Raw genomic sequence first — 57,117 nt, forward strand, 5'->3', positions numbered from 1 at the left:
AACTCTAAGTGCAACCAGCGGTTTTCGCTTTCCTACGATGCAAGTAGTTAAGTCCGGCAGGATAAGGCGACTAAGGCCATCGCTTTGGCGCTGGCCAAGTCTTCTTTATCGCAAAGCTCGGCGAAAGCCGGGTTTTCTTTATCGGTTTTAAAGAGAGATTACGAAAATAGGCCTTAAAGTCTTATTTTTAAAGAAAATAATAGGACTTAAGGGAAAATATTTAAGATTTAGTCAAAATAAAAAGGAAAGTAAGACAATTTAGCGAATTTAAAGGTTTTAGAACTCTCCATTTTTCCAGATTACTATTACGATCTGAAAGGTTTGGGTTATAAGTAGAAATGCGTTTAATTAATATAAAATATGTTGAAGCAGGAGAGGTTTTGGCTCGCCCAATCATTAGCTCATCTGGAAATATCTTGCTACAATCGGGGATTACCTTGATCCCGAGTTATATTGATCGCTTAATCATGATGGGGGTAGATGTCTTATTTATCGAGGACGAACAGTTTGAGGATGTGGATATCTATACTGGTGTCTCCACACAAACCCGAGAAGCTGCGTTTTCAACGTTACGGAATTTAAACCATTTTGTTAATGAAGATCAACTTAACACTGTCGGAGCAGAGAAGATTCAATCAGTAATTGAACAGATGATTAATGATCTCCTATCAAGCCACGATATTCTGAGCAATATTACCGAAATACGTGATTATGATGATTATACCTATCGTCATTCCATCAATACAACGGTAATTGCACTCCTTATAGGAATTGCTATGGGGTGGTCAAGTCCGAGACTGCTTGAACTCGGAATGGGCGTTATTATGCATGATATTGGGAAAGTAAAAATCCCCCAAGAAATACTCAATAAGAAAGGGCCTTTAACAGAATTAGAATTTGAAGAAGTTAAAAAACATACAGAGTATGGATTTAAACTGTTACGAAGTAATCGGGATTTCAGCTTGCTTTCAGCACATATCGCGTTTCAACATCAGGAAAAATGGGATGGAACAGGCTATCCGCGTGGACTTAAGGGAACTGAGATTCATGAATATGGGCGAGTTGCAGCCATTGCCGATGTTTATGAAGCTTTAACTAGTAAAAGAGTCTATCGAGAAGCGATGCAGCCTCATGAAGCGTATGAATATGTTATGGCTCAGAGAGGCACCCATTTTGAACCCCGAGTTCTTGATGTTTTTGCAAAGAGTGTTGCAGTCTATCCTTCAGGTTCGGGTGTGAGGTTAAGCAATGGGCAACGAGGAAATGTGATTCGCCAAAACCACAATTTTCCGACTCGGCCTTATGTCCGTGTGACCCATGAGGGGGATATTAGATTACTCCGTCCTATTGACTATAATTTAGCGGAGCATCCGTCGCTCATGATTGTCAATGTCGAGAACAAATGAGAATTTAGAATAAAGAGATGATCAAAAGGGCTAATCGTTTTTGAAGAATGCTTAACCCTTTTGATTTTTGATATTTATGATTTGAGCAGAATGTAAAGCTCTCCTGGATCTTCGACAGGTTTCTGGCAGGTAAAGTTTTCGCAAAGATAGGCCAAAACTTTATTGGGGTCGAAGGGATAATCCTGAACCCAGGGAAGGAGTTTCCCAAGTGTCCCTTCATGATATAGGAGCGAGGAATAGGGTAAAAACTCTGCAAAAAAGGTTTGCCTGAGAGAAGGGATTCCTGCATGATTCAGGGGACCAACAAATAGAAGTTCTTGACTGGGCTGGAGTGCGAATTGAAGGGCCTGAAGAAAGGCGGTATAGCCAGCGGGATAGGTGGAGAGGGCGGAACGAAAAGAGAGAAGCTGCTTTTCAGCTCGGCTTTCCCAGCGATCTTCCCCGGTGAGACGGGCGAGTCGAAGAAGGTTGAGAGCAGTGATCGAGTTACCGGATGGGAGTGCTCCGTCATATATCTCTTTGGGTCGAATGAGAAGTTCTTCGGCATCCGAACCGGTGAGATAGTACCCCCCTGCTTCCTCGTCGATAAAGAGAAATTCCAGCTGTTCTTGGAGGGACAGAGCGGTTTTCAAGTAGATTGATTTTCCACAAGCCATGTAGAGTTCTAGCAGTCCCCAGATGAAAAATGCATAATCATCAAGATACCCTAGATAAGCTGCGTTCCCTTCGCGAAAACGGGCTAGGAGTCGTTCCTGAGGATAGAGGTTTTTTAAAAGAAATTGCACAGCTTGCTCAGCGGCTCGGATATATTTTTCTTCACCTAAGATTTGGCCGCCTTTGGACAGGGCGGCAATCATGAGCCCGTTCCAGGAGGTTAGAATTTTATCATCTTTGTGCGGATGAACCCGTTTTTCCCGAGAATGCCAGAGCTTTTGGCGATCCTCTTCCAAAATGGCCTCGAAGGCTTCTGGGTTGAGGTTATGTTTTCGGGCATGTTCTACTGTGTTTGCAGAGCGCAAACTCGGGATGGACTTGCCTTCAAAGTTCCCGCCCGGCGTAATATCGAAAACCTCACAAAAGAGAGCGGCACGTTCTTCTCCGAGAATAGTAGCGACTTCTTCGGGGGTCCAGACATAAAATTTGCCCTCAACGCCTTCGGAATCGGCGTCTTCTGCTGAATAGAAGCCACCCCCGGGAGACGTCATATCGCGAAGAACATAAGCAAAGATTTCTTGGGCTTTTTGTGCATCCTGTGGTGCCTTTTGCGATTGATAGGCTTCTAAATAAGCGATAGCAAGCAGCGCATTATCATAAAGCATTTTTTCAAAGTGAGGGACAAGCCATTTTTGATCGGTAGAATAGCGGGCGAATCCGAAGCCAATATGATCATAGATTCCGCCTTTTCCCATAGAATCGAGGGTTTTTCGGATCATAGCATCCGCTGGGCGCTCAGGATGATCTTTCGCATAACGTAACAGGAAGGTTAAGTTATGCGGGGAGGGAAACTTTGGGGCTTGGCTAAAACCGCCATAATGAGAATCAAAATTCTGGGCTAAGGCTTGATAAGCCTGTTCAATCAGTTCACTTGCCCATGATTGGAAATCGGAGGAGGCGTCTCCGACAGTTTGAGCTTTGAGAAATCCTTGAAGTGCTTGAGAATCTTGAGATTCGTGTTCTCGGGGAGTGGACTCTTCACGTGAGGTAACCGCCTTCACGATTTCTTCTGCAGATTTCCGGAGTTTACCTTCATCTTTTTCCCATAGTTCTCCGATTTGACTGAGGAGGTCCATGAGCCCGGGCCGTCCATAACGGCTGTGTTTGGGAAAGTAGGTTCCAGCGTAAAAGGGCCGCTTTTCTGGGGTCATAAGTACTGTTAAGGGCCAGCCTCCTGAACCGGTCAAGGCTTGGCAGAATTCCATATAAAGGTGATCGATGTCTGGTCGCTCTTCACGATCGACCTTAATGGCAACAAAGTAGCGGTTGAGCAACTTGGCGACTTCTGAGTCTTCAAAGGATTCGCGTTCCATCACGTGGCACCAATGACAGGTGGAATATCCAATACTTAGAAAAATGGGCTTATTGTCCTTTTCTGCTACTGCGAAAGCTTCCTCATTCCAGGGATACCAGTCTACGGGATTATATGCATGTTGCAAGAGATACGGGCTTTTTTCGTTAATTAGTTTATTTGCTTGTTTGCTAGTATGGACCATAGCAACCTCCATTTTGTTGGATATTCTACATGACATGCTATTAGTATGTGTAAATGCGGAATATTTAATAGACATGTAAATATAATGTTGGAATATTCAGTGAAGAAGATTGAATTGGTGTGATTTCATAACTGTTCGTGTATCTATTTTTTGTGGACTGGCATTACCTACAAAATAATGAAAAATATCATTACAATCAGTGAGGAAGAATCTGCCCCAAAAGAGAACAATGCAATCAGATAGCATAAAATCTGGTGACCTTATATACAGCCGTTTATTAAAAATTTTATACCTTGTGTGAGAAAAATCAGCTATGACTAACCGGTTGACTCTTTACCGAAGAGTTCTCGACCGACCATTTGTCTCGTACAACGCCGAAAGAAAAAATCCCTTGACTTTGAGTTAACTCAAAGTGCTAGACTGAATTTCGATGGGGTGAAACCATATGACGATTGCAGATGGCAGAGAACAGAGAAATATGGACAAATCAAAAAATGTAAGTGAAAGTGTAATCTTCCCGATAGGTGAAAAAAATAGCCCTTCCAGCAAATGTGGTTAATTTACCAGAAGGGTTATTCTTCTTAATTATAGATTTTGATTAATGATCAATAGACCAAAGTAAAATTATGTCTTTTCGGATCCAGGATTAATCGAACGATAAAATTATTTGTTATAAATATACGATACAGGAAGGAATTCTTAAACAAATAGTGAAATGTACTGAATAAGCTATATAACAATAGTGTTTAAAGAAGCTAATGAAATCCTAAAATCCTTATAAATTGTTGTAATTTATATTGGATATTATGGGGGGCGATGAAACGATTTGAAAAACAATATTCTACGATTTTTGATCGTTTTTTTACTATTTTACTTTTTACTGTATCTGTTTTCAAAAATTACAGTAGGTGACGACCCGGTAAAACAATGGAATGGAATAGCGATAGTTGTTTTTCTGACCTATATTTCTATCCCTTTATTTACAATAATCATAGGCGAACGACGCTAAAAATTGCGGCATACCATTTGTCTACAGGAATTTTCACTGGCTTTTAGATCCTTTCTTCAACTAATTTATGGCTATTTTGCCCCGGTTTGTTTCATAAACTTCCCTTTAATAAGGTTTTGAGCATATTATTTATTAACTGTTCCTGATTGACAAAAGGAAACTTGGGGTTAGTGATTATCAGAGACACCAGACCGTGAAGTCCCGCCCACATGGTTTGGTTTCTGATCCAGTTTATAATTATCTTGAGGTTATAACATGTTTTGATAGAGCATGCAGTTTCAGCTTGTTCATGTTATTTAATGGAATTTTAACAGGTAATTACTAATAATTGTAGAATAGGATATTAGAGTAAAGATAATAGAGATTTTATTGTAGAAGACAAAGAGAAGAAAAAAATTAAAACGATCATATAAGGGATCTACAACAGGTGAATCTCTAGCTGCTTTTAACCCCTTACCATTGCCGAGAAAAGCCCCTAGTATTAAGTGTGATCTAGGTGAAAAAGTTATTGTAGTATCCGTCGAGTAAATTGAGTATTTTGAATAAGAAAGTAAAGTGAGGTAGGGATTGAATGAATCCGTTCAATGTCATAAGTGTTTTAGAGACTTTGTTCTTTATCGCATGGATCGGAATTGCCCTTACTAATGCTATAAACCCATACTGGGCTTGGAAAATAACAGACAGTTGGAGAGCCACAAAAGAACCTCCTCAGTCGTATTTCTTTATTCGGCGTATAGGAGGCATAGTGTTCTCAGTTATTGGAATCGGTTTTTCCGTTCTCGTACTAACTATGTATTGGAAGCGGTAGCTAGAGAATACATTTCAGGGTAGAGTCGTTTCCAAGTGAAAAAGTATAAAATTTGATATTACGCTACTAGAGTGGTTGGTCCTTTAAAGGCTAACTCCCTAGAATTATGTTCTAGGAGAAAACCAAAGGAGGAATTGACCTTGCATAAAATAGCTCAACTTTCCTGTAAAATTCTTGGTCTTTACACAATAGTAAACAGTATAACTGGTTTGTCCACAATCGTACTCATGCCTCAAGGAACACCAGGCATTCTAAGGATGATATTTCCCAGTATAGTCCAAGCGATAGTTGGTTTGTTACTGTGGCTATTTGCAGATACCATAGCAAGCCTAATGATAACCCAAGACAATGTAATTACACACGTTCCCGCACCTACAAAAAACACTGGTCACCAAATAGCATTCTCTGTCCTCGGTTTGTACTTTATCGGAACTGCATTACCAAAGCTAGTCTCAGCCATTTTAACTGTCTTATCTACTCCGCCCCAAATACAAATTGCACAACCTTCAATCACATATCGATTATTAGTAGAGTCAATCATCCAATTAGTTGTAGGCTTGATAGTTTTTCTGGGGTCTAACGGCTTAGTCGGTCTATTAAACACCCTGAGAAATGCAGGTCTCCCGAAAGATAACATTGAATAAACTAAGAGTTGATAACGTAGATGAGAAGAAGGTGAAGACAATGTTTTTTAAAGGTGGGGTAAAATTGGAAAGTAAGGATTTGAAAGTAGTCCTAAACTCCATCATGGGCATTCCTCACTTCAAAGTAGGCGACACACTCTCTTTAGTAAAACAGCCCTCTCACAGTGGGTTGTGACTAGAGCAGAACAGCGTATTGAGTATTGAAGCTAAAGTCTCGCTGATGCAGCAGAAGTTGTCCTATTTCTTCTATTGGGAGGAAGGTAAAATGAACAATAATGTAGCAATAATTGAGGAAGTTTATGATATCGTTTTACATGAAGTACCATCATCTCTTCACAGATGGGGTAGAATAGTGTGGATTCAAGACATTGAAGTTGGGGCTAAGGGTAAATTCCTGTTTTTTGAAGATGGGGTTTCCAAAGTTACTAACCTTAGCCGGATAACGAATGTGATAAGAACCTTAAACAGTTTAGAGATTCATACGCAAAGGAGTATTTATAAACTGAGGATTTTGACGGGTGAATCATATAGAACTGTAGAAAATCGTATGTTCTGAAGGACATTCACCGGAACTGTCGAAATATCTTTGATAAGAAGACGAGCTAGTATACATCTTAGAGTTGCCGAGAAGACTTGCCTTGAACATAGACTGGAAATTCTATGACACGTAAGATAGTTGTTATCTACGCAGAGGAGGTATGATGTGCACGAAATGTCCTTGATGGGAGGAGTATTCGAGGTTATTGAAAAGATCCTTCCTCAGTATGATGTAAAGCGAGTACTGCAGGTTAAACTCAAAGTCGGAGAACTCACGAATGCAGAACCGGATGCCTTGCTTATGGCATTTGAAGCTTATAGCAAGGATACCCTATGTGAAGGAGCGGAGCTGATCGTGGAGCGCATTGCTTTGCGCGGTCGCTGCCGAAATTGTCATCATGAGTTTACCGTGAAAACGATGATTTTTCTCTGTCCAAACTGCGGTGATACCAGTATTGAAGTGATTCAAGGAGAGGAACTTTTAATTGAGAGTCTGGAGGTTGAATAAATGGAATCAAGTCGTCGTCAAATTGAAGTGATGGCTAATTTACTGGGTTCAAATGATGTGCAGGCTGAAGTAAACCGTGCCCATTTTCGCAAGCATCATTGTTTAGCCATTAATGTTATGGGCTCGCCGGGAGCAGGAAAAACGTCACTTCTAGAGAAGTCTTTGCCCCATTTATGCGCGGATCTGCAGGTGGGGGTTATCGAGGGAGATATCTTTACAAGTAAAGATGCGGATCGTATTGCCGTTTACCAGGTTCCGGTCATTCAGATTAATACGGGTGGCGATTGCCATCTTGACAGTAAAATGATAAGTAAGGTTTTACCGGAATTTGATTGGAAAGCCATGGATCTCATGGTTATAGAAAATGTCGGTAACCTCGTTTGCCCGGCTGACTTTGATTTAGGAGAAGCATTTAGGGTCATAGTTTTGAGTATTGTGGAGGGGGATGACAAGCCAGCCAAATATCCCGTGATCTTCCGCAATGCTAAAGCAGTTGTGTTAAATAAGATGGACCTTGAGGCGTTGACTGACGTGAATATGGAGAACATGAAACATGATATCCTAGCCATAAATCCGGACATTCAGATTTTTGAGGTATCTTGTCGTAATGGAAATGGTCTTCAAGCATGGATCAGTTGGTTAAGTCAAGAAGTCAAGGGCTATCAGGAAAATATGATTTGAGTCTTTAATAGCCAATCAGCCATCGAAACCTTTTTCAGACTTTGTTAATACAATTCCTTGAATCCGGGGGTAAATCAAGCCAAGAAATCAATCACAAACTTCCCATGTCTCGACGTCGTACTTACTTAATACTAGTTAATACCTAATTGATAACCACTCTAATGCAGAAGAGGGCTGATGTTCTTGCTAAATGTCAAGTTTACAAAAATCCGAACCCAAGCTTTACACGGAATTCGCCATTTCCTAGATTTAATGATCTTGGTTCTCCTCATTCTGGGAATCATGAGCTTTGTAGGTAAGTGGTTGTTTCCTCTTTTTATCCATATGAATGGTTTCTTTGATTCCTTCTATCCGATGATCGATCAACTTTTTCTGATCATTGTTATGCTGGAAATTGCCGATGTCCTCCACAAAGTTTCCCCAGTCCGCCTCATGGATATCTTGTTGACCATTCTGGTGCGAAAGATTATTGTCATCCAAGAAAATAACGTGCTGTGGCTCGATGTCAGTATGTTCGCCCTCGTAGCCGTGGTTCGTCTAGCCTGGACCAAATGGATTTCCGGTTCAAACACATATTGTTCAGATAGTGAACAAACCGATGAGCGTGAAATGAGATAGCAATTTTTGGTATTGTGTAGGAGCCGCCATGCAGTTGGAGGCTTCAAACCAGTTAATTAAGACCATTGTTTATATTAGACAAAAGACACAAAGAAGTACATGGTTAATGTACTTCTTTGTGTCTTTTGTCTAATATTTAATAAATCATGTTATCTGATTTCCAAACGGGGTCTTTAAGGGTTATCAGACTGAAGATCCGAGGTAAATTTCCCTTCGCGCTGTATGGAGTCAATCTCATTCAGAACAAATTCGGTAAGGCGGGGAAATAGAGCTTGGATTTCCGGGCTAATGTCCATTCCCCATTCTAAACTTTTGGGCTGAACACCAAAAATTAAGGTTTGTGGGGCCTGCCCGAGTACTTTGGCCATGGCAAGTACCTCAATAATTCCGATTTGGTGAAAGGAAACTTCGTACTGTTCAGGAAAAACTTGAAGATCCCCTGGTTGAAAGCGAAACAGTGCTCCTGGCTCAGTCTTCGCGTTGACTGCGTCAACAATGATCAGAAAGTCGACTTCTTGAATCTGATAAATGAGTTCAAGTCCAGCCGTACCGCCTTCAAGCAATTCCACATTTTCAGGAAGAGGTTTTTTAGCCAGTTCATCCAAAAAGCGAACTCCTAAACCTTCATCAGATAAGAGGATGTTTCCTACCCCCATTACCATAATTCGAGGTGAATCCATCATTACATTTCCTTCTTTTGTTGAGTTTTCCCCAAAAACATCAGCAAGAACATTTCGTAGGCTTCCGTGAAGACGAGATAAACATGGACGGCGATAATCGCGATAAATAGCCACATGACAACATAATGAATTCCGCGAACGGCAGCAAGTCCTCCAATAGAGGTCGCTAGACTACCCAATTTTTCAGGTCGATAAAGAATCAAACCGGTAATGGCCTGAAAGACGGTGAGGAGGGGCAACGCAAGATAGGCTAATTTTTGAAGCGGATTATATTTCCCGGTCCTGGGATGCTTACCCATAAACAGATAATACTTGATTTGAGGCCAAAACGTTTCAATATCTTGTTTCGTCAGGAGAAATGTGTCATAGTCTTTATATTTGCCCAAAATAGCATAATAAAAACGGACAATCCCATTAATGATCAACAAATACATAAAGATAAAATGGAGATTACGGACTAAATTCATGGGTACTCCAGGGAAGGGAGAATGAATCAGCAAACCCGTAGTAATGAGAACCAGAAAATTAATGAGATTGATAAAGTGACTGAGACGGTCAAACAAGGGGTGGTCGAGTGGATTTGCCATGAATTTTTCCTCCTTTTCTACCAGCCGATTTGGTATTTCTTGATATCGTTGGTTACTGGATCGATCAGGTGGATTGCACAAGCAAGGCAGGGATCCAAGGAACGGACGACCCGGACGACGTTGACAGGATTATCAGGGTCGGGAACAGGTACGCCGATTAAGGCTTGTTCAACCGGACCACGAATTCCTTGATCATCTCTTGGCGAGAAATTCCAAGTCGTTGGAACAACCATTTGATAATTCGCGATTTTATGATCTTCGATTTTTATAAAGTGGCCGAGTGAACCCCGAGCAGCTTCAGTCATGCCTGCACCCTGCCCAGTGGCTGGAGCGTCCCAATGCTCAGTATCATGAATCCGGAAATTCTTCAATCCCATTTCTTTCTCAAGGGCATCGCACCAATTTAACAATTCTTTAGAGAGAAGAAGGGTTTCATAAGCACGTGCAGCATGCCGTGCTACGGCACCAGGTTTGATATTATACTTTGTCAAAATATCCATGAGGCCTTTCGGCTTCATCACGAGCATACGCGCAAGAGGTCCGACTTCCATCGGCTTTCCATCGTAACGCGGGGCTTTTACAAAGGTATAGGCATCCTTTTTATCAAGATCAGGGATCGTATCCTCAGTATAGGGGGTTTTGCCATTTGCGCTTGCTTTATACCACGAGTATTGAACATCTTCAGTGATTTTAGCTTCAGAAATAGGTAAGACCTTGTTTAAATCACCATCCATCAGGATGCCTGCTTTAAGAAATAAATCTTTTCCTTCATCGTCTCGGGCATAGCCGCCATACGAAAGATAGTTGGGGCTGCCTCCACCGATACCTGCCTGAGCTAAGGGCAAAAGGGGACCCGTACCAAAGGTTAACACATCGGTTAAATAGACTTTTTCAATAAAATCAATCTGTTCTAGGAGCAGGGAACGATATTGTTCGACTGTTTCAATGGTAGGAAGCATTGTTACGCCACCCACGATAATCGAAGATTGGTGGGGCTGTTTGCCGGCAAAAAGAGCGGACATTTTCTTGGCTTTGGCTTGCATTTCCAAAGCTTTAAGATAGTGGGCGACAGACATCGTTACCAACTCTGGATCATTGACACTGAACTCATCCGGTTTGTAGCGGGGTGTTAAAGGGGCTGTATCTCCTGCTGCAACAAGTTTTAGGACCTTATCCTTAACGGCAAGAAGACCGGCGTCTTTTCCTTGATATTGAGCAATAGCCATGATATCGATGTAATCGAGGGCACTTAAGTGATAGAAATGGAGCACATGGTCATGCAACCACATCGCACCAATGATCAGGTTGCGGATAATTCGTCCGCCCGCGGGAACTTTTGCGCCAAAGGCTGCGTCCAAGGCTAAGGAAGATGCCCAGCCATGCGCTCCTGCGCAAACGCCGCAAACCCGTTCTGTGACATACGTTGCATCTCGGGGATCACGGCCACGGAGCATAGGCTCAATTCCACGGTACATCGTTCCGATGACATGGGCATCAGAAACTTTGTTATTCTCAACTTCTACTTCAATCCGTAAGTGTCCTTCAATGCGTGTTAAGGGATCGACAACGATCTTTGCCATCTTACATATCCTCCTTGTGGCCTTGCTTTTTCAGTCTACCGCTCGCGGCTGTGGCAATTAAGTGCACGCCGATACCTACTGCGGCAGCCCCTCCGACAGTTTTTCCAACGGTATCAGCATTAACCTGACCAATGCCCGGCAACTTAAAGTTTTCTTGTTTTGAATATAACGGGCTAAATTCTTGGTAAAAGTTTTTTTCAGAACAACCTGAACAGGGAGAGCCAGCATTAATACAGAAGTTGGTGTTGTCATTCCACCATACTTGGGCACAGTCAGTATAAGTCTTCGGACCTTTGCAGCCTTTTAAAATGAGGCAATACTCTTTTTGAAGGGGGTCGTTCCAATCGGTGAGGTATTCTCCGTTTTCAAAATGACCGCGCCGTGGGCAGTTATCATGCAACAACGTTCCGTAGAATGCCAGTGGGCGGTTTTGTTGATCAAGCGGCGGAACCTTCTGATAGGTCAAGTAATAGAGGATAGTACCCATTAAGGTTGTGGGTTTGACAGGACAACAGGGAAGATTAATCAAGGGGGTACTAATCCCTTCTGCTTTAAGGATTTCTGATACCCCGACGGCGCCTGTTGCACAAGCACCAGGAATTCCCCCCCCTTCGGAGGCACAACTCCCTACGGCGATAATCACCCGAGCTTTTTGGGCAGCCTCGATCAGGGTTTTGCGGAAAGGTTTTCCTCCGACCATACAATAACGGTCTTCTTTGGAAGGAACGGAACCCTCTACGACAAGGATGAAATTATCCTTGAGTGCTTCTTGATAAGCTTCTTCGGACTTATTTCCTGATCCGGCCATAATGGTTTCATGATAACGGAGTGAGATCATGTCGAGAATGAGTTCGGCTGCCGATGGATTCAACGAGGCAATTGTTGATTCTGTGCATCCTGTACAATCCATACCTTCCAACCAGATAACTGGGGGTTTTTCTAGTGCTTGTTCCATAGCATTGGCCGCTTGCGGGACAAAAAGCTCAGGTAATCCAAGTGCCGCAATAGTTGCTCCAATTAACTTCATGAAGTCACGGCGAGAAACCCCTTTGGCGTTGAGTAAATTTAAATTCCCCATAATTAGTAGAACACCTCCTGAATATGTGTTAACTCTAGCTTGTGAAAGTTAGAATAATGAGAATCTTCTTATACTTATCTTTTTTCTATTCGTGGCAAAAGCCAATTTCCCTGCTTGTTGTAGAAAAATATTCCGAGATGCTCTAGAAATTTAATGTTTCGATTTAATTGTATTTCTATAATCTACTAAATAATTATCATATTCCTTGAAGAACATAGAGCATTGCGTGTAGAATAGTAGGTATAATTTAGAGAATTAGGGGGGGATGCGATGAAAGTTGGTCGAGATGCTATGAAGCGAGAGGCAAAGACTATTTTCCTTAATGGGATTGTTCAGGGAGTAGGTTTCCGACCCTTCGTTTTTAAGCTTGCTAACGAAATGGAAATTAAAGGGTGGGTGCATAACTCAAGCCGTGGGGTAACCGTCCATGCTGAAGGGTATAATCTCGACTTGTTTGATAATCGTTTGCTCAATGAAGCCCCTCCTTTGGCTAAAATTGTGACCATTCGATCAGTGGTTAGTGAATGTAAAAACTATGAAACGTTCGAAATAGTTCAGAGCGAAGTGGAGCAAGAGGCAGATGTCTTCATTTCGCCTGATGTAGCAACATGTGAAGATTGTCTGGAAGAGATGGCTGACCCTACGAACCGACGTTACAAATTTCCTTTTACTAATTGTACGAATTGTGGCCCTCGCTATACGATTATCCGGGACGTACCTTATGATCGCTCGCAAACAACCATGTCTGATTTTCCAATGTGCGAATTCTGTTCGGTAGAATATCGAAATCCTTGGGATCGGCGTTTTCATGCTCAACCGATTGCCTGCCCTGAATGTGGACCGAAAGTACAACTTAGGGATGCACAGGGGCACTTGCTCCCAGGAATTGGTGTAGATCAATTGGCGCAAGGTGGGATTATTGCTGTCAAAGGACTGGGAGGGTTTCATCTTGTTTGTGATGCTCGCAATGCGCAAGCTGTACGCCGCTTGCGTGAACGGAAAGAGCGGGGGGCAAAGCCTTTTGCTCTGATGGCACGGTCGGTCGTGAAAGCGTGTGACGAGGTAGTTATAGGCCCTGAAGAAGAAAAATTGTTACGGAGTACGGCTGCCCCTATTGTTGTATTAGAACGCCAGCTTAAGCTCGCCAATGTTTTGCCAGAAGACATAGCACCAGGTATTCATACGCTAGGAATCATGCTTCCCTATACGCCACTACACCATCTTTTATTCGATGGACCGTATGATTTTTTGGTTATGACGAGTGCCAATCTCAGCGGTCGCCCTCTTATTTACAAGAATGATGAGGCTTTGGCAGGACTAAAAGGAATTGCTGACTATTTCCTGATCCATGACCGCGATATTTATCACCCGTGTGACGACTCGGTTGTGCAAGTTATTGGGGGCGAGACGGTTTTTTTGCGGCGAGCCCGCGGCTATGTTCCGTTACCGATTCTGATGTCGGCTATTCAGGTCAGGACTCCGCTTCTCGGGGTGGGTGGAGAACTTAAAAATGCCTTTTGCCTGGCCTCGGGGAGGTGGGCTTTTGTGAGTCAATACCTTGGCGATATGGAAGGATATGAAAATCTCCAACGTTTTCATCAAGAACGTGAATCCTTTCAAAGAGTTGTCAACATTACCCCCCAGGCGCTGGCCTATGACCAACATCCTAACTACCAACTGACGCGATTTGCTCTGGAACAGCCTTTGCCTAAATATTCCGTACAGCATCATCATGCTCACTTAGTGAGTGTGCTGGGAGAATGGGACAGAAATGAGCCTACCTTAGGGATTATTTGTGATGGAACTGGACTTGGGGAGGATGGATGCATTTGGGGATTTGAAGTTCTGTATGGAAATGCCTCAGGCTTTAAGCGCAAAGGTCATCTCGAATATTTACCGCTTCCGGGTGGGGACACTGGTGCCAAACACCCTTTGCGTATTGCTTATGCTTATCTAAAAACCCTTTTTACCGAGGAGGAGTGGGATACGACGGAATCCCTTTGGACAGATCTTTCGGTAGATGAGCGTCAGATCTTAGATCGCCAACTTGAAACAGGAATTCAAGTTTTCCAGACGTCGAGTGCTGGACGGCTTTTTGATGCCGTGAGCGGATTGCTGGGTGTTTGTCGAAGGGTAACTTATGAAGGACAAGCCGCGATTGAGCTGGAAAGCGTTGCCATTCGTTTTAGTCAACAACACCCTTTAGAAGACGTGGAGTGGGAGGAGAACGTTAAAAGACCGTATCCTTATGAAGTGAGAGTGGAGAACGCACAATGCATCCTCAAAGTGGGGACGCTTTTGGGAGAACTCGTTCGTGATTTTCTCTGCGGAGTAAGTCAGGGAGAAATTGCGTATCGTTTCCATCGGACAATCGCTCATGCTATAGTAGACCTAGCAATGCAATTGCAGGTAGAGAAGGGCCCCTTGGTTTTGAGTGGCGGGGTCTTCCAAAATAAGCTTTTAACTGAAGCAGTCCTTAATCTATGCCAAGATAAGGGAATTGAAATCCTACGTTCTCGAACACTCCCTCCTGGAGATGGCGGACTTGCCTTTGGTCAACTATTAATCGCAAATGAGGTGTTATAAGATGTGTTTAGCGATTCCTGCTAAAGTTGTTACACTGGATGGATCAATCGCCAAAGTAGATATGATGGGGAATGAACGGGTTATCAGTATCGACTTGGTCCCAGAGGTTAAAATCGGGGAATTTGTCTTAGTGCATGCAGGCTTTGCCATTGAAATTATTGATGATGAGAGTGCACATGAAACTGAAGAACTTTTGTTGGAGGTAGCCGACGCCTATGATGAAGAGAAGTAAGGATCTTGTGGTAAAGGCTGATAACTATCTCTTAGAAATCAAGGCTTTAGCACAGAGTCCGTTTACCATTATGGAAGTCTGTGGAACGCATACCGTTGCCATCGCTAAGAACGCACTGCGTGAGTTGTTGCCGGACACGGTTCGTCTAATTTCCGGACCAGGTTGCCCAGTATGTGTGACTGATAACAGTGATATCGACCGCTATCTCTATTTGGCCGCCCAACCGAAGGTGATTACGGCAACCTTTGGAGATATGATGAGGGTTCCGGGGACGGATAAAAACCTCCAGACGTTAAGAGCAGAAGGGGCGGACGTTCGCATAGTCTATTCAACCCAAGATGCCTTAGAGTTAGCCCGCCATAATCCGAACAAAGAGGTTGTTTTTCTGGGAATCGGCTTTGAAACGACGGTCCCTACCGTAGCAGTAAGTATAGAAACGGCGAAAAAGGAAGGAATCGTAAATTATAGCGTCTTATCCATGCACAAGGTTGTTCCCCCAGTCTTGAGATTATTGGCAGAGGATGAGGAACTCGTTGTCGATGCCTTCCTTGATCCGGGTCATGTTTGCGCCATCATCGGCATCGAACCGATTGAGTTTATGGCCAAAGACTATGGCAAGCCTGGTGTTGTAACAGGGTTCGAAGCCCTTGATATTTTGGAAGCTGTTGTTATGCTTCTAAGACAGCATGATGAGGGACGTTCAGAAATTGAAATTCAATATAAAAGAGTTGTCAAAGCTGAAGGAAATCCTCATGCTCAATCGATCGTTGAGCGGGTCTTTGAACCTGTTGATGCTTCTTGGCGCGGCATAGGGCTAATTCCTCAAAGCGGTTTGGCTATTCGTGAAGAATTTTCATCGTGGGATGCAGCCAAGAAATTTTCGCTACCGATTTTCCATTCTAAAGAAACCCCGGGTTGTCGTTGTGGAGAGGTCTTAAAAGGCCTTATAGATCCCACTCAATGTCCTTTGTTTGCCCGCCATTGCACACCAATGACGCCCGTAGGACCTTGCATGGTGTCTTCAGAAGGATCTTGTGCGGCCTATTATCGTTACTCACAGGGGAGTGTGAATTGATGGAACGCATTATGATGGCCCATGGAAGTGGTGGACGGCTAAGTCATGAATTGATTAGCACCCTTCTTCAAAAACACCTGGGTAATCTCTACTTGGATCAAATGAATGATGCGACAGTTTTGCCCGGAGGAGAGCAGATCGCCGTAACGACCGACTCGTTTGTAATTTCTCCGCTGTTTTTTCGAGGAGGAAATATCGGCAAGCTGGCGGTATGTGGTACGGTCAATGATCTAGCGGTCAGTGGAGCTATTCCTCAATTTTTGACCTTGGCGCTTATTTTAGAAGAAGGTTTTCCCTTGGAGGAATTAGAACAGATTATTAAGAGTGTTGCGGAGACGGCTGTCCGAGCAGGCGTTAAAATCGTTTGCGGTGATACGAAAGTTGTGGAACGTGGGAATGCGGATAAGATTTTCATTAACACAGCTGGAATTGGCTATATTACGAATCGTTTAGTTGGCCCTGAGCACATTCGGCCCGGTGATGAGATCCTAATTACTGGAACGATTGGAGATCACGGGATTGCCATATTGTCAGAGCGAGAAGGAATTAAATTTCAAACCCCAGTCGTAAGTGACTGCGCGCCTTTAAATAGACTTATTGATGCCTTTTATCAACCGGGAGTAAAATGTATGAGAGACCCTACCCGTGGTGGTGTGGCGACAACGTTAAATGAATTGGCACACCAAGCGGGTGTAAGCATGCTTTTGGAAGAAGTGAATCTCCCCCTCTTACCAAGTGTCGAAGGTGCCTGTGAGATGTTAGGTCTTGAGCCCCTTTATTTAGCCAATGAAGGAAAAGCCTTGGTCATCGTGGCGCCTGAAGTTGCGGAGGAAGTGCTTCAGAATATGCAAGCTCACCCACTTGGCCGATTCGCGGCTCGTATCGGGCGAGTTCAAGAAGGAAAACCCGGACTTGTTCTGCTAGAGACCCCTCTCGGGGGAAAACGGATTGTTGGCATGCTTGAAGGTGAACACCTTCCCCGTATCTGTTGAAGTTGTAATAATTTTGTAACCATTAATCTTGAAATGTGCTTGAAGCCCTTAGACGTAAGACTTTGAGCACATTTTTGGGACAGAAATTAATAAAGAATAGTCTGAAGAAATACCTTTATACCTAATATTCCAAAAATTATGATTGATAGAAAAAGAAAACCGTGATAATATTTTAATAGATAGACATGACTAGACAGGTATAACATATTAAATTAATAAGAAGGGAGAAAGATTAAATTGATCATCATTGGCGAAAATTCTTCATCTTTGTCTGTATTGCCCGATTATTCCTGGGACTTTTGTACTCCACCCTTGTCGCCCTCTACTCCGATGTCGTAACGTACGGGGAATGGAAGACCGGCCAAAACGCGAATTCCTTTATCATGGGCCTGATGAACATATCGCTGAAAACAGCGATCATATCGCGCAGCACCGTGATTCCGTTCGTGCTGGCAGCCGCAGGCTTCGTCGCAGGAGCCAACCCGGCTACCGCCTCCATACAGCTTAAAGATGCGGTCAATAACGTATTCCTGTTTATTCCGGGAGTCGTGGCCTTGGTTGGCGGATTGATCCTTGCTGTAGGCTATCGCCTGACCCGAGAAAAACTGTTACAATACCAAGCGGAGATCGATGCCAGAAAAGCAAGTGTTTAAGCAGCAAAACGTTAGGATAACTAAATTTATTAAACTTTAACAAACGATTAGAATTGATCACGGCGATACTTGCAGGAGCAGGATATGTTGCCAATATGCAACCCACACAACGATTGATCAGCGGTGTAAAAAATGGAATTTATGGTTATCTTCATTGTCTTCCTTTATAAAATCACACCTCAAAACCTTGATAAGATGCAAAAGGAAATTGAATCGAGGAAAGCAGAGGCAACTGCTGGTCAGGCTCAAGCAAGCGCAAAATAAGCGAGTTAAGAGATGATTGCGGTCATCTCTTTTATTTCTCCTCCCATCAATTGTGATAAGCTAACAATTAGCAATTTTTTCTAAGAAATACAAATGTGAAAAATTTTTTATAATTTACTGCATTTGATGAAAATTTTTGTATAATCAAGGAAAGAGATTATTATAATTTAGCTTAAAGATCACTAAATCGTTGGAGGGTCACATGCAAGATTTAAGAAAGATAAAAGAAAAGCTTATTGAACTGATCGTGAATTTAGAAGAAGAATCCGTGACGAAATTGGCGAATGAAGCTCTTGACGCAGGAATGGAGCCGATACGTCTTTTGGAGATTATTGCCGAGGGCATGTCTAAGGTCGGTAAACTATACGAAGATAAAGAATATTTCATTGCCGACTTAATCATGGCTGGAATCATTTTTAAGGATGTTTTGAAATTAGAGCGCATGCAAGCATATTTCCAAAACATAACTGTCAGTAAGAATGCCAAAGTCCTCATTGGGACGGTCAAAGGTGATATCCATGATATCGGTAAGGATATTCTGAAAGGAATGTTAGAAGCGAGCGGTTTTGAAGTGATTGATCTTGGGGTCGATGTTCCTTGTGAAACCTTTGTGGCTAAGTTTGAGGAATATCATCCTGATATTGTTGGACTGAGTGGTGTGCTGACGAGTACTATTGACACCATGAAAGAAACAGTTGACGCGTTTGTGAGTTCTGGGAATCGAGATAAAGTCAAGATAATTTTAGGGGGAAGTCATCTTACCGCAGAGGCCTGCCAATATATAGGTGTGGATAACTTTGCCTGCGAAGTTTCTGTTGGCGTGAGAATATGTAAGGAATGGATGCTCTCCAGGAATGGAAAGGGAGTATCAAATCATGACTAGCAGTCCGGTTTATCTTAGAGTATTTGAAGAAATAAAAGAAAAAATTAACTGCTCGGAACTTAAACCGGGTGATATCCTTCCTCCCGAATCCGCTTTATGTAAACAGTATGGGGCGAGCAGAGCGACAGTCAGAAATGGTCTTGCGCTTTTATTCAATGAAGGATATATATATTCGATTCCTGGTAAAGGGAACTTTGTTCAATCTCCCCAGTCTAATAAATATACCGTTTATTATGATGAAATGAGCAACATGATTAGTAGTGTGGATGATACCAAACTCCTCGAAGTAGACATCATTTCACCGGAAGAATATCTAGCCAATCTATTACAGATGAGCAAATCAAAGAATGTTATATTAATTCGTCGACTGTTCTTTAATGATGGGGAACCAATTGCATATGACGTCAAATATTTACCTTACGTCAAAGGGATGCCCATTGTCGAGAAGGAAATAGAACAGGCAACTCTTCCAGAAATGTTGTCTAAAGATATTTCCCCTTTTGCGATTAAGCGACATATCAGGATTCAGGCTCAAATACCAAATGAAGAAATGAAAAAACAGCTGAGAATTAAAGAACACTTAGCTTTGTTGGTAGTTGAGCAAAAACTTTTTGACAATGATAATAAACCTATCGGTTATGGAATCACATATTTTAATGGAGATTACATTAAACTAGAGGGAAGAAGTCAGTAGAGAGCTCCTTCCGTAGATTGAGGCTGATTTTTAGAATCTGGAGGAGTGAATCAGAGTGGTTAAAGTTACATTTTTACCAGCCAATAAAAGTATAGAAGTCGCTGAAGGAAACACCATTTTCCAAGCGGCTTTGGCTGCCGGAGTTCAAATTGAAAGTGCCTGTGGGGGAAGAGGAACGTGTGGAAAATGTAAGGTGCAAATACCACCCGAAGATATTGATTCGAAAGCTGATTCTGGAGAAAAGTTCTTAAGTGAGGTCGAGCGAGCAGCGGGCTGGGTTATGGCTTGCAAGTATGTAGTTAATGAAGATTTAACGGTGAAGTTAAGTGAGCAAAAGGATGCCTATAAACGAAAGACGGGCCTTGAAGAGCTGAAAACGATCGAATTAGCCCCAAGCATTCGTAAATACAAACTCCAGCTCAGTGAACCCACGGTAGAGGATCAAACTCCGGACTGGGAACGTCTTGTTGCAGCTTTGCCCAATCGTGAAGTACGGTTCAATTATCGGATCGCCATGAATCTGCCCCAGGTCTTACATCAAGCTGGATTCAAAGTGACTGCGGTACTCGACGGGGATTCCGTACTGACGGTGGAGCCAGGTGAGACGCTCGAGCATTGCTATGGACTGGCTATCGATATCGGCACGACGACGGTAGTCGTTTATCTGATGGATCTCAATAAGGGTAAAGTTGTCGATAGCGGGGCGGTAACAAATCCCCAGCATGTCTTTGGTGCGGATGTCATTTCTCGTATCACTTACGCTGCGAAAGGGCCAGAACAGCTTCGTCAGCTTCAGACTCAAGTGATGGATGGGCTGAACGGAATTATCGCTCACTTATGTCAAAACAAGGATATAGGCAAGGACGAAATTTATCAAGCAGTCGTTGTTGGAAATACGACGATGAGTCATTTGTTCCTCGGTATTGATCCCACCTATCTAGCACCTGCGCCGTTTATTCCGGTATTCCGAAAAGCGGTTCAGGTTGAAGTGCGGGAATTGGGGCTTAATATTCTGGAAACAGGTAATGTCGTTGTTTTACCCAATGTGGCAGGGTATGTTGGCGCAGACACTGTAGGTGTGATGCTGGCAGCTAAGGTTGATCAGCTTCCAGGTTTCACGTTAGTCATTGATATTGGTACGAATGGGGAAATGATTTTAGCGGGTCAGGACCGGATTTTAACCTGCTCGACAGCAGCCGGTCCCGCTTTTGAAGGAGCGGAAATCAAACATGGCATGCGGGCAGCTGAGGGAGCGATCGAGGGTGTATTAATAGCGGAGGACGTACAAGTGGTCGTTATCGGGGGCACGAAGTCGCAAGGAATTTGCGGTTCAGGGTTAATCGATGCGGTCGCTGAAATGGCCAAATCAGGGGTCATCAATTTGACGGGACGATTGGCGCTCAGACCGAAGGAATTGGAGAAATTGCCTTCCTTACTTCAAAAACGTTTACGCAAAACGGAACAGGGTGGGGAGTTTGTATTGGTCTGGTCGCAGGATACATCAATAGGAGAAGACATCGTCCTTACGCAAAAAGATATCCGCGAGTTACAGCTCGCCAAAGGCGCGATGAGGGCTGGAGTCCAAATTTTAATGACGGAGATGGGGATTAGTCAGGAACAACTGGACAGCGTTCTTCTTGCTGGGGCTTTCGGTAATTATATTAAAAAAGAGAGTGCGCTGGGGATCGGCTTACTGCCGCCGTTACCGATTGAGCGAATTAATGCGATTGGTAATGCCGCAGGTGACGGGGCTAAAATGGCCTTGCTTTCAACCGTGGAAAGAGCGCGAGCCACGAAATTAGCCGATCACGCAGAGCACCTTGAATTATCGACACGCAAGGATTTTCAAGAGCAGTTTATTAAAGCTTTGTCATTTTAGGAGTTTTAAAGTTCGAAATTAAGGCTGCGCATTCATGCGCGGCCTTAAAATATTTAAGCGGCGTGTCGTGTAAGTGATATACAGACAGAATACATTATATAAGCCGGGATGCTGTAACATCCCGGCTTATATAACTAGCCGCAATGCGCGGCATTTTTAAGAAGAGCAAGAGGCTCCCTGAAAGGGTGGGACTCTTTCAGGCGGACACTTTGAGTGTGAATCCTTCATAGATAACTTCTCTGTTTTCTATAGCGATGAGTTCGTCGGTCTTGATGAGCTCGGGAATTCTTTCACTATGAAAGACATTGCTGTTCAGCAAAATTTCCGAGACGAATTGCGAGCAAAAGTAGTGGTTTTTCCGTTGTATCAAGGGCTTGTTGAGTAGAATGCCGAACAAACCTAAGAAATTATATCTATACTTGTCTTGTTCGCTTTGGAATTTTTCAACTTGTTCTTGTAGTAAAAAAAGCTGCTCCACTGTTACTCGAATTCTGTATATAAGGCACTCACATTGAGAGTCCTTGTAAACTCCTTCATACAGGTTCTCTACGACAAATCCACCGGAGAAAGGGTTGTCGGGATTGACTCTTCCAAAGGAATACATTTTGGTAAAACTGTTATCAAAGCTAATGGATGAGTGCGCGTATTTCATTTGCGAAACAGTGCTGATGAGTTTTGAAAGCCAAGTTCCGGTCTTTGTGAAAACAAGGTAAATATATTTGGAGCTCATACGAACTTAATCAACTCCTTAAATTAAGCGCCAGGTCATCTTGCAATAGTTCTTTAATGATCTTTCTTTTCTTCTTTAGCAGTCGAAGTGAGGTTTCGAGTTTTTTTGAATCGTAAGGGTTTCCGTTTACGTTTAGCTGGATGCATCTCGAAGTAAACGTCGCATATCATCTGTATGAATCATATTACATGTGATATGAAGCGTCAATATAGAAATCAGAGTGCTCGCTATTTGAAATCCCTATTGACTTAGTAATAAGTAGCATTAATAAAGTCATTGTCAGAATGTAATAATCAATGTATAATGCAATAGTTATAATATACATCATAATATATTTATACTGAGGGGGAAATGCTACATATGACTCAGAAGAATTTACTTAAATACGAGCAAGTGAACTTAGTAAATAGTTCAAGTACAAATAACGGGGCAAATCGCAATTACGTAATTCTTGGAGTAATGGCCTTTCTGTTCGTTGCAATCGTTGGGCTATATTACGTTAAATGGAGTCCTTACTATGCGAAGGCATTTTTAGCGGCCAGCAAACACTCGATTGGAGCCTCGATCGTATCTGGTAATACTGCTGCTCCACCAAGCCCATCATGGGGAACTGCTATGAGTTATATGACGGCCTATTTTAAATCCGTTTGGAAGGCCGTTGTTTTAGGTTTGCTTTTAGGTTCTTTAGTTCAAGTACTTATCCCACGCAATTGGGTAAGACGCTTTTTTGGTCAAGCAAATTTTCAAAGTACAGCTTTAGCCGGATTGGCGGCCATTCCTTCGATGATGTGCACATGTTGCGCGGCACCCGTTGCTGTTGGTCTCCGGAAGCGTTCCGCTTCTGCTGGTGCCACAATGGCTTACTGGCTTGGTAACCCAGTCTTAAATCCCGCCACAATCATTTTTATGGGCTTTGTTTTATCTTGGAAGTTTGCACTCATACGTATTATTGCTGGACTTTTTCTCGTTTTAACGGTAAGTTATCTGGCTAATAAAATGGTGAATGAGAAGGAAATTCCAGAGGTCAGTCAATTTGAGCTCGATGAAGAAGATCAAAGCAACGACACAGGAAACTTTTTTATACGCTGGATGAAGGCTTTGTGGCCATTAGTTCTGGAAACTATCCCGGCCTATCTAATTGCAGTGTTTATTCTGGGTGCTGTTAGGGCTTGGTTATTTCCGGCCATTAGCCCTGAATGGGGTAATCGTATTTTAGTGATCATTGGACTGGCGATTACAGGAACCCTCTTTATTATTCCGACAGCGGCCGAAATCCCGATCGTGCAGACGCTGATGTCCTTTGGTCTCGGAGCAGGACCAGGTGTTGCCTTGATGATGACGTTACCAGCGGTTAGTATTCCTTCGTTGATTATGGTTAAGCGGGTTTTCCCGGTAAAAGTCTTAATCTTTGTTGCTAGTGCAGTCATGATCGTCGGAATAATATGTGGGTTGTTGGCGGGGTTAGTAATTTAGTCTCGCCTGAGATATGTTCCGACATTACCAGATTGACAAGTAAAGGGATTAGCTGCAGCAGGCCTACGATAATGAAAATTGTTGTCAGGTACGTGCATTTTTCTTAATTTCCTCTCAAATCCCTATTTACATTGACGTTGCGTAAAGGTGTATAGTTATCCCGTCAGGAGGTGATCACGTGGAATACACGGTGCAGAAACTAGCTCAGATGGCAGGTGTCAGCGCTCGGACTCTCAGATATTATGATGAGATAGGAATTCTTAAGCCGGCAAGAATTAACTCATCAGGATATCGAATTTATGGTCAAGCCGAGATCGATCGACTGCAACAGATTCTTTTCTATAGGGAGCTGGGTGTGAATCTAGAAAGCATTAAAGATATCGTAACCGCACCTTCTTTCGACGGAGCAAAAGCACTGAGAGAACATCGTGAGAAACTTCTTGAAAAAAGAGAGCAATTGGATGTATTGATTTTCAATGTTGATAAAACCATTGCGCTAAACGAAGGGAGAATTATCATGACAAATAAAGAAAAGTTTGAAGGCTTTAAGCAAAAGCTCGTGGATGACAATGAAGCAAAGTATGGCAAGGAAATCCGCGAAAAATACGGTGATGCGACGATTGACAAATCCAATCAAAAAATGAAAGGTATGTCACAAGAACAATATGACGAGGTAACGAAGCTAGCTACAGAGGTAATCGAAACCCTCCATGCTGCCTTTAAGACAGGCGATCCAGCAGGAGAACTCGCTCAAAAAACTGCTGATCTCCACCGGCAGTGGCTATGCTATTTTTGGGATAACTATTCAAAAAAAGCCCATGCAGGACTTGCTCAGATGTATGTGGATGATCCAAGATTTACCGCATACTATGACGAGAAACAACCGGGTTCTGCAGAATTTCTAAGAGATGCAGTCTTTATTTACACGGGAATGGAGAAATAGGCTGGATGAAACTGTAAGCTAAAGGCCACGCGTAATGCGTGGCCTTTAGCTTACTACCACTGCCTACCGGGGTCATCTGCCATGCTATTCACGGTGCCGCGTGGATAGGGCACAGAGTAATGACCTAAGGTTGGGTCTCATTCTGCATAGCCGTCTGAAGTCACACAGGCAAATGGGTTTTGGTATCAATCCATAGATAATAGGGTAAACCGCCTGGGGGATCAATCTCAATACGGGTGGCAGTACGACCAGCGATGGAATTTTGCCCGACAATCTTGTGGGGATAGTGTTGGACCCGTGTAGCTTCTTTTTGTAAATCAAAATCCTGGGGATTGAGATACAGGGGGAGTAAAAGGAGCTCTTTGTTATTCGGTTGTATTCTCCCTTAAATTAGAATACTAAATCCAGTGCATTAACATAAGAGAAATCAAAAAACAGAAGGGATACAGTTCAAAATGACTGTGTCCCTTCTGTTTTACTGTTGCTTTTCTATAGTTGTTTATTCTTAGTCTTTTTCCACCTCTATTTCGACTTTTCGGGGGAGAGCAAGTTTACCTGCGACTTCAATTCCTTTGATAATACCTAAAGGGACGGGGCAAGCTGGATGCTTACAATATTTCCGCGCCAACTCGAATACAGCGGACTCACCTATTACGGCGAAACATTCGCCGTAAGTACTTGCCTCATGAAGTTCCTCCGCCATCGGTTTTAAGTTAGGACACTCTGTTTCCATATTTATCAGGACGTTTTGCGCGTCTTTAGGACTCACTTTGATCAGCGTATGAAAGCCACAAACGCCAGCATTTACTTTAACTGTCGCCATCTTGATTTCTCCTTCACTTAATAATATATAGATGTTATAGGCTAGCTAAAATATATACTCTGAAGGGGTAAGAAGCAAGTCGCAAAATTATTTGCTCGAAGTATTAATATAGACGATTCTCTATATAATATTGTATAATATGGATATAGAAATTATTCGATATGATTGAAGTGCATGTCTAGTATTATAATCGATTTTATTGAGAAATTAGAGTGGAGCGATTATTTTTATGAACTATACCGACGTTAAATATGTTCAACTATTTAAGAGTCTTGCTGATGAAACACGCCTAAAAATCATAGCAATATTGTCAAATGGGGAAATGTGTGCCTGCCAATTGCTTAAGAACTTTAATATTACCCAACCGACCTTGTCCTATCATATGAAGATTTTGTGTGATAGTGCGGTAGTCAACGGACGACGTGAGGGGGCGTGGATGTATTATAGTATTAATAGCATTACCCTTGCAGATATTTCAGAATTTTTAGCGGAGACCACATCTCAGCAAAAAGAATGGGATACGTGAGTTAGATCGAGAGGGCCGATGTGATGTCAGATTGCTGGAAGAGGGGATAGTCATATGGAAATTACGAATAGAGAAATACAAGTTGCGAAAACATCCACGGAATTAACGTTTCAGGATATTTTAGGTGCTTGGAAGGTCCGATGGGGAATTAATAGAATGAATTATAAGGTTGAGCCTGGTCTTTATAGCGTGGGAAAACCGGATAGCAACTCCCCAGTGATGGTAAGCGCTAACTATAAACTCAGCTTTGATATGTTAAGGAAAGAATTAAAAGGGTTAAATACCTGGATTCTGGTACTGGATACTAAGGGAGTCAATGTTTGGTGCGCTGCAGGTAAGGGCACCTTCGGGACCCAAGAGCTGCTGAACCGAATCGCCATCGTGCAACTTGCAAAGGTTGTATCGCATAGAACCCTGGTCTTACCCCAATTAGGCGCACCTGGTATAAGTGCTCACGAGGTTACAAAGTACTCAGGTTTTAAAGTAATCTATGGACCGGTAAAGGCAAAGGATATCCCCTCGTTTATTCATTCAGGAATGAAAGCAACTGAGGACATGCGCACGGTACGGTTTAGTACCTATGATCGACTCGTTTTAACTCCTGTTGAATTCGTCGGTACGTTCAAAGTTTCCCTGATGATATTTGGAATCCTTTTTTTATTAAATATTCTTGGAGTTGGACCATTTGGTTTTGTTGATTTTTACGCCTACATGGGCGTAGTTATTGTAGGGTGTGTATTAACTCCAGTCTTGTTACCCTGGATTCCTGGGCGCGCTTTCGCTTGGAAGGGTTGGTTATTAGGATTGATTTGGGCTATCCTCGTTAATGTACTTAATGGATGGCCTACTGTACCGCAATATAGTATCCTAAGAGCATTGGGGTATTTACTGATCCTACCTCCGGTCTCAGCGTACTATGCGATGAATTTTACAGGCGCTTCAACGTATACATCCTTTTCAGGCGTTTTGAAAGAGATGAGAGTCGCTATTCCAGCGATGATTATTTCGATATTCTTGGGGGCAGTAATAATTCTGGTGAATAACTTCATCATACTTTAAGGAGCTGGGAGTTATGAAAAATTACTATTTAAAAAATGTTGCGACTTTGAAACTTGAGTCCCCAAAATGCACAGGGTGTGGTAAATGTATTGAAGTTTGTCCGCATCAAGTCTTTGTCATGAGGGAGGGAAAGTCAGTCATAGTTGAAAAAGACCGTTGCATGGAATGTGGTGCGTGTGTAAAAAATTGTCCGTTTAATGTCTTAGAAGTTAAGCCGGGCGTAGGCTGTGCCTCAGCCATTATTATTGGATGGCTGACCGGTACTGAACCAAGCTGCGATTGTTCTGGAAGTAGTGGAGGCTGTTGCTAGTTGTGATAAAAGCGCCACTCGACTCTCATTTCAAAAGGGAGTTGAGTGACGCTTTTATTCCACTTAAGGTAAGTCTGGGTTCTCGGAGTTTATGACGTTCGCGGTCTTTGTTTTTTATATCTACCAGCGAATAAGACGCCGACAATGAGGATTAGGGTTAAACTCCACCGAAGAATTAAATTGTCTGCAAAAATAGGCTGTAGAAACGGTTCATCCATTAGCATGGTGGAGGCAGTATAGGCAATAACACCGGCGCCAATCTCAATCAAAGAGGGAATGCGATCTAAGGCTTTAATAACTAAGGTACTGCCCCAGACAACGATTGGAATACTAATGAATAAGCCGCAAATAACCAAGAGGTAACTTCCATGTGCTGCTCCGGCGACTGCAATAACATTATCTAGACCCATTACCGCATCGGCAACAATAATCGTCCGAATAGCGCCCCAGATACTTGTACTAGTGGCAACCTCATTGGATTTCTCTTGCGTAAGAAGTTTATACGCCATTCCCACAAGAAAGATTCCCCCGACAAGTAAGAGCCCCGGAATCTTAAGGAGCCAAACCGCGACAAGGGTAGTCAACGAACGAATAATAATCGCACCGAGTGTTCCCCAAAAAATTACTTTTTTCTGATCGTGCTTAGGAAGATTACGGGCGGCTAAGCCGATCACAATTGCATTGTCTCCACCTAATACCAAATCAATCATCACAATAGATAAAAGGGCTGTTAAGAAACCATGTCCCAAAAAGTCCATTTTTCATCCTCACTCTCTGATCTTCTAATTGTTGTAGATTAGGGTTAAAACTTAAAAATCAAAATAAAAAAGACCTTTTACCCCTTATGGGCAAAGGTCTTGCAAACAACATCTCAAGTTGTCAACAAAGCCGGGAACGTTAATTCCGTATTGACGGCTTTGCTGTAACAGCTACTCCCCTTTGAACACTACTCTTTTATTATAAAGCATAATTTACTATTGGGTCAAGACTTTTTCTCTTATCTCAGTAGAGAAATCCATGATGCTCTTGAATTGACTTCTCTAGATTACTAAAATGAGTGTAGAACAATGAAGAAAAATGATAGGTAGGCAAATATTCTAAATTAGAGATGAACAAAGGAGATTTGTGATGCATGTTTTAATTGCAGTCGATTCCTTTAAAGGAAGCTTATCCAGCCAAAAGGCCGGTGAGGCAATTACGAAGGGGCTTCATAAGGTATTCCCCGAGGCGACGTCCTATATCTTGCCGATGGCTGACGGTGGAGAAGGGACAGTCGAAGCACTGGTCCAAGCAAGGCAAGGGAGAATTTTAAAAACAAGGGTGACCTCTCCATTGGGAGAGTCAATCGAGGGCTTTCTGGGGGAATTACCTCATGGCGTAGTTGTCTTAGAAATGGCAGCAGCTTCAGGTTTGCCCCTTGTTCCACTGGAGAAACGGAATCCCCTTGTCACAACGACTAAGGGAACCGGAGAATTGATAACGAAGGCCATGGATCTTGGAGCACGTGATATTATTCTGGGAATTGGCGGGAGTGCAACGAACGATGGTGGGGCCGGAATGGCTCAAGCGCTCGGCGTAAAACTTCTGGACGAGAAGGGTAAAGAGCTAAAACCTGGAGGTGGAGATTTAGGCCGACTGGCAAGAATTGATCTCGCTCAGATTGATCCTCGGTTGAAAAGCACGAAGATCACGGTGATGTGTGATGTGGACAACCCTTTATGCGGTCCGCAGGGTGCGTCTGCGGTCTTTGGCCCGCAAAAAGGAGCAACTCCTGAAATGGTTCAAAGCCTTGATCGAAATTTAGAGCACTATGCTCAGATGATTAAAGAACAGCTGGGATTCGATCTCAAGAATGTCCCAGGTGCTGGTGCGGCCGGAGGTTTAGGAGCAGGTCTACTGGCTTTTACAGGAGCAGAATTAAAGACCGGGGTAGAGACAATTTTAGATACGGTTAAGTTTGATCAAATGCTGGAAGGAGCGGATCTCGTTGTCACAGGGGAAGGCCGAATTGATAATCAATCGCTCTATGGAAAAGTACCGATGGGGGTAGCCAAAAGAGCGCTCAAGCATGCTAAGCCGGTGCTTGCCATCGTCGGGTCGATCGGTCCTGGGGCAGAGGCCCTCTATGATCAAGGTCTCAGTTCGATTGTGAGTATTGTCAATGGTCCAATGACACTGGAAAAATCGATGGAAGAGGCGTACGAATTGACGATCGAGGCAACGGAAAGAACGTTCCGGGTCTTGCAAATGGGACAACAAATTAGGGGACAAAATTAAGACGGCCTTTGATTGGCACGATGGGAATGGTTTATTTTTATACGGTTGAAGCGTTGAATGCAGACCTGTATTCACTCAAAATCGCTCGTTGGCAATTTTGGATTGTTTCGTTGTCGACTGCCGGATTATTAGGGACACTGTTCTTGCGCATCGGCAATGGCCGGGAGTTTCTTGATGGTCTGCCGATGTTCTATGCTGGAATCTCGCTGGCCATTCTGCTAGGTGCCTATAACCTCATCCAAACCCTAAGAAAATATATGCAGCGCATAACCCCCGCATCTGCGATTATGACAGGCGGAATGATTTTTCTCTGCCTTTTATTAATTCCGAATGTGCTCAACTATACTAACCCCATAGCCGATGAAGCGGTGAAGTATTGGGTCGTCCATCTCTGGGAGGAAATGGCCTTCGAATTGACCTCAAGTGGCTTTATTGCCTCATTTTTTATCGCAGCAGGTTTAGCTGAAAAAAAGGATATGGAGAAATGGCTCTATCTCGAAGCCGGTTTGGCGGTTTCGGGGGGATGTTTGGTACTGGTCATCATTATTACTGGATCGGTTTTCCGGCGATTTGGTTGATTATTGGCGTTGTCTTTAGCGTAATCCAAATGATTCCGGTGGGCTTGCTTGCCCATTTAACCTATAAAGGATTAAAAAAACATCGACCACTGGATCGACGGGAGAAATTAACGCTTTGGATGATTTTAAGTAGTTTATTTTATCATTTAACGGGTGCTTCGATGCTCGGAATGATGATGACGATACCCTGGATTAATCTTTATTCGCATGGCACCTATATTACGTCCGGACATGCCCATTTGGCGTTATTTGGCGTGATGGGTTTTCTCGTTTTGGCTGGATCACACGCTATTTTAAGCAATGGCTATGAATTATCACGTAAGAGTTACTTTTGGGGAGTTATTGGGGTTGTCTTGCTTAACGCAGGAGTTATCACGATGAGCTCATTTCTTCTTGTGGCAGGTTTGTTGCAAACTTATTTATGGCGATATTTAGGGATGAATTTTACGCAGGTTCAAGAATTAATTCAACCGTACTTGCTGGCACGGGTGGCAGGGGGGTCACTTTATACTGTCGGAAGTGTTATCCTTGGCTGGAGGATGATTAAAGCTTGGTGGCTAACAAGAGAGGATGGAAAAATAGGTGCAGAAGTTTCAAAAAGAATTTGAAGTTCACTACTTTGAGGTGAATTCTTATCAGGAACTAACCCCGCTTGCTTTGCTCAATTACTTGGAAGAGACCGCGATTGCTCATTCCGAATCGGTTGGATACGGGGTAAACCGGCTGAAAGAAGAGGGGTATGGTTGGATTTTAACCCATTGGCAGATTGAATTTGAACAGTATCCTCGCCTCGAAGAGAAAATTAAGATCCAGACTTGGCCTTCGCGTTTCGAACGTTTTTACGCGGATCGGGAATTTTTAGTTTTGAATGCTGATGATGAAGTGATTGCCCGGGCGAGCTCGTTGTGGATCTTCTTTAATTTACGTAAAAGACGACCACTGCGCGTTCCAAAGGAGATCATCGAAGCTTATACGTTTTTCCCAGAGAAAGTCATCTCAACTCCTTTCCCAGACTTTGAGTTCACTCAAAAGGGCAAAACGGAACACTGTGAATTTATGGTTCGGCGGAGTGACATTGACACTAATGCCCATGTCAACAATGCCAAATATATTGAATGGGTGCTGGAAACAATTCCTGAAGAAGTGTACGCTACTTATCGAATTTCTTCACTTGAGGTTGTATACAAAAAAGAAAGCACTTATGGGCAGATGATCCAAGCCTTAACTGAGGAACTGGAGAGAAGTGATCAGGATGTTCACTATTTACACCGAATTTCGGGAACAGAAGGGGAGCAGGAATTAGCCTTGGCGCGTACGCGTTGGCACAAGGTTACTTTCTAATCCGTCAACTTGAGTTTTCTGAGGATAATAGTTTAACCCAATGAGGATATTCTAAAATAGTTTTCTGAATTTGACTAACCTTTTATTGAGAGTTAGTGAGAAAAACGAAGTGAACACGAGATTGGATTACCTTAGAGTACAAGGTAAGGTATAGCTGATTAGGTTGAGCTAGGAAAATCGCATACGAGGGGAAATATGCTTTGACTTTAATCTCTTTTTCGCATAATATATGGATATAGATTCTTCTGGTTCAAATCTGAAACGGAAGAATGCATAAAGTAAGGGGAGTAGCGAGCGGCAGAAATGCCGTGGATAGTGTCGTCATTCGGTCCGATGTGGACCCGGCTCTATCAACGTTTATGAAATTGCAAGACCTTACCCACAGCAGGGGGTGAGGTCTTTATTTTTGTATCAGGGTGGTGAACGGAGGGATAAAGGATTAAAATTCATGGAAAATTCATTACTATTTCATGATTTCGTCTAACCGCTTTGTTATACTATAGGTAATCCATAAACGGCTCGATCCTCTGAACCTGCTAAAACTGAAATCTCTCTTTATATCGAAAATTTAAAAGGATTTTATAGAAAGAAGGTGAAATGAAGTCTAAGGATTATAATTTATCTTTATCTGAAAAGTTATAGTTATAAGCGCTGATTGGGAATATGAATAAATAAGGTAGAATTGAAGGGAGAAATTTAAAATGGGTTTATTTTCTCGTGTCAAAGATTTATTGCAGGCCAACATTACGGATTTGGTGAACAAGTCGGAGGATCCGGAAAAAATGCTGAATCTCTATGTTGATCGGGCGACTGAAGAAGTAAGGAACTTCCAAATTCAAGTGAATCGCGCCGTAGCCGATAAAATTCAACTTGAAGAGCGAATTGCAACCCTGACTAAAGAAATTGAGCAACGGACGGAACAAGCGACCTTAGCGGTACAACAGGGCAAAGATGACCTAGCTCGCACGGCACTGACTCTGAAGAAACAGGCAGAAACAAGTTTGGTAGATTTCCAAACGCAATTAATCGATCAAGCTAAGGCGGTTGAGGATTTACAGGAGAACCTGCGAATTTTAACTGAGAAATTGGCGAAAGCTAAAATGGAACGAAATAACCTGGTGATGCGTCAACGTCGTGCAGAAACAATGAAAAAGGCGAATGAAGCTGTTTCCGGTATGTCCACTCACGATTCTCTGGCTGATGTGGATCGGATGAAGGAGCGTGTGGAACGGATGGAGGCGGAAGCAAAAGCTTCCCGGACGATGGTGAACACCGGAAATGCAGTTGAAGATCAATTCGCGGAACTCGAAAAGAGTAAAGCGAATTCCGAAGTTGAGGATGAACTTGCAAATCTAAAAGCACAGTTCAAGAAGGAAGAATAAAGTGTCGAGCGAAAGATTAAAGTAGGTGTTGGGCATGAAGAGGTGGACGAAACGATTTAGTCTTGCCATCATGACGCTCATGCTCTTCGCGAGCCAGGCCACAGTGGCCTTGGCTCGCGCGGGCGGAGGGAAGGGTGGAAGTGTTGGTGGAAGCGCTGGCCGTAGCTTTAGTGGTGGCTCAGCTGCTGGAGGGTTATCTGGTGGCGGGTATTCGAGCGGGGGCTTTGGCGGCTTCTCCTTTTTCCCATTTTTCTGGGGGCCATCTTTCTTTGGGGGAGGCGGAAGTTCTCTTTTTGGTGGCTTATTTAGCCTAATATTTATTCTGATAATTGCTTTTCTGGTCATTAAAGCCTTCCGTTCTTCAAGACGTACTTGGGGAAAACAGCGTGGACCTAGAAAGGGAGAGTGGGAAAAGAATCCATCGCCATTGACTCCTGTTGATGTGACGGGCCGACCGATTACCAATGAGGAGAATCTTAAGCGTTTTGGCAAAGCTATACAGTTTACTCGAGATAATATGAGCTATTATGCAGAAACTTTCCCACGTTGGGATCGTGATTTTCTTATTGGACGGGTGCGACAGGTCTATTTTTGGATTCAAGATGCTTGGGCCAGACAGGACCTGAGTGAGGGTGAAAATTATTTAAGTTTGACGCTTTTGGCGAAATATCGAACGGATCTTGCTAATCTGCGCAATCGTGGAGAACGGAACGTGATCAAAGAGCCAGTTCTTCACCCGGGTGATATCGAGTTTATTCAGAGTCATCTGGATGACTCTGAACAGCATTTTGTCACCATGATTTCTGCTAGTTTGATTGATTACACGGTGGATGCCTCCGGAAGGATTATTGCAGGTGAAGATGACAATCGTCTCTTCTTTACCGAGTTTTGGGAATTCAACTGGGAGCAGGATCAATGGGTACTCTCTAACATTTATCAAGAAGATGCTTTGGAGATTACGAAGATTGCCCGTGGAGATGAACTTTAATCGTGAAAGAATTTCAAATTAAAAAAATCAGTCGTCTTATTAAAGACGGCTGATTCTTAAATGAGCTTTCTTCTGCTACTTCCTACGAAAGTTAGACTTCTTTGTCCCGTTGATCTAAAAGCGTCCATCCATACCAAGCGCAGCCGATGATGATAACGCCGATGAGAAGGGCGAGGGTGAAACGCCACGGGTGATTGAAGAGCTCCCAGAAATCATGTCCGACCCAGGATTCCCAGGTGATCATGGGAAGTTTACCTAAAAGGCTAGCCCAAAAAAATGAAGCAAATTTCATGGGTGAAATGCCGGCCGCGTAATTGACGGCAGCAGCGGGTAGAATTGGAATAAGGCGCGCCAGAACAATCAAGTAGAAATTCTTGCCCTCCGAGAGTTTTGCCCATTTTCCAAGCTTAGCCAGTTTTGGTCGAGCCCATTCTTGCCCAAGCGTACGTGCCAGTCCGAAGCCAAGGGCCGAACCGAGTAGACTTCCTACTAGAGAAAGAGCAAAACCCAAAGCCCATCCAAAGAGAAGGGTATTCATCCCGGCGAGAAGAGCGAAAGGAATCATAGGAAATAACCTTTGGATCGAAATAATTAAAAGGTCAAGAAGAAACCCTTTCCAACCGAGTTGAAGGATAAAGGTCTGGAGGGCCTGGGGGTGCTGGAGTTTCGGGTAAAGAAAGAGGATTAAGACAATCGAGAGAACTAGAGTCAATAAAGAAGCTTTCTTCTGAGTCGTGCGCATCACTCAATCTTCTCTCCTTTTGTAGTATAGAAAAATTATATCCTATACCTGCCCGATTCACAATGGTGAGTGAGTCAATGTCATTTGAAGTGGGAAGTTACAGGAAAAAGATTCCCACACTACGCTTAATATTTGTGATAAAATATTAAGCGTAGTATGGAAATTTAAGGGTGTGGAATCTGTGTCCGAACAAAGATATCGAGAATGTATTCCTCAGCTACATAGTCTTTTTTCTGCTTTATCCGAAGAGGAGTATGAATGGATTTTGGCTAACCGGAAGGAGGTAATTTATGTAACTCCTGGTGCAGAAGTTGAAACGGGAATTACAGTTGGCATGCCAATCGAAGAACAACCGTGTCTTCAAGAAGTTTTTGGTAAAAAAACTAAAGTTGTAAAAAAAATAAAGGGTTGGCGAGCTGATCGAGAGCGTATTAGTTTAATGGTTGGGGTTCCTTTTTTAGATGATGAATCCGGTGAAGTTCGGGGCGCTCTTCTCTATCTAACAGAATTTCACAATAAAATACAAGCAAACGATATTTTAAGTCTCGCTCAAGATATGACCCGTGAGCAAGACCTAGTTACGGCTTTGAAAATTGTTACGCATCGGAGTTTAGAACTTTTTCAAGTTTCCGCGGCTGGAGTATGGCTTTGGCAAGAGGGTAAATATGGACTGGCATCCATTAGTGCCCTTATCGAGCAATTGAGTTCTTATGTAGAGAGTAAAGAATTTCCCTCAAATTTCGGACTGAATTGGGTTAAAAAATCCCCTAAAACAGAAAAGAACGTTCCTTTACTCTCTATACGGCGCGATCTCGATCTCGACGAAATCGATAAACCTTGGATCAAGACGCTCAAGGAATTTGGTCTTCAGACCCTTGTCAGTATACCTCTCAGCCACTTCGGCCAAACATTAGGACAGATTATTCTTTTTGCCCGGGAACTCGAGGATATCAGAGATGAAAATGTTTACTGGCTCCGCCAAATCGTTCCGTTTGTTTCTTCCTTCGTGTATGAACATCAGCTAAGAATTGCGGCCATAGAACGGGAGCAATCCTTAACCTTTCTGCTGCGAGGAACGGAGATTCTTGTTCAGGCGGACACGGAAGAACAACTTCTCCGGGAGGCTGGGGAAATGGCTATGGAAATTCTTTTCCTTCCGGGCGGATTTTTCTTTCTGGATGAAGAAGGAGAATGGCGTATTCGGGCGCCATTCGGTCGTTTGAATCAGGCGGAATGGGCATGGCAAGATTGGGTCTGGCGACAAACGGCCCGGGACGAGTACAAACATTTTTCCAATCCCCACAGGGCATCGTATTTTCTGGAGGTTGAGGAGAACCCCGATCAATGGCGAAAGGTTTTGATTCAACCGATTGTGACTCATAGTGGAATCATCGGCGAACTTTGGTTAATGGATGATTTGGAATGGGTGGCAGAACAACAACAAGAAATTTTATCGGCTTATGTTCGGGATGTTGGGGTGGCCTTAGATACGATTCGTCAGCGCGATGAATTAGCTCGTCTAGCCTCGACCGACCGGCTGACCGGAATTTTAAATCGGCAAGGTTTTGATCTACGAATTCGTGAAGAAATGGCGGGAACACTCCGTCGCAAATCTTCTTTCTTGCTTTTGATTCTTGACTTAGATTCCTTTAAGCATCTTAATGATACTCAAGGGCATCCGACAGGAGATCTGGCCCTAAAGATGATCGCCCAAAATCTGAGTGCTTCTGTTCGTGAAGCGGATATTGTCGCTCGGACCGGAGGGGACGAATTTACGGTTGTTTTGGCGGATGTACACAGTGGCCCTGACGCCCAGCAGGTTATCGAACGAATGAGAAACAGCCTGAATCTTAAGAAATTTGGACTTGACGTTAGTATTGGCGTCGCTGAATTTCCAGCGGAAGGGCGGAATTATGAAGAATTGTACCGCTTAGCAGACCAACGTCTTTATGTTGGAAAAAATACGGGCAAAGGGCAGACTATTTTTGGCTAACGTCAATCGGAGCTAAGTTTATTGGCGATATCCCTCCAAATTGTTTTAAGCCTTTTTATAAAGAAAACCCGGCTTTCGCCGAGCATTAGCGAGAATGAAAGCCGCTGGTTGCACTTATACTATCTGCCCCCAGACTTATACTTTCTGTTAGTATAAAAAACCGTTGTCTTGTTCCTCGATTTTAAGGAGGTCAAGACAATGGTTTCTTAGTTTATAAAGAAGGGAACGACGCCGATTAAAAAGAGTAATTCTGAAAGCTCAATGCTGGCACCGTATAGATCCCCGGTTAATCCGCCCAAGAGGTGCGAGACTTTCTGTGTAAAATAAAAAAGAAAGAGAAAAGCAAGAAGAAGGCCAACCAAGCCGGCCCACCCCAGAAGATAGACAGCAAGAGCCAAGCAGATCAACCCTTCAATAATAAAAAAACAGGGTCGATTAAGCGAACTTTCGTGGAAACCTTGCCCCAGTCCTGTTTTGCGCGCATACGGATAAAAAAGTATGCCGAACAAAAATAACCAGCGTGAAAGCGTCGGCATGATTAAAACAGCAAAGAAAGGTCCAAAAGTGCTTAAGGATTGGTAGTTAAGAGAAGAAAAGTTAGAAGAGAAAGACAGTAAAGAACCGCTTCCTTGTAGAAGCCCTGCTAAGAGAGAGAACTTGAGGAGGAGTATGGCACTTGCGCTTAACGCGCCAAACGATCCGACTCGGCTATCTTTCATGATCTCGAGCATTCTTTCTGGAGTTCGGGCGGACCAGAGGGCGTCCATGCTATCCATGAAGCCATCCATATGGATACCGCCTGTCAATAGTAATTCTTCAATCAGCAAGAAAGCGGCAACGACAAGGGGAGGATAAAAACTTCGCAAAAGGAGGGCACTTAAGCTCATAATAATTCCAAGCAAAAGACCGATGAGCGGATAATAACGCTGGCTGGCTGTAAACTCTTCTTGAGTGACATCCGCGGGCGCAGGAAAAGGCAGTCGCGTCAGAAAGGTTACGGCAATTAAAAATCCACGCATAATTACGGACGCTCCTGTTGAGGGTTCAAGGAGTTTAAGAGTTCCTGCCCAGACTGTTTGACTTCGATGGGATAACCCGCGACGACATAAAATACTTTATCTGCTTGACGAGCAAGGAGCTGATTGGCACGTCCTGCTAAATCACGGTATGAGCGAGCCATAGGATTATCCGGGACGATGCCCTGGCCGACCTCATTCGTCACCATAATGATTTGGGGAGTTATTTCCTGGGCAAGGGTTGCGACTTTCTGGACTTGCTCCAGGATTTTTTCCTCGGCTTCGGGAGTCAGGGTATCAGGGAAAAGTGATTCTGAGGTAGAACCCAAAGATTTGAGTAAGAGATTGGAAAGCCAGATCGTTACACAATCCAGAAGTACGACTGCATTTTTATAGCGAATTTCTTCCAAGACAACCGGAATAGCGAAGGGTTCCTCAATGAGTTGCCAGTTGTCTGGTCGCTGGTGTTGGTGCTTTTTCACTCGCCAGGTCATTTCCTCATCGAGAACCTGGGCTGTAGCGATATAGATAACGGGTCGACCGGAGTGAGCTGCGAGACGTTCCGCAAAGGTACTTTTGCCGCTGCGGGCTCCACCGGTGATGAGTGTGAAGTTAGACATTGGGATTATCGGCCTCCATTCCGCTTCCGAGGGCACCCTCGCGTATAGGCCGGGGCGCTTGTAGACCAAACCTAAGGTCCTGACTCTGATTTGAGGTGGACCGATAACACTTAGACGTGTCATCGCCCGCCAAAATCGTCTCCTGACTCTGTTGGCGGTTGCGCACGTCGTGTGCGCAACCCTTCTTTCTGGGGTATCGCCAGGGCCTAAGTTTGGTGGCTACTCGCTTTAAGGCCTAAGGGAGGGTTGCCCTCGGAAGCTGGGCTGTTTCTTAAGGGTAATTTAGGGACTTTGGGGTTAGTTTTTAAGTATTCCTTTTAGCCTTTACCTACGGCAAAGCTTGGAAGAGCTGTTTTTGTATTCCTCTTTGCCTTTACCTACGGCAAAGCTTGGGAGAGCTGCTTTTTGTATTTCTCTTTGCTTTTGCCTTTGGCAAAGCTGAGGGATGATGGGGAGATGGAGCGTTAATTAGGGAGCTTCTTTAGTATACCTTTTTATCTTGGCCTTTGGCAAAGCTTTCGAAGATCAGAACTCTCCTGTGGTCACGCCGGCTGATTCGAAGGTGGCCATTTCGTCGGCGATTTTGAGGGCGGCTTCGATTATTGGAAACATGAGGACTGCGCCTGTGCCTTCCCCAAGTCTCATGTGAAAATCAAGTCTGGGTGTGAGTCCGAGTTGTTTTAGGGCTAAGCGGTGACCTTGTTCTTCTGAGTTATGGGAAGAGATCATATAGGGGGCGGAGAGGGGGGCAAGTTTTGCTGCGGTGAGGGCTGCTGCTGATGAGATAATACCGTCGAGAATGATGGGTACGTGTTGGTAAGCGGCCTCGAGGATTGCTCCAGTTAGTGCAGCAATTTCGAGTCCCCCAATTTTGGCGAGGGTATCGAGGGGGGCAGCGGGATCAGGCCGATTGACTTCAATTGCGCGTTTAATGACGTCTTGTTTATGTTTCAGGGCATCGTCCTTAACTCCTGTACCTCGTCCTGTGACTTCTTCGACCGAGTGTCCTGTAAAGACTGAAACAAGGGCAGCACTTGGAGTTGTATTGCCAATTCCAACTTCACCTGTTGCCAAAAGGTTAATTCCTAAGTTGATCGCTTTGGCGGCAACATGGGCACCGGTAAGAAGTGCGAGTAAGGCCTCTTGTCGGGTCATTGCTGGGCCTTGAGTCATATTATTGGTGCCATTTTTGACGCGGTTGGCCATTAGTTCAGGAGGGTCTAAGGGAGAAGCAATCCCTATGTCTGTGCAGATGAGTTCAGCTCCGCCATGCTCGGCGAGGACATTAATGCCTGCCCCTCCTTTAAGGTAGCTATAGAACATTTCAACAGTAATTTCCTGGGGAGCTGCACTGACTCCTTCAGCCACGACACCATGGTCTCCGGCCATAAGAAGGACAGCTTTTCCTTTGATTTTTGGTTGTGAGGTGCGATAGATTCCAGCGAGTTGTTGGGCAATATCCTCTAAGACGCCCAAACTTCTGAGAGGTTTAATTTTCGCATTCAAACGTTCTTGCATGCCAGAGATGGATTCTTGGTCGAGCTTTTCAATTCTGCTCGTAAGCTCTTTTAAGGCAGCTTCGAGGTCTTGTCCTTCTGCTTCCTTAAGATTATTTAGACCATGGAATTTTTCCCCGTTGTTTAGTGTCGACATTTAATCTCCTCCATTTTGTTTATTTATAAAAAAATAAAGTCCCGCCACAATTTTTGTTGTGGTCGGGACTTTGCCGTCATCTCCGCCGCTTTCCAATACCCCGGAAAGACTTTTTCTTCTTAGGCAGGTCTCCTGGCTCAGACTCAAGCGCCCTATCGCTCCTTCCCAGCAAATGCCAGTGGATTAGCGGGGGCTTGTCTTTACAGTGGTGGGTCCGCACCGGATTAAACACCGGTTTCCCTATTCTCCCCCAAAGGGGCACCTAAAAAATAACTTTAATTTGAATTTATCTTAAGATTAACAAAGATTCGGAAAAAGTCAAGAACTAAATATAGGGTGAGGTAACTCATCCTTTTGTTATGGGAATATAAGGTGTCAAATATAGAATGAATTTCAAATCTATGATATAATACATCTCGAATAGAGGAAGATAATATGATATTGTACTATAACACTAAAATTGAAGGAGCATAAGAAAGATGAAACGGGGAGAATTGAGGCAATCGGAAACATTAAAATATCAGGAGTTAGAGGGTAAGCGCTCGCATGGGATAGTGGAAAACCTGAAATATTCTTTTATCTTAGAAGGTTTAGTCATTTACAGAGTGCTTCGTGAAGATACGGTCGTGGAAAGTTTACAGAACCTATTTACTTCTTTAGCAGAGGAAGAGCTTGATCTTATAAAAGTTCATCAAAACTATTATACGTTTTGCGCTCTGGCAACTGAAAAGAATTGGCCTAAGTATTTATGGGATCTTGTCTTAGAGTCGGACAATGTTTTTTCCCGGCAAGCCAGTTTTAAAGCGTGGGAAAACTTAGATACAGGACTTAAAAATCTCGTGATTCGTGACCTAAAGGCAGTTCGGAGGATTGCCGGTCTTCAACCAGAAGATTTACAACGGATGGTTTGTGAAAGAATGGAGAAGCAAACTGAACTGCCAGGGGAAGAGTGGCTCGAAAGGCTAGAACAGTGGCCGTTATGGGCTCCCCAAGCAGGCGAAGTCCAACATGATTCAAGTCGCGCGGGTCAATTTTTAGAAACGACACGGAATGAAGTGAAGAAGGTTTTGCTTGCTGACGATGAGGAAAAAGCTGGACGAGAATTGGCCACTTTTTACCGAAAAATTGGCGTAGGACTGATGGCCGCCGGATTAGCCTTCAAATGGGATGGGAAAGCTAAGGTCCTTGTTAGTGTTACCCCTGATCCGATCCGGAAGGAGCAGTTAATTGGGCAAGAGCGTGAACAAGGCATCCTTTTTGAAAACACGAATTTCTTCCTGGCAGGCTATCCTGCAAATAATGTAATTCTTTATGGAAACCGGGGAACGGGCAAATCTTCTTTGGTTAAGGCCCTTCTTCAGGAGTATTGTGATCAGGGACTAAGATTAGTGGAACTTTCCAAACAAGATTTAACGGATTTTCCGTTGATTATTCGTTATCTCGCGCCTCAACCTCAAAAGTTTATTCTTTTTATTGATGATCTTTCGTTTGAGGAGACGGAGTTGGCCTATAAAGCGTTGAAGACTGTGTTGGAGGGAGGCTTGGAAAAGCGTCCTGACAATGTGCTTATTTATGCGACTTCGAATCGCCGGCATCTTATTCGCGAGAACTTCTCCGAACGTCAAGGCGACGAGGTTAATGTCCGGGATACCTTAGATGAAAAGCTTTCCCTAGCGGATCGTTTTGGGATCACAATTACTTTCCCCTCACCAGACCAGGAGGAATACTTGAGGATTGTGGAAGAATTGGCTGCTCAGGAGGGGTTAACGCTTGAAAAAGCACAGCTTCGTCAGCAGGCGTTGAGGTGGGTTATGATGCATAATGCGCGTTCAGGTCGTACCGCTCGACAATTCATTGATTATTTGGCGGCTCAACAAAAAGTTAATGAGCAAATCTAGGTGGAATCGTAATCTTTAACTAAGAAAAGTGTGGAGAACTCCACACTTTTCTTAGTTAAAGAGCGTTAAATAGATCAGAACGGCATTAAGCGAGATAATAAGCGTGACGATGATAACCCCCACGATATTGGTCAGCTTTTTATTCACTATTTCTCGCATAACAGATTTGCGGCTCGTGATCAAAAGAAGAGGGATAACCGCAGCAGGAAGAGCAAAACTAAGCGTGACCTGGCTGAGAATCAGGATTTTCATCGGATTGATACCAATCCAGAGGAGAATCATCGCCGGGATCATGGTGATAATTCGGCGAATATTACACGGCAATCGGACAGGTTATCGCTCGCAATATGTTTGGCTTTCATGACAGGAAAACCTGGGGACATGTCGATACCATCAGGACTAGGAGCGGACAGATGGATTACCACTATGATGACCTGGGCAATGTCACGGACCTTACAGATATCTAGGTGAGGACATTGTCAAATACCGTTGGGATGCTTTCGGAGGCATGTTCGCAGGAGTACTTGCTCCGTATAGTAGCATGGGAATAACAGGGAAAAAATATGATCCCGCGACAGGGCAAGCCTTCTTTGGTTCTCGTTGGTATAACCCAATGGTTGAGCGGTTACTTTGCCAGATACTTTCATGGGCCAGATAAAGAGTCCACAAAGTCTGAATGCTTATGCTTATGCTGGAAATAACCCTATAAATAGATCGATCCGACGGGACATTGGGATACCTCTACATCTTCGACAATTGGATTCCTATTGACCCCTATGGTGGCGACGAATGGTACAATTAACATTAGTTATCAAAGCAAAACTCAGTTTTACAGCTAGTATTAAACCAACCAAACTTATCAAAATTAAGATCTTCTTTTGACTTTTATGAATACTAAGGTCAGCCATTAGATATGCCTCCTCCATGTTCTTTAACAAAGCTGGGTGTTGCACCCAGCCTTATTGCTTTATGCGCTTTCTCGCTACTAAAACCCGTGGCAGAACCCCTTATACGTTACCGGTGAAAGTCAGGTAAAGCAGAACCGTATTTAAACCGACAATGACACTCGTAATTACCCAACCGGCGACCTTGGTTAGAGGTTGATTGACTAAGCTACCCATTAAGTCTTTACGACTGGTGATCCATAACATTGGCACAATGGCGAACGGAAGGGCGAAGCTTAATACAACTTGGCTTATTACTAAGGCACTCATAGGGTTGACACCTAATGCAATGATAATCAAAGCCGGGGTCATTGTAATTAATCTTCGAAGATTAATGGGGATAGTCAATCCAACGAAGCCTTTCATAATGGTTTGCCCAGCCATGGTACCCACTGCTGAGGACGACAAACCCGATGCCAACAAAGCAATCCCAAAAACTCCACTCGATAGTGGCCCGAGAAGAGGTTCTAATGATTTGTGTGCTTGTTCAATCGTATCCACAACCATACCATTTCTGAAAAATACTGCAGCAGATACGATGACCATTGCGGCATTAACGATAAACGCAATATTCATAGCGATGGCAATGTCGATTCGCTCCATACGTAAATGATTGCGTTTTTGTTCATCAGTATAATCCTTTTTATTTCTGGTCTGAACCAACTGCGAGTGAAGATATATTACGTGAGGCATTACCGTTGCCCCGAGCATTCCAACCGCTAATAATACGGCTTCGCCATTAGGAAGTGACGGAATTAGGGTGTGCATGCCCGCCTGTGTCCAATCTGGCTTAGCCAAAAACAGTTCAATAGTATACCCAATAGTTATAACCGCCACCAAAGCACCAATAATCCACTCGACGACCCTTTGACCATATTTCTCCATGTATACGATTAAGAAAGTAAGAACACCAGTAAGTAGACCAGCATAAATCATGGGGATATGGAATAGCAAATACAAGCCTAATGTTCCGCCAAGAAACTCAGCCAAATCAGTAGCCATAGCTGCAAATTCAGCCTCAAGCCAGAAAAACCAATTGGTCTTTTTCGAGAAAACCTTTGAGCACATCTCCGGCAGGTTATGCCCTGTAGCTATCCCAAGCTTGGCTGACATACTCTGGAGAAAGATAGCCATCAGGTTACTCCAGAGAATCACCCATACCAAGTTGTAGTTGAATTGAGAACCGCCACTGATGTTAGTCGCAAAATTACCGGGGTCAATGTAAGCAACACTAACTATAAACGCCGGACCTATATACTTGAGTCGACCTTTAACCTTTACCAGCCAAGTATCTTTTGGCAATGGCAGTGTAAGCGATGTTTTGGATAAATTAATACCTTCGCTCATTTTGATACCCCCAGTTTTTCTACTAGAGTCATAAAGCATGTTGAAAGAATATACTGATATAACTAACCAGTATACTTATAAGGTGAGAAAGATTTTCACCTCAATGCTTAAGTTAAGCAATTCTTAGCTCAAACGGCCCACAAGTAATTAAAGGTGAAGCAAAGGAAGTGAGGCATATGCTAACACCTAGCTTAGAAGACTACTTAGAGGAAATATATCGGTTTTCGTTATCCCTTGATACCGTTCGGGTAACGGACATCAGTAACAGGCTAAAAGTTGCTTTGCCCTCTGTTACCAAAGCCCTCTACAAATTAAGAGACCAGAATTACATAAAGTACGAACGATATGGAGAGATCCAGCTTACGGATAAAGGAAAAGAGTATGGACTGTACTTAGTAACGAGGAACCAATTGTTGCAGGAGTTTCTTGCCCTAATATGTAGCAAATGTAACTTTGCTGCTGAGGCCGAAGCTATGGAACACTACCTTTCAACTGTAACGATCGATGCCATCAAAACTCTGGTAGATTTCATGAAAAATAATCCGTCTTGGCAACAAGCCTTTAACGATTTCATGGATTTAAAAGCTAGGAAGAACTGTTAATGAAGTAGGGCAAGGTGGCAAAAGCAAGCATCTATGGCGACCTCCTTATAATCTTTCTGAACGGGTTAGCCGTAGCTAACTTGAAGGGGTGATTCTAAAATAGAATACGTCAGAAGATAGAAATTGCTACAAAATTCGTTTTGCAATATAATCCAATCGCTTATGGAGAAAATATTATAAATAAATTAAAAAGTTAGAAGGCATTTTAACCACGACGTGATAACAATGATTAAGTCGTAGTTTTCACTATACTCTCATCTATTGATAGATGATTAATGCTAAGGTATTAAACCCGCCAGCGGGAATCCTATACTTGTTAAACGAGTAGGATTTGCTGGCGGGTTTAATTTTATTAGGGAAGTTGAGCTTGAAGATATATTTAAACGAGCAAGGTCTTATTGACTACAAAGGCGTAAACTCATCAACGACTGTAGACCAATTATTTAAAGCCGTTGATGTATTTTACACTCGGGGACATATTGATCACTGTGTCAGCGCTCAAATTGAAAAACACTAGAAAGGAAAGAAGCAATTGGGTGCATTTGGTCGATAGCCCGATTGACCACGCGTACCACATGATTCTCGGGAATGAGGCTTTCAACGCTGTGGGCAGGGTTAATTGGTTCTGTACATAGGGAATAAATACTTTTTGTGATGAACTTTTTGCCCTTTCTTTGATATCCGTGACCCCTCCAAAAATTCTTTAGCATCGCCTGATTTCATACTTTAATATACCATATTACCTCCGTTATTCGAGAAAAATCGCCTAAAACCACTGGTTTTAGGCGATTTTTGTGAGGCCGTGTTTCGTTACAGCCTCATCCAGTCGAGCCGGTCGCAATTTTACCAACTTTCGTCTCAATAAATTTAATTAGACTGTCTACAATATAATCTAATTCTTCTTTTTCTAAACCGTGGTGGCATCCAACATAGAACCCATTATTATTTATCCACTCTGCTACCGGATAATCCTTTTCGATATCACCAAAAATCTCCTTATATATTGGCTGATTTAACAGAGGTAACATGGGGCGACTCTCAATGTTAAGGCTTTCCAAGTATTCTGTCATATCCCGTCTTGAAAATGGAGCATTCTTTTTTATAACAATTGGATACATCATAAATGAGTGGTCAATATAACTGGGAAAAGACGGTAACTGTAAATATTCCTGTAATATCTGCAGCCTTTCCGTGAGATAAGCTGCATTTTTCCTACGGGTTCCGATAATGTAATCGCGGTTTTCTAGTTGTGCTATGCCAAGAGCACCCTCTAATTCCCCTATTCTGTAGCTATACCCCATACGAACCATCATAAAGCGTTTGTCCAAATCAGTCGTCATCCGTAACTTACATACTTGATCAGGATTTGATGCTATACATTTCTCACATGTGCAGGCTCTTCCGTGCGCAATAAGAGAACGACAAATTTCCGCAAGTTCCCGGTCATTGGTCGTAATTATCCCACCAATACCTGTAGTAATTGTATGAGCAACATATGTGCTTGAACCAGATATGTCACTGAAACTACCCACAGGTCTTCCTTTATAAATAGCGAAATGAGCTTCTGCACAATCCTCAATAATTTTTAGATTATCTTTTTTTGCGATAGATATAATCTTATCCATTTCACAGGGTTGTCCAAATGCATGAACCGGTATAATTGCAGCTGTCTTTTCGGTAATTTTTTCTTCAATCAAAGCTGGATCGATATTATAGGAAACAGAATCTACATCAACAAAAATTGGAGTAAGCCCTGCATGAATGCACGCATTTGATGTTGCAATAAAGGTTATTGTTGGAACGATAACTTCACTTCCTATGGGCCAATTGTATTTTTCTTTTAATGCTTCCAACGCAGCATGCAAAGCAGAAGTACCACTATTACAAGCTATACCGTATTTCTGTCCATGTAGAGAGGCGAATTCCTTCTCGAACTTATTTACAAACTCGCCTTGTGATAGCCTTCCCGCCTCAAGAGCCATGTTTACATATTTTTTTTCTAAATCACCTATTGAAGCGTGTCCCACACCGATTTTTTTACGCATATCCACCATCCTTGCAAACTTATCCTTTTATTGTATGTGTATGCCCCTTAGATAGTGCTACAGGTAGAAATCGTACGTTTTTCCTTAAACCTTCCTGTAGACTAACTTTAGGCTCCCAGCCCCAGGATGTCTGCCGAGAAACAGCCGGTGTTCCAGACATTTTAGCCTGCGTCAAGGGGCATTTTGTAGCAATCAAGCTTAAAACGGAAAACGGGCGGTTGTCTAAACTGCAAGAGTACAACATGGATAAAAGTTCACTCCTTTTTTTCAAACTAACAGTTCAAGCGGGTCCACCTGGAACAACTCCCAATACCATAATATGGAGATACCGAAACATATGTGCCAAGCCTGACAAGCCTTTTACGGAGTGTGATCAATGTTCTGGTAAATGTGGTTGGGAGTTACAAATGTGTTAGGAGCATGTACGGAGACAACAAATCGAATCACGTTGGCGTCACTTCGTTGAAAGCGCATTTTAGAGCTATGTGTTCCCATGGACGGCACATGTGGAGACAGTGGTAGAGCTATATTTAGGTTGAGTGAAAGCCTTGATATCAGCGGGTCCTAGAAGGCATATGTTCTTTTTTGAGTAAGTGACGTATAGAAAAATATATTTGCCAGATTGTTCTTTATAAATGATCTGACTTTTTATTTTAAATTGAATTACAGTTATTGTATCAATAAAAAATAGAGTAAGTCTTGAGAAATCAGGGCTTACTCTATTTTGAAATAAGTTTTTCAATTGAGTTTTATACGTACGGCACACGTTGAGACCGTGTGTTGTCTAAAGAAAACACACAGCTGAAAGTGGCTCTACAGGCTGGTTTGCTGGTCTGCTGGGCCGGTGAGTTGTGTGGTATTTCGGGTTGGATAGGTCCATAGGTGTTTACCCCTGACCCTTTTTCTCGACCGCCAACACCCTTGGCAAAAATATGCGTTAATTTGGCTTATCACCTTATTTTACCGCACAAATAGATAGAGGTGTAATTATTTTTAACGAACTGGCGTTTGGGCCGTTAATATTTTTTGTAACAGACTCTGTTAGTGCCAAGTGCATGCCCAGTTTGTTACTGTTTCGGATGGACTAAGAAAAGAGTGATACAAGAATTTGAACGGGTAGAACTACCGCTTTAGATGAGATAACCGCACATACAAAGGCTGGTCGTTGTGGCTATGAGGTAAATAACCCAGAGGGTTCTCGTTGCATCGGTAATGTTAAAAGAATGATTGATTCCCTTATCATAAGGGAGTAATAATAAAAGGTTGCCCGACGGCAACCCTAACAGAACTTTATTTAGCTTTGGGGTTTAAAGGTTTTACAAATGGTATCATCAGATGTCTGAGCACTGCTGACTTGGTTGTTAACCTCGATACCATCTGCCGTGCAATGGTTACCACTACCCCAGTGATGGCAGGTATCCACTGAACATTTCAAATTTGACATTACCATAAAAATCACCTCCAGGCATAATATTTCCAAATGTACATGGGTTTATGTGACTGGCAATCGTTACTTAGGGTGTCATAAAGGATTTTTATAAGTATGCTCTTTTGTTTTTGCATGAAGTTGGTACTGAAAAAGGTCTCAGCACATGCATTATCCCAACAATTTTTCTGAAAAATGTCCTTCAAAGCGTGATAGCCCAAAGCAAAATATTGACTGGACGGCTAAACTGGCGGCTGCAATGGGTTGCGAGATCCACTCCGGTGACGATACCTAGCTTAGCTGATAGAGTTTGCAGGAAAATCGCCATCAGGTTACTCCAGAGAAACCCATAAGAGGGAGTAGTTGAAATTGGAACCGCCGCTTATGTTCGTCGCGAAATTTCCTGGGTCGATGTAGGCGCCACTGACGATAAAGGCTGGACCGACATAGCGTAAAAAAGATTTGGCCTTCTCCCGCCAGGTTTCTTCTTTAAGTGGGAGTAGAACGGAAACGTTTTGTAAGGAGAGAGGATTATCACTCATATTTTCACCGTCTCTTTTTCTCGGATCGTGAAGTGACCCATTTCTAGCGTATAGGGCTGGTGTGGAAGGGGTGAGCGCTTCGAAGTGGAAAGATATGGTGAGATAGTATACAATAGAATTTAAAAGATGAGGAGGAAGTCAATGTGTTTGAAAACGACATACTCGTTGCAGGAGGAGATCCTGGCTTTGGGGCGATCAAACTCGATGTTGGAGATAGAAAAGTGCTTTTTCCAGCTGTGATCTGTCAGGGAAATGAGAGGATTTTCTCGACGTTAGGAAATGCTATCGTGACCCGCGGCTCGGAATTAGAGGGTCAGATCAATTCTCTTGATGTTGTCGTAAAAAACAATTCGACGGGTGCAGAAAATCATTATTTTATGGGTAATTTAGCCGAAAACCTCAATCCTAATGAAGCTCATTATTGCTGGGACGAGGATAAATCAACGGATGAAGAGGCCACAGCCCTGCTCGTGGTTGCTTTAGCGTTAGCGCAGAAAACCCCCAAAGCCAATATTTATTTAGGAACGGGTGTTCCGGTCAAATATTATGCGGCTCTCAAAGATAAATACGAAGCGCAACTTAAAGGCTCTTGGTCAGTAGCGTTCCTCTCTGGCCCGTTTAAGGGACAGACTCGTCAGTTGACGATTATCCGGTCTCGTGTTTTGCCTCAGAGTTATGGTGTCTTCATCAAGGAAACCTTGAATGAGTACGGAATGCCGATCAGTCCTAAGCTTTTTAATGGCTATGTCGTGGTGATTGATCCGGGTTTTCGTACGACGGATATCGCAACCTTCTATGATGGGGTGATGCTGGATCCGCCAAATTCCTTCAGTATTGAAAAAGGCTTAAAATGGGCCTATACTGGGGTCGCAGAAAAGTTAAAGGAAATGAGTGCCAATCATCAAAATCCAATTGAAACAGACGATCAAGAGTTGGATAAAATCTTCCGTGTCCATGGAGGACAATACCCTTGGAGCAACGGGACGATCAATTTAAATCCGGTCATGAATCAAATGCTAGCTCAGCTCGGCACGGATATTTCGCGTGAAGTGAAGAAAGCAATGAAACCCATGCTCGGAAAAATTCATACGGTGCTCGTTGCGGGTAAGGTTGGCGAACTTGTCTTTGAACATCTTCAGTTAGAGAATAAAGTCTTAATTGAGGACCCACAGTTTGGCAATGCGACCGGGTTCCGGATTATGGCGGCGAATTTGGTTAACAGCCTGACAAAAAAGGCTAATGTCAATCCATGATGACGGAACAACCTTTTTTGCCTTTGTTTTTTAATAGTGAGGATGAAGACCTTTGGACTCAACTTCAGAAATTTTCCCCGGAAAAACGGTGTGAAATAACGAAACAGGCCTTACACGAATTTTTGCAAGACCATCCTGGGCTAATTTTACCAGGACAGTCTGTGTCCGAACTACCTTTTTCTGAGCTAACATCATCTAAAGATGTCAAAGCTAAAGAAGCTAAAGAAGTTAAAGAATTTGCTGGTAATGTTACAGAGGAAAAAGGTGATCTCCGATCCGAAAAGGAGATCATGGACGAAGGTGACTGTTCAACTGGAAGAGAAGGATTAAACGTTCAAGAAGAGTTCAGTTTAGAGTCTCTTTTCGAGGTTAGCACGGTTGAAACCAGGCCCGATCCGCTACAAAATTTGCTTTCGATTATTGGGGAGGAAGAGGATGAAGAGGTAATTTGCCTTTTGCGTGGAGCGGCCGAGAAAAATAAGGAGCAAAGCAAGTAAAATTAAATCCTACGTGACAAACTCGAGATTTAGCTAAAGTTGTCGCTTGACGTAATCTGTACATTAAACTATAGTAATTATTAAAGAAATAAGGAGAATAACTGTGGAAGATCCTTTACCCCCAAAAACAAATAAATAGTTTTAAAGTAGGTGCCAAGAGCTTTATTCTTAGGCGCCTTAGTTGTTATTCGCAGAAATGCGCGGAAGTCAGTTTGAAATTGAAGGAAAGCTTAAAAGCTAAAGGAGGAAGTTTCGATCGAAGGTGTCATATGGAGCGCGATAAAAATTCTCGTTGCCCTATTATTGGTTGCTTTAAACGGTTTTTTCGTTCTCGCAGAGTTTGCCCTGGTTAAAGTACGCAGAACGCGCCTAGCTGAATTAGCAGAATCAGGTTCAAGTCAAGCTAATTTGGCGCTTGAGGTCACCTCTAAGCTCGATACTTATTTATCCGCTACTCAATTGGGAATTACCTTAGCTTCTTTAGGCCTAGGTTGGTTAGGAGAACCTGCGATTGCAACGATTCTCAATCCATTTTTTCAACGTTTTTTTGGCGGGGATGACCTCGTAATCCATTCTGTTTCTGCTGGCATAGCATTTATCCTCATTACGTTTTTACATATTGTTTTGGGAGAACTGGTCCCGAAATCTTTGGCTATTCAAAATGCGGAAGTTGCGGCTTTAAAAACAGCGGGTCCGATAAAAGCATTCTACAAGGTATTTTACCCCCTGATCCGAGCTTTGAATGGTCTATCTAATCTTGTACTTCGGCTAGGAAAGATCAAGCCTGCTAATGAAGCGGATTTGTCGCACTCCGAAGAAGAATTGAGAATGTTGGTCGATGCAAGTCAGCGAAATGGTTTTCTCGATAAAATGGAGGGAAAACTGTTAGATAATGTTTTCGAGTTTTCAGATCGCGTGGTCAGTGAGGTTATGGTTCCGCGCCAGGATATGGTCACCATTTTTACCGAGGATAGCTTAGAAGAAGCGTTAGCAGTCGTCAAAAAATATGGACATACGCGTTATCCACTCTGTGAAGACAACAAGGATAATGTCATTGGCTTAGTGCATATGCGAGATTTATTGGGTTTGGCGGATAATCCAGAAACCACCTCGATTACTCAAGTGAAACGTGAAATTCTCGTTGTTCCGGAAGGAATGCCCATCTCTCATCTTGTCCAAAAAATGCGGAGTCAGCGGACCCATCTGGCTGTTGTGGTGGATGAATTTGGTGGGACTGCCGGGATGGTCACGATTGAAGATTTATTGGAAGAGCTCGTTGGGGAGATCTATGACGAGTTTGAGGATGTTCCGTCTTCGGAGATTGTTAAAGTTCAAGAGGGGGAATACCTGATTAATGGACGGGTACTTCTCGATGATGTCTCAGAGCTGTTAAGAATTTCCTTGGAAGACGAGTCAGTATCGACGATCGGAGGATATGTCTTTGCTCGCCTGGGACGAACGCCGGTCAAAGGAGACGTTGTCGAATTTGATGGGTATCTGTTTCAAGTCACTGAGGTTAAGGGCTTCCGCATTATACGGATTAAGACTCAAAAAAAGCCAAAACTTGATATCAAAGAGGAACGAAATGAAAAGGCTCTCCCAAAGCCTGAATAAATCCAGTTGGAGTCTTCGAGTTGTAAAAAGGAGCTGTCTCAGAAATAGAAGTTCAAATTTCTATTTTCTAGACAGCTCCCTTTGTTTATACTAACAGAAAGTATAAATTGGGGGGCAGATAGTATAAGTGCAACCAGCGGCTTTCGTTCTCCTACGATGCATGTATTTATGTTCGGCAGGATAAGGCAACTAGGGCTAGCACCTTCGCTAGGGCTTGGTACTAGCCAAGTTTTCTTTATCGCTGAAGCTCGGTGAAAGCCGGGTTTTCTTTATTTGATTCTTTTTTAAAAACCAAAATCGTATTCAGCATCATCCGGATAAGTCTCAGGATCGGCTATTTTTATAGCGACACAGGCTGTAACAACCCCAAAAAGCAGATTACTTAGGAGATCCAGAAGTTCACTGCGACATTTCCTGTGTTTACAAAGATATCTGTCGTTCTTGCCTCTCGCGCTGTAAAAAAAGGCCCAGAGAAGCACACCGAAGCTCGCCCCTTTGACAATATGTCTATCTTTACCAGTCTTTTTTAGATAATAGACGAGCGGAATCCCTAAAACGGCCCCAGATACTAAATCTGCAAATCGATGAGTTGGCAGATTTTTTTGCTTTCGCTTTTTTGTGTGATGAGGTTCAAATAACACCATGCATTTGGCTAAATAGCCAATCAAGCCACTAACCATACCTAAAGAAATTGATGAGCGCATTTTCTTCACCGCCTTGTCCTAAATTCCCTACTATTTTTCCCGTTCCCTCAAGATTCATGAATAGAAATTGAAGGAATAAAGGGGAAAAAAGAGGGAAAAATAAGATGCGTTTCTGCTCATTCTAAAATTGAGTGAAGTAGAGGATCGATTTTGTTTAAGGAAAGGAGTAAGAAATCTAAATATGCTGATTATTATTACGCGAACCCTTATCCTCTACGCTCTAGTTGTCGTGGCCTTGCGTATTATGGGTAAACGGGAAATTGGGCAATTGCAGCCCTTCGACCTCGTCATTATTCTTATGATTTCAGAGTTGGCTGCGATTCCGAGCGAAAATGTTGGGATCCCATTGATCGCTGGAATTATTCCCATTCTCGTACTTTTGTTGGCTAGTATCTTGCTCGGACAGATCGAGATGAAAAGCGAACGGGCGAGGGCTATTTTAAATGGCACTCCGTCCATTTTAATTGAACGAGGAAAAATTATCGAATCTGAACTCAAACGGAATCGTTATAATTTATCTGACCTACTAGAGGAATTGCGCATTAAAAATATTCCTAATATTGCTGATGTCGAGTTTGCCGTTCTAGAAACGAATGGTCAGGTCAGTGTCCTTTCGAAATCTTTCAAAAGGCCTCTGACTCCCGAAGATCTCAATATGTCTCCTCCGTTTGAGGGGTTGCCCACTGTATTAATCATGGATGGAAAATTGAATCCAGCTGGTCTCCAGCATCTGAGTAAAGATATCCAGTGGTTAAAGGATGAACTTGAAAAGCAGAGCGTAAATCGGATTGAAGATGTTTTACTCGCAAGTCTCGATACATCTGAAAGGCTTTTTGTCCAAAAAAAACTCAATTGCTAGCTAAAGGGGGATGAAAGGCATGAGGTCTTATGTAATTACGGTTGTAATCGTTACGCTACTCGCTGGAGGCTCCTTTTGGAGTAACCATTATATTAGTAGTTCAACTGAAGAATTAGTCAAGGCTATTGATCAGGTTGAAGAGCAAATTTACAACCAAGATTGGGATAAAGCGAAAAGTCAATTGCAACAGTTGAAACAAGATTGGGATGTAACCAAAAACGTATGGAGTGTCTTAGTGACCCATCAGGAAATCGACACTATCGATATTGGACTAAAGCGTCTGGGGGAATATGTTCAGTTTAAAAGTCCTATTTTAGCAGAAGGTGAGTTGTCTGCCTTACGCTTACTGTTTGATCACATCTCAGATACGGAAGCCTTTAATCTCAAAAACGTTTTCTAGAAAAAGAAAGAACCAGCGGAATATAACGAGGGGTTCTACCCTCCTTTAAAGGGAGAACCCCAGTGTTAAATAACCGAATAATTAGCCTTGAGAGGGTTGATTTAACCCGTTGTTGGACTCAATGTAGTTCAAACGGCTGTTGAGTTGTGCCACATGGCGTTGCATGTCAGTTGACATATCCTGGAACATTTGTTTAGCTGATTGATCCTGAGTAGAAGTCGCGAAGGTTTCATACGTTCCTAATGCAGATTTTGCGGCTGCTGCCGCTTTTTGCATGTCTTGTTGTACGGTCAAGAAGAATCCCCCCTTAATTTTGTATTGTCATTTCTTTGTTTTTGCAAACAGTCTTAGTATATGAGTCGAGCCGTATTCTATAAGGACAAAGTTTTGGAGAGATTGGCAGTCTACAGGAAATTTATCTTAAATTGAGTATAGAAGTATGTTCAGAGATACTCCGTATAATACTATGGAGTGTCTGACCAGGGAGTAAGGATTGTGCAATGAGGAGAGGCGTATGCCAGCGAATGAAGATAAATTATTAAGATGGAGTAGTATTATTGCAACAGTTGGAACGGCTATTTTAGCATTGACGGCACTTATCACTGTCTATGTGACCTTAAACGCTTGGAAGGTACAGCGTGAAGATGCTCGACCTTATCTTTCCTTAAAAGAGTCTCCCCAAATTGAGGTGCAAGAGGGGGTCCAATTAGAGTTTAGGTTTAACAATGTCGGAATCCATCCTGCCGTGAATTTATCGAGCCAATCCATCATTTTTGAACAGAGTCTAAAGCAAAAGCCCATCTATAATGAACGCTATGATTTAGTCAATGAAATTCCTAAAGATACGTCTTCAAGCCTGGTGATTGCCTTAACGCCAGAGGAGGTAGGCCAGTCTTCAAATGTGTCGAATTCCTATTATCTTGTGGTGTTGTTACAGTATTCTGATCCGGTGATTAATAAACAATATCAACAAAGTCTGCTTCTTAAGTGGAACGGAATCAAGGAGGGCAAAGCCTTAGCAATTGTTCATGTCCAAGCCCAAGAGAAAGAAAAGATCACACTTTATTTACAGGCGAATCAGGTGAGTCTAAATTAGCTCATTGCCCCAAGTAAGGAGAGAAACAGGTGAAAGTAATGCAAAAATTCTTACCCGCCCGCGTTCATAGTAATTAGGCTAAAAGTTTTAGAATAAGGAAGAGAGGGTCTGATGCAGAACAATCAATAAACTGCCTCAGACCCTTTAGTACAGGACTATTCAACTCATTTGTCCGATTCTATAACTCTGTCATGACGACCAAATAAACTTCGATCGGTCCATGAACACCGATGGAGAGGTCCATCTCAATATCCGAGGTGCGGCTTGGTCCGGAAATCATTTCGATAGCAGCTGGGGGAGCACCCGCAGTGAGAAGTTCCTCCATAATTTCCGCCAGTTCATCCTTAATCTTCGAACCGGCAAGGAAAGCTAAATGGCGGGGCGGAACAAGGCTAACAGCACGGCCACGCCGAGCGTTACTTAGCTGAATAAGTGTGCCGGATTGGACGATCCCGTAATCAGCTCCAGTCACGCCGAGTTGGGCCTGGGCGGCTACATTGATCCGCGCTGAGCGCTCACTAGAAGAATCTGGGTAGGATTGAGTGGTCCAATGCAACTGGTTAAATGTGTTTTGAGCGAAATCAGGTAATTCTCCCCAGGTGATAATCGAGGTGCTGTTGAGCCATTTCGGTTCGGGATCACCGAACCAACTTTTTAGGGCTTGAACGGCTTCTTCCGGAGTTTGTGCTTTGATCCCTTTACCACCCAGTGACTCCCAATTTGCGAGTAGGGTGTCGATTCGTTCCTCCGGACTGTTAAGTTGATAGTGGGGAACCTGGACATTGATCGGCTCGACAGAGGCGGGAGTAGGGCGTCCTAACTTAAGTGCTAAATGTTTAATGAAATCTTGGTGATCACTCATTTCTGCTCACCTCGTTGTAGCTCGATTTTTTTTAAACGCCTCTCTAGCATCGGCCAGAGATCGTCGAAGGTTTGACGAGGGAGAGGAGTCAAATATCGGCTCTTTAACCAATTTGCAAGCGGAGGGGGTCCCATAACGATTCGGCCGCGTCGCATAAAGACAAACTGCATGCGGGCTCCCCAATGGACAAAGTGTCGGAGAACTTTCGGATGGGTAAAATAGTAGCGGTAGGCACGGAAGGCCTGATGTTCGATCGCAGAAGTTTGTCCGGTTAAGACCTTACGATCCCGATGCTTGACGATTAGGTCATGGAGCGGAATTCGTACCGGGCAGGCCTCGGCGCAGGCTCCACAGATGGAGGAGAAGTAAGGAAGATGTCCCCATTTTTCATAATCCTGCTCCAGGAGGGGAGTTATAACGATTCCGATCGGTCCAGCGTAAACCGAACCATAGGCATGCCCACCGATTTGCCGGTAGACCGGGCAGACATTAAAGCATGAACCACAGCGAATACAGCGTAACGAGGCGCGGAAATCCGGATCTCCAAGAATTTCGGAGCGATTATGGTCGAGGATAACGAGGTGCCATTCTTCGGGGCCATCGACATCTCCTTCACGGCGAGGAGGAGTGTATAACGTAGTATAAGCAGATAAGCGTTGGCCGGTTGCACTGCGCGCGAGAAGATTAAGCATAACACCCAGTTCTTTAAATGAGGGAACGATTCTCTCCATGCCCATGAGGGTAATCTGAACCTTCGGCAGAGTGCTGACCATCCGGCCGTTTCCCTCATTTGTAACCATGGCAATTGTCCCCGTGTCAGCAACGGCAAAGTTACAACCGGAAATTCCAATTTCACCGTTAAGGAATTTTTTACGCATTTTTCCGCGCGCGAATTTCGTCAGAGTCGGCGTATCTGAAGTTAAGGAGTGCCCGGCAATCGGTTCAAAAAGTTTGGCGATTTGATCTCGGT

The 57,117-nt window shown here is 43.2% G+C and carries 55 protein-coding genes, 4 pseudogenes and 1 riboswitch (1 of these 60 only partly in view); of the genes and pseudogenes, 36 read left to right on the forward strand and 23 right to left on the reverse strand.

The window, feature by feature from the left end:
- Nucleotides 1-338: 338 nt before the first annotated feature.
- Entirely contained in the window at nt 339-1,406 is a 1,068-nt protein-coding gene (locus tag VM640_RS01490) for an HD-GYP domain-containing protein (protein WP_325389201.1), read from the forward strand.
- Nucleotides 1,407-1,480: 74 nt separating this feature from the next.
- Here the strand turns inward: VM640_RS01490 and VM640_RS01495 are convergent, their stop codons facing one another.
- A complete protein-coding gene (locus VM640_RS01495) occupies nt 1,481-3,616 on the reverse strand; it encodes a thioredoxin domain-containing protein (RefSeq protein ID WP_325389203.1) in 2,136 nt (711 codons plus the stop codon).
- A gap of 1,580 nt (nt 3,617-5,196) precedes the next feature.
- Here VM640_RS01495 and VM640_RS01500 point away from each other — a divergent pair.
- The 6 genes from VM640_RS01500 (at nt 5,197) to VM640_RS01525 (ending at nt 8,421) form a co-directional block, all read left to right on the forward strand.
- Nucleotides 5,197-5,433: a DUF6199 family natural product biosynthesis protein gene (locus VM640_RS01500; RefSeq protein ID WP_325389205.1), complete on the forward strand. Its 237-nt coding sequence runs from the start codon at nt 5,197-5,199 to the stop codon at nt 5,431-5,433.
- 140 nt (nt 5,434-5,573) lie between these two features.
- Entirely contained in the window at nt 5,574-6,077 is a 504-nt protein-coding gene (locus tag VM640_RS01505) for a hypothetical protein (RefSeq protein WP_325389207.1), read from the forward strand.
- Between the two features lie 265 nt (nt 6,078-6,342).
- Nucleotides 6,343-6,633 (forward strand): hypothetical protein, encoded by a 291-nt coding sequence (locus tag VM640_RS01510; protein WP_325389209.1) that lies wholly within the window; start codon nt 6,343-6,345, stop codon nt 6,631-6,633.
- A gap of 147 nt (nt 6,634-6,780) precedes the next feature.
- A complete protein-coding gene (gene hypA / locus VM640_RS01515; protein WP_325389211.1) occupies nt 6,781-7,122 on the forward strand; it encodes a hydrogenase maturation nickel metallochaperone HypA in 342 nt (113 codons plus the stop codon).
- Entirely contained in the window at nt 7,123-7,803 is a 681-nt protein-coding gene (gene hypB / locus VM640_RS01520; RefSeq protein ID WP_325389213.1) for a hydrogenase nickel incorporation protein HypB, read from the forward strand. It begins immediately after the preceding gene.
- Nucleotides 7,804-7,986: 183 nt separating this feature from the next.
- Entirely contained in the window at nt 7,987-8,421 is a 435-nt protein-coding gene (locus VM640_RS01525; protein WP_325389215.1) for a hypothetical protein, read from the forward strand.
- A 173-nt stretch (nt 8,422-8,594) separates the two neighbouring features.
- Here the strand turns inward: VM640_RS01525 and VM640_RS01530 are convergent, their stop codons facing one another.
- Genes VM640_RS01530 through VM640_RS01545 form a run of 4 tightly spaced genes read right to left on the reverse strand, consistent with a single transcriptional unit; the run spans nt 8,595 to nt 12,346 of the window.
- Entirely contained in the window at nt 8,595-9,101 is a 507-nt protein-coding gene (locus tag VM640_RS01530; protein ID WP_325389323.1) for a HyaD/HybD family hydrogenase maturation endopeptidase, read from the reverse strand.
- Nucleotides 9,102-9,103: 2 nt separating this feature from the next.
- Nucleotides 9,104-9,688 carry a Ni/Fe-hydrogenase, b-type cytochrome subunit gene (gene cybH / locus VM640_RS01535; protein WP_325389217.1) on the reverse strand — a complete coding sequence of 195 codons (585 nt, stop codon included), beginning with the start codon at nt 9,686-9,688 and terminating at the stop codon, nt 9,104-9,106.
- A 17-nt stretch (nt 9,689-9,705) separates the two neighbouring features.
- Nucleotides 9,706-11,268: a nickel-dependent hydrogenase large subunit gene (locus VM640_RS01540; protein WP_325389218.1), complete on the reverse strand. Its 1,563-nt coding sequence runs from the start codon at nt 11,266-11,268 to the stop codon at nt 9,706-9,708.
- Nucleotide 11,269: 1 nt separating this feature from the next.
- Entirely contained in the window at nt 11,270-12,346 is a 1,077-nt protein-coding gene (locus VM640_RS01545) for a hydrogenase small subunit (RefSeq protein WP_325389220.1), read from the reverse strand.
- Nucleotides 12,347-12,637: 291 nt separating this feature from the next.
- Between VM640_RS01545 and hypF the strand changes: the two genes are divergently transcribed.
- The 8 genes from hypF (at nt 12,638) to VM640_RS01585 (ending at nt 21,604) form a co-directional block, all read left to right on the forward strand.
- A complete protein-coding gene (hypF, locus tag VM640_RS01550) occupies nt 12,638-14,932 on the forward strand; it encodes a carbamoyltransferase HypF (protein WP_325389325.1) in 2,295 nt (764 codons plus the stop codon).
- Between the two features lies 1 nt (nt 14,933).
- A complete protein-coding gene (locus VM640_RS01555) occupies nt 14,934-15,164 on the forward strand; it encodes a HypC/HybG/HupF family hydrogenase formation chaperone (protein ID WP_325389222.1) in 231 nt (76 codons plus the stop codon).
- A complete protein-coding gene (gene hypD, locus VM640_RS01560) occupies nt 15,148-16,239 on the forward strand; it encodes a hydrogenase formation protein HypD (RefSeq protein WP_325389224.1) in 1,092 nt (363 codons plus the stop codon). Before VM640_RS01555 ends, hypD begins: the two co-directional genes overlap by 17 nt.
- The gene (gene hypE, locus VM640_RS01565) at nt 16,239-17,231 is read left to right on the forward strand and encodes a hydrogenase expression/formation protein HypE (RefSeq protein WP_325389226.1); all 993 of its coding nucleotides are present in this window, start codon (nt 16,239-16,241) and stop codon (nt 17,229-17,231) included. The genes hypD and hypE overlap by 1 nt, the downstream gene beginning before the upstream one ends.
- A 263-nt stretch (nt 17,232-17,494) precedes the next feature.
- The gene (locus VM640_RS01570; protein WP_414647866.1) at nt 17,495-17,884 is read left to right on the forward strand and encodes an MFS transporter; all 390 of its coding nucleotides are present in this window, start codon (nt 17,495-17,497) and stop codon (nt 17,882-17,884) included.
- A 466-nt stretch (nt 17,885-18,350) separates the two neighbouring features.
- Entirely contained in the window at nt 18,351-19,031 is a 681-nt protein-coding gene (locus VM640_RS01575; protein WP_325389228.1) for a cobalamin B12-binding domain-containing protein, read from the forward strand.
- Nucleotides 19,024-19,725, forward strand: a complete 702-nt coding sequence (locus VM640_RS01580) for a GntR family transcriptional regulator (RefSeq protein WP_325389230.1) — start codon at nt 19,024-19,026, stop codon at nt 19,723-19,725. The genes VM640_RS01575 and VM640_RS01580 overlap by 8 nt, the downstream gene beginning before the upstream one ends.
- Before the next feature lie 55 nt (nt 19,726-19,780).
- Nucleotides 19,781-21,604 (forward strand): ASKHA domain-containing protein, encoded by a 1,824-nt coding sequence (locus VM640_RS01585; RefSeq protein ID WP_325389232.1) that lies wholly within the window; start codon nt 19,781-19,783, stop codon nt 21,602-21,604.
- 196 nt (nt 21,605-21,800) lie between these two features.
- Here the strand turns inward: VM640_RS01585 and VM640_RS01590 are convergent, their stop codons facing one another.
- On the reverse strand, nt 21,801-22,334 hold the full coding sequence (locus VM640_RS01590) for a hypothetical protein (RefSeq protein ID WP_325389234.1): 534 nt from the start codon (nt 22,332-22,334) through the stop codon (nt 21,801-21,803).
- 360 nt (nt 22,335-22,694) lie between these two features.
- On the opposite strand from VM640_RS01590, the gene VM640_RS01595 reads away from it, so the two are divergent.
- Together VM640_RS01595 and VM640_RS01600 are read left to right on the forward strand one after the other, a co-directional pair.
- Nucleotides 22,695-23,807, forward strand: coding sequence for a permease (locus VM640_RS01595; protein ID WP_325389236.1), 1,113 nt, complete (start codon nt 22,695-22,697; stop codon nt 23,805-23,807).
- Nucleotides 23,808-23,985: 178 nt separating this feature from the next.
- Entirely contained in the window at nt 23,986-24,750 is a 765-nt protein-coding gene (locus VM640_RS01600; RefSeq protein WP_325389238.1) for a MerR family transcriptional regulator, read from the forward strand.
- Between the two features lie 53 nt (nt 24,751-24,803).
- On the opposite strand, the pseudogene VM640_RS17250 reads toward VM640_RS01600, so the two are convergent.
- The 3 genes and pseudogenes from VM640_RS17250 to VM640_RS01610 form a co-directional block, all read right to left on the reverse strand.
- Nucleotides 24,804-24,887, reverse strand: a pseudogene (locus tag VM640_RS17250) (YjgB family protein); the annotation flags it as partial.
- A gap of 23 nt (nt 24,888-24,910) precedes the next feature.
- Nucleotides 24,911-25,129 carry a sigma-E factor regulatory protein RseB domain-containing protein gene (locus VM640_RS01605; protein WP_325389329.1) on the reverse strand — a complete coding sequence of 73 codons (219 nt, stop codon included), beginning with the start codon at nt 25,127-25,129 and terminating at the stop codon, nt 24,911-24,913.
- A gap of 126 nt (nt 25,130-25,255) precedes the next feature.
- The gene (locus VM640_RS01610) at nt 25,256-25,573 is read right to left on the reverse strand and encodes a DUF6951 family protein (RefSeq protein ID WP_325389240.1); all 318 of its coding nucleotides are present in this window, start codon (nt 25,571-25,573) and stop codon (nt 25,256-25,258) included.
- Nucleotides 25,574-25,802: 229 nt separating this feature from the next.
- On the opposite strand from VM640_RS01610, the gene VM640_RS01615 reads away from it, so the two are divergent.
- The 3 genes from VM640_RS01615 to hgcB are packed head-to-tail and all read left to right on the forward strand — an operon-like array spanning nt 25,803 to nt 27,468.
- Nucleotides 25,803-26,099 carry an ArsR/SmtB family transcription factor gene (locus VM640_RS01615; protein WP_325389242.1) on the forward strand — a complete coding sequence of 99 codons (297 nt, stop codon included), beginning with the start codon at nt 25,803-25,805 and terminating at the stop codon, nt 26,097-26,099.
- 54 nt (nt 26,100-26,153) lie between these two features.
- Complete coding sequence (hgcA, locus tag VM640_RS01620) at nt 26,154-27,158, forward strand: mercury methylation corrinoid protein HgcA (RefSeq protein WP_325389244.1); 1,005 nt, start codon at nt 26,154-26,156, stop codon at nt 27,156-27,158.
- A gap of 13 nt (nt 27,159-27,171) precedes the next feature.
- Nucleotides 27,172-27,468 (forward strand): mercury methylation ferredoxin HgcB, encoded by a 297-nt coding sequence (gene hgcB / locus VM640_RS01625; protein WP_325389246.1) that lies wholly within the window; start codon nt 27,172-27,174, stop codon nt 27,466-27,468.
- An 89-nt stretch (nt 27,469-27,557) separates the two neighbouring features.
- Here hgcB and VM640_RS01630 read toward each other — a convergent pair whose 3' ends face one another.
- Nucleotides 27,558-28,226, reverse strand: coding sequence for a TerC family protein (locus VM640_RS01630; RefSeq protein WP_325389248.1), 669 nt, complete (start codon nt 28,224-28,226; stop codon nt 27,558-27,560).
- A gap of 370 nt (nt 28,227-28,596) precedes the next feature.
- Between VM640_RS01630 and VM640_RS01635 the strand changes: the two genes are divergently transcribed.
- From VM640_RS01635 to VM640_RS01660, 6 genes and pseudogenes are all read left to right on the forward strand, one after another.
- Nucleotides 28,597-29,745 carry a glycerate kinase family protein gene (locus VM640_RS01635; protein WP_325389250.1) on the forward strand — a complete coding sequence of 383 codons (1,149 nt, stop codon included), beginning with the start codon at nt 28,597-28,599 and terminating at the stop codon, nt 29,743-29,745.
- A 5-nt stretch (nt 29,746-29,750) separates the two neighbouring features.
- Nucleotides 29,751-30,931 (forward strand): annotated as a pseudogene (locus VM640_RS01640) (cbb3-type cytochrome c oxidase subunit I); the annotation flags it as partial.
- Complete coding sequence (locus tag VM640_RS01645; RefSeq protein ID WP_325389252.1) at nt 30,906-31,664, forward strand: acyl-[acyl-carrier-protein] thioesterase; 759 nt, start codon at nt 30,906-30,908, stop codon at nt 31,662-31,664. The pseudogene VM640_RS01640 and the gene VM640_RS01645, both read left to right, overlap by 26 nt.
- Before the next feature lie 269 nt (nt 31,665-31,933).
- Nucleotides 31,934-32,059 carry a hypothetical protein gene (locus VM640_RS01650; protein WP_325389254.1) on the forward strand — a complete coding sequence of 42 codons (126 nt, stop codon included), beginning with the start codon at nt 31,934-31,936 and terminating at the stop codon, nt 32,057-32,059.
- Nucleotides 32,060-32,365: 306 nt separating this feature from the next.
- Nucleotides 32,366-33,046 (forward strand): PspA/IM30 family protein, encoded by a 681-nt coding sequence (locus VM640_RS01655; protein WP_325389256.1) that lies wholly within the window; start codon nt 32,366-32,368, stop codon nt 33,044-33,046.
- Between the two features lie 34 nt (nt 33,047-33,080).
- A complete protein-coding gene (locus VM640_RS01660) occupies nt 33,081-34,034 on the forward strand; it encodes a TIM44-like domain-containing protein (protein ID WP_325389258.1) in 954 nt (317 codons plus the stop codon).
- Nucleotides 34,035-34,125: 91 nt separating this feature from the next.
- Here the strand turns inward: VM640_RS01660 and VM640_RS01665 are convergent, their stop codons facing one another.
- Complete coding sequence (locus tag VM640_RS01665; RefSeq protein ID WP_325389331.1) at nt 34,126-34,776, reverse strand: TVP38/TMEM64 family protein; 651 nt, start codon at nt 34,774-34,776, stop codon at nt 34,126-34,128.
- Nucleotides 34,777-34,957: 181 nt separating this feature from the next.
- On the opposite strand from VM640_RS01665, the gene VM640_RS01670 reads away from it, so the two are divergent.
- Nucleotides 34,958-36,769, forward strand: a complete 1,812-nt coding sequence (locus VM640_RS01670) for a GGDEF domain-containing protein (RefSeq protein ID WP_325389260.1) — start codon at nt 34,958-34,960, stop codon at nt 36,767-36,769.
- Between the two features lie 206 nt (nt 36,770-36,975).
- Here VM640_RS01670 and cobS read toward each other — a convergent pair whose 3' ends face one another.
- From cobS to cobT, 3 genes are all read right to left on the reverse strand, one after another.
- Entirely contained in the window at nt 36,976-37,788 is an 813-nt protein-coding gene (gene cobS, locus VM640_RS01675; RefSeq protein ID WP_325389262.1) for an adenosylcobinamide-GDP ribazoletransferase, read from the reverse strand.
- Nucleotides 37,789-37,790: 2 nt separating this feature from the next.
- Entirely contained in the window at nt 37,791-38,405 is a 615-nt protein-coding gene (cobU, locus tag VM640_RS01680) for a bifunctional adenosylcobinamide kinase/adenosylcobinamide-phosphate guanylyltransferase (protein WP_325389264.1), read from the reverse strand.
- 525 nt (nt 38,406-38,930) lie between these two features.
- A complete protein-coding gene (cobT, locus tag VM640_RS01685) occupies nt 38,931-40,058 on the reverse strand; it encodes a nicotinate-nucleotide--dimethylbenzimidazole phosphoribosyltransferase (protein WP_325389266.1) in 1,128 nt (375 codons plus the stop codon).
- Between the two features lie 105 nt (nt 40,059-40,163).
- Nucleotides 40,164-40,339, reverse strand: a riboswitch (cobalamin riboswitch).
- Nucleotides 40,340-40,537: 198 nt separating this feature from the next.
- On the opposite strand from cobT, the gene VM640_RS01690 reads away from it, so the two are divergent.
- Entirely contained in the window at nt 40,538-41,956 is a 1,419-nt protein-coding gene (locus VM640_RS01690; RefSeq protein ID WP_325389268.1) for an ATP-binding protein, read from the forward strand.
- Between the two features lie 51 nt (nt 41,957-42,007).
- Here VM640_RS01690 and VM640_RS01695 read toward each other — a convergent pair.
- A pseudogene (locus VM640_RS01695) lies at nt 42,008-42,280 on the reverse strand (divalent metal cation transporter); the annotation flags it as partial.
- Nucleotides 42,281-42,464: 184 nt separating this feature from the next.
- On the opposite strand from VM640_RS01695, the gene VM640_RS01700 reads away from it, so the two are divergent.
- The gene (locus VM640_RS01700) at nt 42,465-42,614 is read left to right on the forward strand and encodes a hypothetical protein (RefSeq protein WP_325389272.1); all 150 of its coding nucleotides are present in this window, start codon (nt 42,465-42,467) and stop codon (nt 42,612-42,614) included.
- A gap of 349 nt (nt 42,615-42,963) precedes the next feature.
- Here VM640_RS01700 and VM640_RS01705 read toward each other — a convergent pair whose 3' ends face one another.
- Complete coding sequence (locus VM640_RS01705) at nt 42,964-44,247, reverse strand: Nramp family divalent metal transporter (protein WP_325389274.1); 1,284 nt, start codon at nt 44,245-44,247, stop codon at nt 42,964-42,966.
- A 176-nt stretch (nt 44,248-44,423) separates the two neighbouring features.
- Between VM640_RS01705 and VM640_RS01710 the strand changes: the two genes are divergently transcribed.
- On the forward strand, nt 44,424-44,849 hold the full coding sequence (locus VM640_RS01710) for a metal-dependent transcriptional regulator (RefSeq protein WP_325389276.1): 426 nt from the start codon (nt 44,424-44,426) through the stop codon (nt 44,847-44,849).
- A gap of 818 nt (nt 44,850-45,667) precedes the next feature.
- On the opposite strand, the gene VM640_RS01715 is transcribed toward VM640_RS01710, so the two are convergent.
- The 3 genes and pseudogenes from VM640_RS01715 to VM640_RS01725 form a co-directional block, all read right to left on the reverse strand.
- The gene (locus VM640_RS01715) at nt 45,668-46,894 is read right to left on the reverse strand and encodes a DegT/DnrJ/EryC1/StrS family aminotransferase (RefSeq protein ID WP_325389278.1); all 1,227 of its coding nucleotides are present in this window, start codon (nt 46,892-46,894) and stop codon (nt 45,668-45,670) included.
- 1,294 nt (nt 46,895-48,188) lie between these two features.
- Nucleotides 48,189-48,344, reverse strand: coding sequence for a DUF1540 domain-containing protein (locus VM640_RS01720; protein WP_325389279.1), 156 nt, complete (start codon nt 48,342-48,344; stop codon nt 48,189-48,191).
- Nucleotides 48,345-48,525: 181 nt separating this feature from the next.
- A pseudogene (locus VM640_RS01725) lies at nt 48,526-48,862 on the reverse strand (Nramp family divalent metal transporter); the annotation flags it as partial.
- A 143-nt stretch (nt 48,863-49,005) separates the two neighbouring features.
- On the opposite strand from VM640_RS01725, the gene VM640_RS01730 reads away from it, so the two are divergent.
- The 3 genes from VM640_RS01730 (at nt 49,006) to VM640_RS01740 (ending at nt 52,226) form a co-directional block, all read left to right on the forward strand.
- Nucleotides 49,006-50,115: a ParM/StbA family protein gene (locus VM640_RS01730; RefSeq protein ID WP_325389281.1), complete on the forward strand. Its 1,110-nt coding sequence runs from the start codon at nt 49,006-49,008 to the stop codon at nt 50,113-50,115.
- Nucleotides 50,112-50,612: a hypothetical protein gene (locus tag VM640_RS01735; protein ID WP_325389283.1), complete on the forward strand. Its 501-nt coding sequence runs from the start codon at nt 50,112-50,114 to the stop codon at nt 50,610-50,612. The genes VM640_RS01730 and VM640_RS01735 overlap by 4 nt, the downstream gene beginning before the upstream one ends.
- Before the next feature lie 303 nt (nt 50,613-50,915).
- Nucleotides 50,916-52,226 (forward strand): hemolysin family protein, encoded by a 1,311-nt coding sequence (locus tag VM640_RS01740; RefSeq protein ID WP_414647865.1) that lies wholly within the window; start codon nt 50,916-50,918, stop codon nt 52,224-52,226.
- A 284-nt stretch (nt 52,227-52,510) separates the two neighbouring features.
- Here the strand turns inward: VM640_RS01740 and VM640_RS01745 are convergent, their stop codons facing one another.
- Nucleotides 52,511-52,930, reverse strand: coding sequence for a hypothetical protein (locus VM640_RS01745; protein WP_325389285.1), 420 nt, complete (start codon nt 52,928-52,930; stop codon nt 52,511-52,513).
- Between the two features lie 181 nt (nt 52,931-53,111).
- Between VM640_RS01745 and VM640_RS01750 the strand changes: the two genes are divergently transcribed.
- Both VM640_RS01750 and VM640_RS01755 read left to right on the forward strand, forming a co-directional pair.
- On the forward strand, nt 53,112-53,789 hold the full coding sequence (locus tag VM640_RS01750) for a DUF421 domain-containing protein (protein WP_325389335.1): 678 nt from the start codon (nt 53,112-53,114) through the stop codon (nt 53,787-53,789).
- 19 nt (nt 53,790-53,808) lie between these two features.
- Complete coding sequence (locus tag VM640_RS01755; protein ID WP_325389287.1) at nt 53,809-54,189, forward strand: DUF4363 family protein; 381 nt, start codon at nt 53,809-53,811, stop codon at nt 54,187-54,189.
- 81 nt (nt 54,190-54,270) lie between these two features.
- Here VM640_RS01755 and VM640_RS01760 read toward each other — a convergent pair whose 3' ends face one another.
- Entirely contained in the window at nt 54,271-54,483 is a 213-nt protein-coding gene (locus VM640_RS01760) for a DUF1657 domain-containing protein (protein WP_325389289.1), read from the reverse strand.
- 220 nt (nt 54,484-54,703) lie between these two features.
- On the opposite strand from VM640_RS01760, the gene VM640_RS01765 reads away from it, so the two are divergent.
- Nucleotides 54,704-55,285, forward strand: a complete 582-nt coding sequence (locus VM640_RS01765) for a hypothetical protein (protein ID WP_325389291.1) — start codon at nt 54,704-54,706, stop codon at nt 55,283-55,285.
- A 178-nt stretch (nt 55,286-55,463) separates the two neighbouring features.
- On the opposite strand, the gene VM640_RS01770 is transcribed toward VM640_RS01765, so the two are convergent.
- A complete protein-coding gene (locus tag VM640_RS01770) occupies nt 55,464-56,147 on the reverse strand; it encodes a LutC/YkgG family protein (RefSeq protein ID WP_325389293.1) in 684 nt (227 codons plus the stop codon).
- Nucleotides 56,144-57,117, reverse strand: partial view of a LutB/LldF family L-lactate oxidation iron-sulfur protein gene (locus VM640_RS01775; RefSeq protein WP_325389295.1) — the 3' portion only. It continues 478 nt past the right edge of the window; only the last 974 of its 1,452 coding nucleotides appear in the window; its start codon lies beyond the right edge, outside the window; it ends in the stop codon at nt 56,144-56,146. Before VM640_RS01775 ends, VM640_RS01770 begins: the two co-directional genes overlap by 4 nt.

The sequence above is a fragment of the Desulfitobacterium sp. genome (assembly GCF_035539115.1).
GTDB lineage: Bacteria > Bacillota > Desulfitobacteriia > Desulfitobacteriales > Desulfitobacteriaceae > Desulfitobacterium_A.

Excerpts from the sequence above, each read along its gene's own strand:
- VM640_RS01660 (WP_325389258.1), top strand. The coding sequence starts at position 33,081 with ATGAAGAGGTGGACGAAACGATTTAGTCTTGCCATCATGACGCTCATG.
- VM640_RS01500 (WP_325389205.1), top strand. The coding sequence starts at position 5,197 with ATGAATCCGTTCAATGTCATAAGTGTTTTAGAGACTTTGTTCTTTATC.
- VM640_RS01650 (WP_325389254.1), top strand. The coding sequence starts at position 31,934 with ATGCATAAAGTAAGGGGAGTAGCGAGCGGCAGAAATGCCGTGGATAGT.
- VM640_RS01735 (WP_325389283.1), top strand. The coding sequence starts at position 50,112 with ATGATGACGGAACAACCTTTTTTGCCTTTGTTTTTTAATAGTGAGGAT.
- VM640_RS01635 (WP_325389250.1), top strand. The coding sequence starts at position 28,597 with ATGCATGTTTTAATTGCAGTCGATTCCTTTAAAGGAAGCTTATCCAGC.
- VM640_RS01710 (WP_325389276.1), top strand. The coding sequence starts at position 44,424 with ATGCTAACACCTAGCTTAGAAGACTACTTAGAGGAAATATATCGGTTT.
- hypB (WP_325389213.1), top strand. The coding sequence starts at position 7,123 with ATGGAATCAAGTCGTCGTCAAATTGAAGTGATGGCTAATTTACTGGGT.
- VM640_RS01540 (WP_325389218.1), bottom strand. The coding sequence starts at position 11,268 with ATGGCAAAGATCGTTGTCGATCCCTTAACACGCATTGAAGGACACTTA.
- VM640_RS01770 (WP_325389293.1), bottom strand. The coding sequence starts at position 56,147 with ATGAGTGATCACCAAGATTTCATTAAACATTTAGCACTTAAGTTAGGA.
- VM640_RS01530 (WP_325389323.1), bottom strand. The coding sequence starts at position 9,101 with ATGGATTCACCTCGAATTATGGTAATGGGGGTAGGAAACATCCTCTTA.
- hgcA (WP_325389244.1), top strand. The coding sequence starts at position 26,154 with ATGGAAATTACGAATAGAGAAATACAAGTTGCGAAAACATCCACGGAA.
- VM640_RS01490 (WP_325389201.1), top strand. The coding sequence starts at position 339 with ATGCGTTTAATTAATATAAAATATGTTGAAGCAGGAGAGGTTTTGGCT.
- cobU (WP_325389264.1), bottom strand. The coding sequence starts at position 38,405 with ATGTCTAACTTCACACTCATCACCGGTGGAGCCCGCAGCGGCAAAAGT.
- VM640_RS01615 (WP_325389242.1), top strand. The coding sequence starts at position 25,803 with ATGAACTATACCGACGTTAAATATGTTCAACTATTTAAGAGTCTTGCT.
- hgcB (WP_325389246.1), top strand. The coding sequence starts at position 27,172 with ATGAAAAATTACTATTTAAAAAATGTTGCGACTTTGAAACTTGAGTCC.
- VM640_RS01715 (WP_325389278.1), bottom strand. The coding sequence starts at position 46,894 with ATGCGTAAAAAAATCGGTGTGGGACACGCTTCAATAGGTGATTTAGAA.
- VM640_RS01555 (WP_325389222.1), top strand. The coding sequence starts at position 14,934 with ATGTGTTTAGCGATTCCTGCTAAAGTTGTTACACTGGATGGATCAATC.
- cybH (WP_325389217.1), bottom strand. The coding sequence starts at position 9,688 with ATGGCAAATCCACTCGACCACCCCTTGTTTGACCGTCTCAGTCACTTT.
- VM640_RS01655 (WP_325389256.1), top strand. The coding sequence starts at position 32,366 with ATGGGTTTATTTTCTCGTGTCAAAGATTTATTGCAGGCCAACATTACG.
- VM640_RS01750 (WP_325389335.1), top strand. The coding sequence starts at position 53,112 with ATGCTGATTATTATTACGCGAACCCTTATCCTCTACGCTCTAGTTGTC.
- VM640_RS01690 (WP_325389268.1), top strand. The coding sequence starts at position 40,538 with ATGAAACGGGGAGAATTGAGGCAATCGGAAACATTAAAATATCAGGAG.
- VM640_RS01720 (WP_325389279.1), bottom strand. The coding sequence starts at position 48,344 with ATGGTAATGTCAAATTTGAAATGTTCAGTGGATACCTGCCATCACTGG.
- VM640_RS01705 (WP_325389274.1), bottom strand. The coding sequence starts at position 44,247 with ATGAGCGAAGGTATTAATTTATCCAAAACATCGCTTACACTGCCATTG.
- VM640_RS01630 (WP_325389248.1), bottom strand. The coding sequence starts at position 28,226 with ATGGACTTTTTGGGACATGGTTTCTTAACAGCCCTTTTATCTATTGTG.
- VM640_RS01755 (WP_325389287.1), top strand. The coding sequence starts at position 53,809 with ATGAGGTCTTATGTAATTACGGTTGTAATCGTTACGCTACTCGCTGGA.
- VM640_RS01665 (WP_325389331.1), bottom strand. The coding sequence starts at position 34,776 with ATGCGCACGACTCAGAAGAAAGCTTCTTTATTGACTCTAGTTCTCTCG.
- VM640_RS01595 (WP_325389236.1), top strand. The coding sequence starts at position 22,695 with ATGACTCAGAAGAATTTACTTAAATACGAGCAAGTGAACTTAGTAAAT.
- VM640_RS01580 (WP_325389230.1), top strand. The coding sequence starts at position 19,024 with ATGACTAGCAGTCCGGTTTATCTTAGAGTATTTGAAGAAATAAAAGAA.
- cobT (WP_325389266.1), bottom strand. The coding sequence starts at position 40,058 with ATGTCGACACTAAACAACGGGGAAAAATTCCATGGTCTAAATAATCTT.
- VM640_RS01590 (WP_325389234.1), bottom strand. The coding sequence starts at position 22,334 with ATGAGCTCCAAATATATTTACCTTGTTTTCACAAAGACCGGAACTTGG.
- VM640_RS01610 (WP_325389240.1), bottom strand. The coding sequence starts at position 25,573 with ATGGCGACAGTTAAAGTAAATGCTGGCGTTTGTGGCTTTCATACGCTG.
- VM640_RS01545 (WP_325389220.1), bottom strand. The coding sequence starts at position 12,346 with ATGGGGAATTTAAATTTACTCAACGCCAAAGGGGTTTCTCGCCGTGAC.
- VM640_RS01575 (WP_325389228.1), top strand. The coding sequence starts at position 18,351 with ATGCAAGATTTAAGAAAGATAAAAGAAAAGCTTATTGAACTGATCGTG.
- hypE (WP_325389226.1), top strand. The coding sequence starts at position 16,239 with ATGGAACGCATTATGATGGCCCATGGAAGTGGTGGACGGCTAAGTCAT.
- VM640_RS01765 (WP_325389291.1), top strand. The coding sequence starts at position 54,704 with ATGCCAGCGAATGAAGATAAATTATTAAGATGGAGTAGTATTATTGCA.
- VM640_RS01495 (WP_325389203.1), bottom strand. The coding sequence starts at position 3,616 with ATGGTCCATACTAGCAAACAAGCAAATAAACTAATTAACGAAAAAAGC.
- hypD (WP_325389224.1), top strand. The coding sequence starts at position 15,148 with ATGATGAAGAGAAGTAAGGATCTTGTGGTAAAGGCTGATAACTATCTC.
- cobS (WP_325389262.1), bottom strand. The coding sequence starts at position 37,788 with ATGCGTGGATTTTTAATTGCCGTAACCTTTCTGACGCGACTGCCTTTT.
- VM640_RS01745 (WP_325389285.1), bottom strand. The coding sequence starts at position 52,930 with ATGCGCTCATCAATTTCTTTAGGTATGGTTAGTGGCTTGATTGGCTAT.
- VM640_RS01510 (WP_325389209.1), top strand. The coding sequence starts at position 6,343 with ATGAACAATAATGTAGCAATAATTGAGGAAGTTTATGATATCGTTTTA.
- VM640_RS01700 (WP_325389272.1), top strand. The coding sequence starts at position 42,465 with ATGTTCGCAGGAGTACTTGCTCCGTATAGTAGCATGGGAATAACAGGG.
- hypF (WP_325389325.1), top strand. The coding sequence starts at position 12,638 with ATGAAGCGAGAGGCAAAGACTATTTTCCTTAATGGGATTGTTCAGGGA.